Source organism: Saccharophagus sp. K07 (assembly GCF_014336955.1).
Taxonomy (GTDB): domain Bacteria; phylum Pseudomonadota; class Gammaproteobacteria; order Pseudomonadales; family Cellvibrionaceae; genus UBA5868.
In genome coordinates this window covers 288,358-346,028 of sequence record NZ_QRAI01000003.1, presented here as the reverse complement: position 1 = coordinate 346,028, position 57,671 = coordinate 288,358, and the positions used below count along the sequence as shown (strand labels likewise).

The window sequence follows — 57,671 nt, the reverse complement described above, 5'->3', positions numbered from 1 at the left end:
CGCAGCGCCAGCGATAAACGGTGAAAATGACGCTGCCGCGATTTCCGCCAAGCCTTCCAGGGTTGCTATGTCATCGTAAGGATGACCTTCCGAAGGTTTGTGCTGAATTTCGTAATCGCCGATCAGTACGCCGTAAGGTTCACCTCCCGGGGTGCCGTACTCTTCGCTGTAGATCTTGTGGAACAGCTGGCTCTGGTCGAACTCTATCGCCCGGCTGATATCCCGCACGATTTCAGCCCAACTGATATCCAATACCTTCAGTTTTGCGTTTTTGACGCTTTCCATCTGCACCGCCAAATACCAAAGCCCGCGCCAGCTCGCTTCCAGGGTTTGCAGACGGGGATGATGGATGATGGCGTTGAGTTGATCGTTGATCTTGTGGTCCAACTCGGAAATCGCGTGCTCAATTAAATTGCGCGCCTGTTCGGCGGTTGCAGGAAATGGCGCATCCGAACAATGATCAAACCAAAATGTCAGCGCCCGACGGGCGTCAGGTTCGGCGAGAAACTCGTCCAGGGTTGTGACGTGGGCTGGTCGGTAAAGTATGTCATCCAGCGATATAGAAGGCGGATGGTCCAGGCCTATGCCACTTTGTTGACCGGGCGGATCTAAGGAGGCAGGCACGAGGGAGTCCTTGTGAAGAAATGAACGGGGGCATTGCCCCCGCACTTTTTATTAGATGATTAGCCTGACTTAGGAATATTGGCCACCAAACGCAGAGACGCGGTGAGCTCTTCCATCTGCAGCCATGGACGCATCCAGGCAACGGCGCTGTATACGCCTGGTTGACCGGGCACTTCCTTAACCTCAATTTTGGCTTCCGCGAGCGGATAGCGCGCTTTCATTTCGGCGCTGGCGCCCGGAGTTGAGTTGACGTAGCGATTGATCCACTCGTTCAACCAGCGCTGCGCGTCTTCCGCTTCCATAAATGACCCGATCTTGTCGCGAGCCATGACTTTGAGGAAGTGCGCAATTCGTGAAGTCGCCATGATGTAAGGCAAGCGAGCGGAAATGGCCGCGTTGGCAGTGGCATCCGGAGTGGCGAATTTTTTCGGACGCTGAGTAGTTTGCGCGCCGAAAAATACTGCGTAGTCGGTGTTTTTGTAGTGGCTGAGTGGCAGGAAGCCCAATTTGCTCAATTCGGCTTCGCGGCGATCGGTAATGCCGATTTCAGTCGGGCATTTCTGATCCATATCGCCATCGTCACTGATGAAGGTGTGAGTGGGCAGACCTTCTACTTTACCGCCGCCTTCTGCGCCGCGGATCGACGTACACCAGCCGTATTCGGCGAAGGCGCGGGTCAGGGTGGAGCCCATTGCGTAAGCGGCATTCATCCAGCAGTAGTCATCGTGCTCGGCAGCGCGTGCGCGGCCGTCTTCACCGGGTTCGATCTCTTCGTAATCGAAAGCGTCGATGACTTTGGTGTTTTTACCGTAAGGCGCGCGCGCAAGGACTCGCGGCATGGTGAGAACAACAAAACGGGAATCTTCGGAATCGCGGAAAGAACGCCATGGAATGTATTCCGCGGAATCGAAGATTTTTTCCAGATCGCGCGGTCTGGAAAGTTCAGTAAAACTGTCGAAACCGAACATCTTCGGTGACGCAGCCGAAATAAACGGACAGAAACCTGCGGCGGCAACGTTTGACATTTTGCTCAGCAGAGAGACGTCTTCCGGGTGAGAAGAAAATTCGAAATCGCCGATCAGTGCACCGTAAGGCTCACCGCCCGCTGTGCCGAATTCGCTTTCGTAAATTTTCTTGAAAATCTGGCTCTGGTCGAATTCAACCGCCTTTTCCAGATCGCGTGCCAATTCTTTTTTGCTGATATTAAGAACGCGAATTTTCAGATCGCTGCCGGTCTCGGATTGAGAGACGAGATGGTGCAGGCCGCGCCATGAACCTTCCAGCTGCTTGAATTTATCCGCGTGCATGATTTCCGCCAGCTGACGCGACATGGCTTGATCAATAGCGGTGATCGCCGCATTGATGGTAACGGAAAGATTGCGGTCCCATTTCACAGTGCCTTTCAGGGCTTCTGCAGTCAGGGTTTTCAGCAGATCTTGCGCTTCATCGCGCGGAGTTTGTTTGGTGGCTGCAATTGCTTGTTCGAGAAAACTGACCTCGGTGGCTTCGGCAGCACTTTGGGTGGCCAGTTCAGTTTCTTGATTCGCCATCTTACTTATCCTCTCCATTGGCGGCGTCTACACCGAGTTCGCTGGAAAGCGAATTCAACGCCTCAGTATTCTTCAGAACATCTTCGAGAATTTTTTCGAGATCTTCAGAACGGTCTGCTTTGGTTAACAGGTCACGCAATTTATTGCGGGTTTCCAGCAGTTTTTTCAGGGGTTCAACTTGCTCGACGATTCGATGTGGTTCGAAATCCTCGATGCTGTTGAATTGCAGATTGACCGACAACTGCGAGCCGTCATTTTGCAAGGTGTTGTCGACCTTCAAATTGAGCTGCGGATTAATTTTACTCATCAGATCGTTGAAGCTTTCGCTGTCGATCTGGGCAAATTTGCGATCTTTGAGCGCTTTTTTACTATCCGTGTTATCACCGGAGTAATCGCCCATCACGCCCATCACAAAAGGAATTTCCTTTTTCTCTTGAGCGCCGTTGGCTTCGACTTCGTACGTGATGTGTACGCGGGGTTTTCTCACACGCTTCAGTTTGTCATGAATGCTTTCGGCCATTTTCCTAACCTCAATTTAAAGGTGAATTTATTCTTCCGTTTTTACTCCGGTGAGCTTGCTGTACTGTTCGAGCGCGCTCTTGTCTGAGATCAATTCACGCATTAACTCGAATAGTGGCATATTGCCCCATTTTACCGCTTTCTCTAACACATAAGAAATTGGCGAGTGAGGCTCCCGCTTGCGAAAAAATTCTGCGATTTCAAGCAGTTGCTTAAATGCTTGTTCGCGGGTTTCAAGCGGCCCGGCTGCTTTGTTGGCAGCGGCCGGTGCAGCGGATGGTGCTCCGTCATCCGTGGCGATCGATTCAGCGGTAGCTGCTGCATCTACCACTGGAAATTTGTCCTGTCCCAAGTGTTCAACAACACTCAAACATTCTTCTAATGTCGAAATAACAAGGCTGGTCGGCGGCGCGTCATAGGTGCCGCAATATTCGTCGAGACGGCGACTGATGGATCGGTAAAGCGCGATACATTCGATCAAATCATCGCGCAAATCGGTCATGTACTTGTCGGACGTTTCGCGTACGGCTTTTTCTATATCCTCATAGGTAAAGCCGAGTTTTTTGAATTCTTTTTCGCGGTTGTCGTCGCTCTGTATGCGCTGAGATGCCAATGCCTTTTGGCATTGCCAATAGGCAAATGGACCTACCGAGTTGCCCTGGGTAATGCGCGCTGTGCGGATAGCAGGGATCAGTACGCCTTCGTGTCCGGTGCCATTGAGGCCGGTGATCGGGGCAACTTTGGTTTCCAGACCGTCTTCATCGGGAACAGGATATAACTGTTCCCAGTGACGTTCCAGAAGGCCATCCAGAAGTTTGAAGCCATCGCGCAGACCGCCAAAACCGTGACGACGTAATAACGCCTCCGCATACCAACAAGCGACTTCGAGATCCTTGCTTTCCTGCAACAGGATCTTGGGAGCTAAATCCAAAACTTTGCGCCAGTCGTCGTCCGGGCTGCCAAGGTCGGCACCTGCGGCGTTCTTGCGCTCGATTTCCCGCGCGGAATTACGCGCAGTTTTGACTTGTTGATAAAGAGAGGTAGGGGAGGAGTTGAGGCGGCAATCCGTTCCTGTGGGCAGATCGTCTGATATTGGCGCGAGTAAGGCCTCCAAATCAATCAATGTCAACGATGCCATAACGTTTTCCTTTGATACTTACTTTATCGCGTGCGCTCGACGAATCCTTCTGCGGAGTCGCGGGCCGGTGTTCTTCCTAACAGACAACCCGGCAAATGCGCCAGTCTAGAGTACATCGGGCTGTCTGAAAAGTGCTCAACGCAAAATGCCGCAGACGCTCTGAGTGGTAAGTCCATCCGAGCTTTCATCCGGCAGTCGATGGATAATATACTACCCAGCTTATTTGAGGTACTCGCGCGGCAAATAGCATTAGCTTTCTGCCATCTCATCAGATAGGAACCACATCGATCGTTACACAATAATTAACCGTCGGGCGCTCGGTTCAGGAAGATTCGAATGACGTTGCAGCTCACCATCATCAAGTTCCCGCCAGGTATAACCCTCGCGGATGACCGCAAAACTTTTGGTCCTCAGGGCGGACTGATTGGCCGGGGCGTGGACAACGATTGGGTGTTGTCCGATCCAGAACGATTTCTCTCCTCCAAACACTGCCAGATCAGCAAGGAAGGCGGACAGTATTACCTGACGGATTTGAGTACCAATGGAACCTTCCTGAATGGTGCGGCGGAACCACTCGGTAGAGGTTCGCGTGTAGCTCTCAACGACGGCGACTGTTTTGACGTGGGAGACTATCGCTTCAAGGTAGCGCTTGAAACACAGGAAGACGCTTTTGCCGCGCATACATTTACGTCTACCTCGATTTCGCCGTTTGCCAATGTCAAAAGTAATCCCACCGCATTCGCGCAAAACGACCTTCCACAAAATGATTTTGCGCAAAACGGAATAAGCTCTCCGGAATCCATGTTCATGAGCAGCAGCTATGAAGGCCTGGTCAAGGACATAGTTCCGGATTCCATGAAAATCACCGACCCGCTGGTGGCATTGAGTCAGGCAGCGCAGGCCTTTGACAGTGGTAAACCCGCGGCGCAAAGCGATTCCTTTGGTGTAACGCCTTACGATGTGGATCCTTTTGCCGTTAATCCCTTTGTCCAATCGGGCAGCCAAGGGGACTCGGGAGATTTGCTGAGAGAAGCGGTAGCCTGGCCGGAGGTCAAACAAGAGCAGTCGATATTGCCGGAAGATTGGGCCGACGACATCAGTCTGATCGGTGTAGGCAAGAAAAAAAGCTCGTCCTTCGCCATGCGGGATGAAGACGCCTTGATCAAGGAAGCTACCGACGCTTTTAACGTGAAAGCCCGTCCAGAGCCGCCTTTCTCCAAGCCGGTCGCCAAAGAAAATCCGCAAACTCCCAAAGCGACACCGTCCCCCGGTGGAAGCGCGCGGCCGCGACCGCAACCTGAAGCGACAAATGTCAGCAGCTCTGGCAGCATGGATCGCACTTTATTGGAAGCCCTGGGACTGGGCGACGCCAACTTAAGCGATGAACAAATTCGTGAGATCCATCACACCATCGGTCTTATGATGCGCGAAACCCTCGATGGCCTTATGCAGGTGTTGCGCTCTCGCACCAGTATCAAGAATGAGTTCCGCATCAACATCACCACGATCCAGCCGGTAGAAAATAACCCGATCAAATTTTCGGTCAGTGTCGATGAAATACTCGACATCATGTTCCTGCGCCGGACGCGCGCTTATAAAGCGCCGCTCGATGCTATAGAGGAAAGTTTTCACTCCATTGCCGATCACCAATTGGCGGTAATCGCCGGAATCCGGTCGGCATTTCGCTCAGTGTTGGCGCGTTTTGACCCTGAACGTCTCGAAGAAGAATTTAAGCAAACCGGCAAAGGCGGTTTATTGCCGGGCGTGCTGAAAGGCAAATTGTGGAACGCCTACCAGGATCACTATCAGCGAATGGTCAACGATATGGAGCGATCGTTCCAGGATTTATTCGGTGACGAATTCGTGCAGGCTTATGAAGATCAAATGCGCAAGCTGGCAAATGCACGCAAACGCGATTTGTAAAACTGTCTGGAGGTAATGAATAGTGCGGTCGATTTATCGGGTATTGACGCTGGTTCTGGTGGCATTGTGTCTGGCGAGTTGTACCAAGGTTAACAGCGGCGTAGTGGGCATGTTCAATTTGGACACGGATCTGAAACTGGTGCTCATTGCCGGCAAAGATATCAATCCAGATGAAAAACATTCACCGTCGCCATTGTTTATCCGATTTTATGAATTGACGTCGGATCAGGCGTTTAACAAAGCGGATTTTCTTGAGCTTTATGAAAAGGATGAAAAGCTGCTCGGCAAGGATTTGATCGCCAGACGTGAACTGAATCGCCTGGTGCCGAGTGAGATTCAGGAGGAAACTTTTGTTTTGGATCCCAAAACCCGGTATGTAGCGCTCTTTGCAGAGTTTTACGAATACCAGAATTCGAAATACAAATTGGTGTTTCCGGTTACTTCTGCCAACGTGATCAAAAACACAGTGCGCGTTGAAGTGACAGGCAACCAGATGCTGTTAAAGAGCGCCCGCTAATGTGATCGCGGGCAAGGACGACCCCCAAAGCACGGAAAATTTATGTCTTTAGAATCCAAAGTTGTCTGGTCCGAGGGGATGTTTCTCAATCCCCAGCATTTTCAGCAACAGGACCGTTATTTCGAATATTACGTAAACGGGCGCTGCAGTGCTCTGGCACCCTATGGATGGGGTTTCAAGGAATTTGAACTGGATCAGCAATTGCTGAACCTCGGCAAGATTTCAGTGCAACGGGCGAGCGGCGTATTTCCGGACGGCACACCCTTCAATTTCCCTGATAACGACGATCCACCACCGGTTATCGAAATTCCTGAGACCACCAAAAACGCCATGGTCTATCTGGCGGTCCCTGTGCGCCGACCAGGTGCAGTGGATGTTCTGCCACAGGACAGTAAACAGGGCTTGGCCCGTTATTACGCCCAGGACAAGCTGGTTCGCGATGTCACGGTCGAGGGCGGTGACAGCCAGAAATTGCAGATCGGCAAACTGCGTCTGCGTCTGATGTTGGAAACCCAGGATTTGAGCGGGTTTGCCTACCTGCCGTTGTTGCGGATCAATGAAGTTCGCCAGGAAAAGGACATCAGCATAGACGAGCGCTGTATCCCCACCGTATTGGACTGCAAGGCAACGCTGAATTTGTCGACCTTTCTGGCCGAACTGCACGGTTTGTTGCGGCACCGGGCAGAGGCCATTGCTGGCCGCTTGGGCGATGCCCGCCGCGGTGGCAGCGCGGAAATTGCCGATTATGTGCTGTTGCAGGTGATCAACCGGGTAGAGCCGCTGGTGGCCCATATGGGGCGCATCGACGGATTGCACCCGCTGCCGCTGTTTGAGTTTCTGGTGCAGTTGATTGGCGAACTCTCCACCTTTGTAACACCCAACCGCCGCCCGCCGCAGGATCTGCCGGTGTATTTGCATGCGGATCTTGAGCAGACCTTCACGCCGCTGATGCAGACCCTGCGCAAGTATCTCTCCATGGTTTACGAACAAACCGCTATCGCCATGGAGCTGGCCGAGAAGCGCTACGGGGTGCGGGTGGCGGCGATTACTGACCGGTCGCTGTTGTCCAGTGCGGCCTTCGTACTCGCAGTGCGCGCCGATGTCAGCGATGAAGTGATTCGCACGCGCTTCCCGGCGCAGATCAAAATCGGTCCGGTGGAGCGCATTCGCCAGCTGGTCAATGCGGCGCTGCCGGGTATTGAACTAAAGCCGCTGCCGGTGGCACCGCGGCAGATTCCTTTCCGCACTGGCTACACCTATTTCGAATTGGATCAGCACAGCCAGTTCTGGAAAGAAATGAGCACTTCCGGTGGTTTCGCCATGCATGTGGGCGGCGATTTCCCCGGCTTGGAGATGGAATTCTGGGCTATACGCCGTTGACGCTTGAGGTATTCCCATGACGGATGACAATGACCGCACGGTTTTTAAACCAACTCCAGGTGGAGACCGCTCGTCCATGCGGCCTTCGCCCGGTCGACGTCCGACCACAGAGGTTGGCCGAACCCGCCCTGCCGCAGCAGCGGCTCAGCCCGAGCCAGCGCCGGCCTACAGCCCTCCGGTAGGTGGCCGCAGTGGCTATGAGCAGGTCAAATTCAACACCTCGCTCGGCCTGAATCCCCTGGTCAATGCTGCCTCTACCCTGATCGCAGTATTCGAAAAAACCCGTCATACCACGCGCCACTCCGATGTCGGCGGTCTGCACAAGCGCCTGGTGCATGAGATTCGCAATTTTGAGCAGAAGGCCAAGGATCTCGGCATAAAACCGGAGATCATTCTGGCGGCGCGCTACCTCATGTGTTCCGTTCTTGATGAAGCGGTTCTGCACACGCCTTGGGGTGACGAAAGCGCCTGGGGGCAACACACCTTGTTGAGCATCTTCCACAGCGAGCGCTCCGGTGGGGAAAAATGCTTTGCCATTCTCGACCTGATGCTGCGCAGCCCGGCGGAAAATCTCTACATGCTGGAGCTGTTCTATATCTGCCTGAGCCTGGGTTTTGAAGGCAAATATCGCCTGATCAGTCGCGGTCGCGACCAGCTAGATGCGCTGCGCGACAACCTCTATCGCACCATCCGCAACCAGCGCGGCGATTTTGAACGCTCACTGTCGCCGCACTGGCAGGGGCTCGGGCGAGTGCGCAAAACGCTCTATCACGACATTCCCATTTGGGTAGCGGCCAGCGTGTTTGCTGTATTGGTGGTGATCGGATACGCCGGGTTTGCCTATTGGATGCGCGCCGCGTCCGAACCTGTGGTGAACAAGCTTGATGCCATCATCACCGCGCCCGCAACGCGTCATTGATTAACGGTGGCCCATATCAGAGATGATGACGGAGTGCGCCCGGATGGCGCGTCCCCAAACGGATAAACAATCGACATGCAGAAACTCAAAAACTTCTTCACCCATCCGGTGACCATATCGCTGATTGGCTTGATCGCGCTTTCCCTGCTGATTTGGTTCGTCGGGCCGCAAATCAAATTCGGCGAGGAAAACAAAGCCCCCTTGGCCAGCGTCACTGCGCGCCTGATCTGCATCATGGTGCTGTTGGTGCTGTGGGGCCTGAACAATCTCTGGATTCAAACCCGCAACCGCAAAACCAACAACCAATTAGTCGCCGGTCTGCAGGAGAGCCAGGAAAATTTGCGACAGGGCGGGCACACGGATCAGACCGCCGAAGAACTGTTCCAGATCAATGAGCGTTTCAACCAGGCGCTCGATACTCTGCGGCGCTACAAATTCAAAGGCGCTACCGGCAATAAAGCGTTATACGAGTTGCCCTGGTACATCATCGTCGGCCCTCCGGGTTCTGGTAAAACCACGGCGCTGATCAATTCCGGGCTGGAATTCCCCCTAGCCGATACCTTCGGGCGCGGCTCCCTGCAAGGGGTCGGCGGTACGCGCAACTGCGACTGGTGGTTTACCAATGAGGCGGTCTTGATCGACACCGCCGGCCGCTACACCACTCAGGACAGCCATAAAGCCGTCGACGCCAGTGCTTGGGAAGGTTTCCTGGAACTGCTGAAACGCAATCGCCGCCGCCGGCCGATCAACGGCGCCATAGTCGCCATCAGCATGCAAGACCTGTTGATGATGACGGAAGACGAGCGCGCCCAGCAGGCCAAAACCATCCGCACGCGTCTGGATGAGTTGATGGACAAGTTGCAGATTCGCTTCCCGGTGTATCTGATGTTCACCAAGGCGGACCTGGTCAGCGGCTTCAGCGAGTTTTTCGAAGATTTCAGCCGCGAAGAGCGCGAGCAGGTATGGGGTATCTCCTTGCCGGACTCACCGCAGACCGACAGTCCTCCGGACTTTGATCTGCTGCGCAATGAATTGACCAATCTCACCAGCAACCTGTATTCGCGGGTGCTGTGGCGCATGCATCAGGAGCGCGACAGCAAGCGGCGCGCCGCCATCCAGGGCTTCCCGCAGCAGTTCGAAAACCTGCGCGGTATAGCCGAACAGTTTGTCCGCCAGACGTTCGCGTTCAACCGTTTTAAATTCCAGCCCTATCTACGCGGTGTTTATTTCACCTCCGGCACCCAGGACGGCACGCCCATCGATCGCTTGATGGCGTCGGTGGCGGCGAACTTCGGTTTCGCCCGGGAGGTCGCCCAGTTGCCCCATCAACAGGGCAAAAGCTTTTTCCTTGGCAAGCTGTTCCGCGAAGTCATTTTTCCGGAGGCGGAGCTGGTGGGGTCGAACGTGTCCTACGAGCGCACTGTGCGCTGGTTGAAGCGCGGCGCCTACGCCTTGATGGCATTGGTTGCCATAGGCCTGGGGGTGGTGTGGTCCGGTAGTGTCATGCGCCATCGCGGTTTTATGGAAGAGGTCAATGCACATGTTGAGGAATACGAATTGGCGGCGGACAAGATCGCGCCGCAAGGTCGCGATATTCGCCAGGTGTTGCCCGCTCTCAATGCCTTGGAGCGCGCCTCCAAGGTTTACGATCAACAGGACCATCCCTGGCTGACCAGTCTCGGCCTCTATGACGTGCGCGTGGATTCCCGGGCGGACGACGCCTACCGGCACGAGTTGGTGCACACCTTTTTGCCGCGCCTGCTGACCATTATGGAAGGCGAGCTGGAGAAGGGCTACGACGGCACCGATCTGTACGACACCTTCCGCATTTATATGATGTTTCAGAAAACCGATCGCATGGAGCGCGAGCGCGTGCGCGACTGGTTTGTGAAGCATTGGGAGACCTCCCTGCTCGGCGAAGGCACGCGGCGGAAAGAGCTGGAATTCCATCTCGACCATCTGCTTGCCGAGGTGCCGCCGCCGAGCACGCTCAACGCCCGCTTGGTGAAAGACACGCGCGAACTGATCCTGCGCGAACCGGTGGCGCAACGCGTCTACTCGCGAGTGCGCAGCAATCCCGTCTACAACCGCAAGGTCGACCTGCTCGCTGCATTCGGCGCGCCCGTGCGCACCTCCTACAAAATCGACAGTAATGTGCAACGCGCGCTCTTTATTCCGGTGATGTTCACCAAAGAGGGTTACGACAGCATCGACCTGTCGCCGCGCTCGCCTCTGGTCGCCGATATAGTCAACGAGCGCTGGGTGCTGACCGATGACGAAAACGCCAAGATCGACTTTATCCAGGAAGACCTCGATGACGTCAGCAAACAGGTGGAGGAGCTCTACCTCAGCGAATACATCCAGGTGTGGGATGAGGTTTACAAACGCCTGGCAGTGACCGAATTCCGCAACCTGCGCCACGCCGAAGAAGTGTTGGCCAATCTGGTCGACCCGGTTTATTCACCGCTGATTTCCATTCTGCAGATAGGCCAGCGCAATACGCAGTTGCGCCCGTCGCAGGAAGAGGTGGAGGACCTCGCGGGTAAAAATCCGAAGAAAGGTGGCAAGGTGGCGCAATTGGCCACATCTGCCCTGATCAGCCAGTACGAAGGCACCAAGGTCGACAAGCACTTCCGCGATCTCAATGCCCTGGTGGCCGAAGGTCGCGGCGATGTTGCGCCGATCATGACCATTCGCAACAAGCTGCAGGGGTTGAAGGATTTCATGACGGATATCGCCATGGCCCCCGAGCCCGGTCAGCAGGCGTTCAATCTGGCGCGCGCGCGCTTCGATACCAACGCTGGTAATGCGATCACCGATGTGAAGGCTTACTCTCAGTCAATGCCAGAGCCGGTGCGGCAATGGTTGTCCACCTTGACCGATCAAAGCTGGCGAGTGTTGCTCGACTCGGCGCGCGGTTATGTGGATAACGAGTGGCGCGCGACGGTTCACCGCCCTTACAGTCAGCGTCTGCAGGGCCGCTATCCGCTGAATCGCAGTGCCACCGACGAGATGGCGCTGTACGACTTTTCCGAGTTTTTCAAACCCGGCGGCACCATCGACAAATTCTTCACCGAATACATGGCACCGTTTGTGAGCACACGCGGCGGCCTGCGCAATCGCGTGGTGGATAACTACACCCTCGGCTTTTCCGAAGAGGTGTTGCGCCAGATCGACAACGCTCGCGGTATCAAAGACATCTTCTATCGCGAAAGCCCGGACAGCATCTCCGTCACAATGGAGTTGCGACCGCGCGCCATGGAGGAGAGGGACGCCCGCTTTACCTTGGATGTTGGCGACGAGCGCCTTACCTACAATCACGGGCCAAAGTTCTGGAAGACTGTGCGCTGGCAGGCTAACCAGGACAATATGCGGGTGCGCATGGTGTTTGAGGATCTGCAGGGCAGCCAGTACGAACGCTCCTTCCAGGGCGGTTGGGCCTGGTTCCGTTTGCTCGACGCGTCTTACGTGGAAAAAACCAGCCAGTCGAATATTTATCTGGTGACCTTTTCCGCAGGTGATGAGCGCGGCACGCAGCGCGACGCCCACAAGATCACTTACGAAGTCAAAACCAAAAGCGCCGACAGTCCGCTGCGCCGAGATGTACTCAACGCCTTCCGCGTACCGGAATCCATCGTGCGATGAGGCTCATCGCGCTTAAGCTACAGGAGAGAGCACCATGAAGGGAAACGAGGACCGCACTATGAAGGGTGCCGCGTCATGAGTTCTGCTGTTATGAATCCGCACAACCCGCCGACCGGCCTGTTTGGCAAGTTGCCTGCGCACGGAGACTTTATCCACCGCAACCTGCCGACCAAGGTCATCAACGAATGGGACAGCTGGCTGCAGACGTTTATTGGCAGCACCCAGGAGCGTCTGGGCAATGCCTGGCTGGAAATCTATCTCACCAGCCCGATCTGGCGTTTTTGTCTGTCACCCGGTGCGCTCGACAGCAACGCCTGGGCCGGTATCTGGCTGCCAAGTGTCGATCGCGTCGGACGTTACTTTCCCTTTTCCATACTGCGCCGCCTGCCGGAGCGCACTTCTCTAACCAGTTTCCTGTTGCATCAAAGCGCTTGGTTTGAAGCGGTTGAGCATTTGGCATTGCGCGCGCTCGACGGCCTGCTGCCAGTTGACCGACTGCTGGAAGACCTCAACCAATTGAAACTCGGCGGTGGCGACGGTTACCTCTACCAGGCGCCGCCGCGGCCGGATGCTGGAGTGGTGGTGGATCTGGATTTTGATAATCCGTCTGTCGAACCCGCCATGCCGCATCTGCTCGACGCCTTTGTGGCGAGCACCTTTTCTAGCTTCAGCATCTGGAGCACTTCCGGGTCTGAGCGGGTGGAGCCTTGTGTTTTTGTCAGCCCCGGAATGCCGCCGGCATCTGGGGGAGCCGCCATGCTCGATGGCCTGTGGGAAAACTGGGAATGGTCAGTCCCGGTGCGCCCGCTGCGTGCTGAAGCGTGAATCGGAGTTCTAGATGAGCAACGCAGAAGATACTGACCGAACCTTCCGCCGCCCGATCGAATGGCGCAGCGGCACTCGCACAGATGTTGGCGCGGTGCGCTCGGTCAATGAGGATGCGCTTATAGCTCTTCCGCAGGCGGGTTTGTGGGCCGTCGCCGACGGTATGGGCGGCCATGAAGTGGGCGATGTGGCGAGCCGCATGATTATCGAGTCGCTCAGTCAGCTGGAGCCATTCGAACGCCTCAGCGATTTTGTTGATCAGGTGGAAGAGACAGTGCTGGACGTCAACCGCCAGATCCTCGATTACGCCGACGTGATGTTGGATAACGCCACTATGGGGAGCACCCTGGTCGCCCTGCTGATCCGCGGGCGGGTGGGCGTTTGTCTGTGGGCGGGCGACTCGCGCTTATACCGCCTGCGCAACCACCAGCTGACACAGCTCTCGCGCGATCACAGCCATGTGCAGGAATTGGTGGAGATGGGAGTTATTACTCCAGAAGAGGCCATCAATCATCCCCATTCCAATGTGATCACCCGAGCCGTGGGGGTTGAGGAAGACGCATTCGTCGATATCACGGTGTTCAACACGCAGATCGGCGACACCTTTTTGTTATGCAGTGACGGACTCTACAACACCGTCAACGACAACGAGATTGCGAGTGTGTTGAATAAACGGGACACTCAACAAATGGCAGAGGAACTGGTGAGCATATCGCTCGCCCGCGGTGCGCCGGATAATGTCTCGGTGGTAGTCGTAAAAGGCGAGCCTGGAAAATTCAGTTAATTTCACTTTGATGGTCGCCGATGAGTAACTCTGACGATAATGACAAAACCCGTATACAGCTGACGCGGGTAAAGCGGCCGTCGACCCCGGCAACGCCAACTCCGGCATCACCGGCGACGCCACCAGCTTCGTCAACAGCACGGCCTCCTTCTGCAGCGCCTACTTCTGCGTCAACGGCAACGCCGGCTAGAGCGCAGCCTGGAGCTGCCGCTTCGGCAGCTCCTGATGCCACCAGAATCGCCACGCGAATTAAACAACCGGTGCGACCAGCTGCGCCTGCGAGCCAATCAACTGTGGTTGCGCCGCCGAAAAAACCCGCTGCACCCAATGCCGCCAGACCCATGGCGAAGCCGCAAGTCGCTGATAAAACCCAGGCGTCTAAAACACAGATGTCAAAAACGCAGACCTCCGCGCGCAATGTGGAGCCGGTTCGCCGCAGTGCCGATCCCACTATATCGCTGCCGCCACCGAGCAAAGGTCCGCGCACCGGTGCTGCCAAGCCCAAGGAAATTCTGAAAAACCGCTTTGTGTTGGAACAGGTGGTCGGTGCTGGTGGCATGGGGGTGGTGTACAAGGCCAAGGACCTGCTCAAAGTGGAGGCCAAGGACCGGGATCCCTACGTCGCCATCAAGGTTTTAGGCGAGGAATTCAAATCCCATCCCGAGGCGTTTATCGCCCTGCAGCGGGAATCGCGCAAAACTCAGCGCATCGCCCACCCCAATATCGTAAACGTTCACGATTTCGATAAAGACGGCGACACGGTCTTTATGACCATGGAATACCTGCACGGTACGCCGCTGGACAAACTGATCAAAAAATACAGCTCGACGGGGTTGGCGTTTGAGGATGCGTGGCAAATTCTCGAAGGCATTTGCGCGGCTTTGAGTTACGCACACGGGCAAAAAATTATTCACTCCGACCTCAAGCCCGGCAACATTTTTGTCACTAATGACAATGTCGCCAAGGTGTTCGATTTTGGTATCGCGCGGGCGGTAGCGCAGGCAGAAGTGGGCGGCGTCTCCACCGACGACCGCACGATTTTTGATGCCGGTAATCTGGGAGCACTGACGCCTGCCTACGCCAGTCTGGAAATGCTCAACGGCGAAACGCCGGATGTGCGCGACGATATTTACGCGCTGGGCTGCATTACCTACGAATTGCTGACGGGGGCGCATCCATTCGGGCGAAAAAATGCCGAAGAAGCGCAGAAGGAAGGGCTGAAACCCGCGCGCATCGAGAGCATCAGTAAACATCAGTGGCGCGTGATCGAGCGCTCCCTGGCATTCGAGCGGGAAAATCGCATTGGCTCGGTGCAGGAGTTTTGGAGTGAACTCAATAAAAAAGCCAGCACCTCTGTAGTGGCTATCACGGCGATGGTTTTGTTGTTTCTCGCAGTGTTGGCGGGCGGCTTTATTTATCTGAATCGTGAACAGGCGCCGCAACAGCCACAGCTCACTGCAGATGATTTCCGCAGTGAAATTGAATACGAAATTCGCTTGGAATTGTTGCAGAAAACCATCTCCGATCTTCTCGCGGCCAATACATTTGATGCGCGCTGGGAAAATCTGCTTTGGGAAGAAATGCAGAATTTGCGCCAGCTGCTGAAAGAAAATCATCCGCAGTATGTGGATTATCGGCAACAGGCCTATGGGCTTTATCTCGCGCGAATTAACGCATTGATCGAGCAACAGGAATATGAAAATGCGCTCGGCGTTATTGAACGGGCGCATCGTTATGCGGGAGCCAAAAATGAGCTGGACGCGCTGGCGCTTAGTGTCAAGGAACAACTGGCTGAACTGGAGCGCCTGCGGGAAGAACAGGCAGAGCAGGAGCGCCTGGCACGCCTGAAACAGCAGCAAGAGCGCCAACAACAGGCGGAAATTCGCACCCAGCAAATGCAGGAGGCACAGCGGCGCGAGGAATATGCGGTTGCCCTGGCCACCGTGAAAAATCAGCTGCGCTGCACACAAATTATCGACATGAGCGATTTTTCCGTTGCGGTAAAAAAACTGCGTTCACTGGATATGACGCAGTACAAAAAAGCGGAAGGCCAAATCGTTACCGACTTGGCTGCGTGCTTGCAAAAAATCGCTAACACTTTCCCGGATCGTGGCGCGACCCTGAAAAAGGCCGCGTTGGAGCTGTTTCCCAAAAACGCCAAGCTCACCGCGGTGCGGGTGGAAATGCGTGACCCCTGTAACGAATCCCTGGCGGGCCTGGGCGCGCGCGGTCGCCGCAGCATCTGTCAGGATTCTGTGCGCAGTGGTGGTAAAACGCCAGAAACAGTGGTGATCCCAGCAAAAGACGGCATGCCGGTATTCGCTATAGGACGCTACGAGGTAACCGTCGAGGAATTTAACCTGTTCTGCAAAGAGACCAAGCGCTGTCGCGAGGTTGTCGGGGCCAACGGTTCTCTGCCGGTTACGGGTGTGCCGCTGCAAATGGTGCAGGAATATGTGCGTTGGTTGAGTCAGGAAACGGGCAAAACCTATCGTTTGCCAACCTTGGCGGAGTGGCGCGTCGCCGCCTACGCCGACGGGCGCAGCCTGGACGCCAACCGCAACTGCCGCTTAAATGCGCGCGGCATTCAGAAGGGCGGATCGTTGCTGAATGCGGAAATCGGCCAGCAAAACAGTTGGGGATTGGTCAACCACGTGGGCAATGCCCAGGAATGGGTTCTGGGGCCCGGTGGGCAATGGCTTGCGGTGGGCGGCTCATACGCCACTGATATGGAGTCCTGTACCTTGAGTTCGCAGCGCGTTAGCGACGGCAGCGCCGACGCTGAAACAGGATTCCGCGTAGTGCGAGAGCTCGCACGCAAGTAAAAAGAGATTTTGGGTTATGTCAGAAATCAATTATTCGGACCTCATGCGGCAGATCGTCGCCGACTATTTGGACCACCGCATGAGCCGTGTAGAATACGTCGCGCAACGCCGCAGCCTGCTTGATCACATTGATCGTGAATTCAATGGAGCTGACCCCTCATTCAGCGGTCCCGAATCCGATACAGTTGTTCCCATTCCAAATGGCGACTCCTCCCCGGATGACACAGGCTCATCACTCGATATCACATTAGTGCCCAACAAGCCCTAATTGGGTAAATGCTTGACCAAACCTATAAGTGCTTTGAATCAAAGGTAGAGTTATGGATTTAATTGAATTTTTTCAATCTGGTGGGTTTTTTATGTATCCCATCCTGGTGGTGTTTGTGCTGGGATTGGTAATCGCGATCGAGCGCTTCGCGGTGATTACGGCCACGCAAAATAAAACCAACCGTATTTGGAAACAGTTAACGCCCATGTTGAAGGCCAACGACCTGCCGCGGGCGGAGAACCTGTTAAAAAGCCAGAGCACACCGCTGGCGCGAGTTCTGCAATACGGCTTGGCCAAACTGCGCAGTAATGCCAGCCGCGAAGCCGTGGAAGCGGCGATGGAAGAGGGCATTATGGAAGTGATGCCGGAGCTGGAACAACGCACTCACTATTTAGCGACATTGGCCAACATCGCCACCCTGATAGGTCTGTTGGGTACCATTATCGGTTTGATCCAGGCATTTACTGCCGTTGCCTCAGCCAATCCGGCGGAAAAAGCCGATTTATTGTCCGCCAGTATTTCGGTTGCGATGAACACCACGGCATTTGGTTTGACTGCCGCAATTCCGATGATTTTGATCCACTCTTTTCTCGCCACCAAAACCACCCGCCTGGTGGATAACATCGAAATGGCCACAGTGAAGTGTCTCAATCTGATCGTCGAAGACTGACTGCGCTCCTATGAAATTCAAACGCAGCAAAGTTCTGCACGAAACGGTTGAGCTCAATATCACCGCCTTTTTGAATTTGATGGTGATCCTGGTGCCGTTTCTTTTGATTACGGCGGTATTTTCCCGTCTCACCGTATTAGAGCTGACTTTGCCCGGCCTCGATGCCGCTGGCGGCGAAGAGCAGAAAATCGACCTGGAATTACAGCTATTGATTTATCCCGATGCGCTGGAAATTCGCGACGCTAATGTCGGCCGTGTTCGTTATTTTGACACCAGCGAAAAAACCGATTGGTCCGCCATAGTCGACGTGCTCGTGGAAATTAAACGCCGCTATCCGGAAGAAACCGCCATTTCCTTGCTACTCGATTCTGCGGTTCCTTATAAAAGATTGATCGAAGTAATGGACCGCGTGCGCAGCGCTGAAATCGTCAACGTAGGAACACTGGAAGAAGTGGAACTATTTCCGGCGATTTCCATTGGCGAAGCGCCTGCGCGAGCAGCAGCAGATGAGAACACTATTTCTCTCGACGCTTTGCCGGTCAAAGAAAATGAAGGAGGTGTGCAGTGAAATCACCTTCCCGTCGCGCACGCCGTATGGCGCGCCATCACCGTTTTGCCAAGGGTGCGCCGCTGAATCTTGTCTCCCTGATGGACATTTTCACCATTCTGGTTTTTTTCCTGCTGGTGAACTCCTCCAGTGCGCCGCAGTTGCCCAGTCAAAAAGATTTGGCGTTGCCGCGTTCAACCGCGACTAAAGTGCCGCGCGAAACCTTAGTGTTAAGTATCACACCCAATAGCGTTTTGCTGCAGGGTAGGGAAATTGCCAAAGTTCAGGATTTATTGGTCGCCGAAGGTGAAGTATTTGAACCTCTGAAACAAGCGTTGGAACAGCAAAAATCCAACCGACAATTGCAGAAAATCAGCGATGCTTCGGAAGGCGAGGCGATCACCATTATGGGGGACGAAAATATTTCCTACGCGTTGTTGCATAAAATTTTAGCGACCTGCCAACAAGCCAATTACACCGAAATTGCTTTTGCAGCGCATCAGCTGGCAAAACCCAAGGGCTGAGGTCATTTTGATGTTTACATTATTTCGATGCGTTGAGAGATAAATCCGCACATGGCATTGGCTAACTACGAATTACTCGCGGTGCAGTGGCAGCCCAATCAAAAGCAGGATCGTGCTTTTGTTGTGTCCGCTATTGTTGCGGTGGTGGTCGCGGTCATTATCGGAATTTATATATCGAGCATCGATGTACCGGAAAAACCTCTGCGTGAACGCATCGACGTGCCTGAGCGGGTTGCAAAATTTATTAGCAAACAGGAACCGAAACCTGTGGTGGTGGAACCGCCCAAGGTAAAACCTCTGGAACCGCCAAAACCGGTGGAGAAACCCAAACCAGAGGAAAAGCCGGTTGAACCGCCTCCTGTTCGCGTGGAGCGCGAGCGCCCAGTAACGCGTGAACCGCTTACAGAAGCGCAGGAAAAAGCGCGCGAAGTTGCCTCCCAAAGCGGTCTGTTGGCGCATGTAAGTCAATTGAATGATTTGATCGATACGTCCGATGTCGGTGCACAGCTGCGTACCAATATTCGCGAAACCACGGGCAGTGGGGCGCAAACAGCAGCGGGCCACGATGTCAGCGTCTTTACGAGCAATGCTGCGCAGGGTAGCGGCGGGGTGGATGGCGCTCGCTATGCTGCACAAGCCGGCACCTCGCAGCTCAGTGTTGCGGAGCTGACTGCTGCACAACAAACCGTTGCGGCAAGCGAGGAGGCTCTAACCCGGGATCCCAACAAAACGCCTGAGACCACGCAAGCGGCTAAGTCGCGCGTGCGTTCGGAGGAAGAAGTCATCCTGGTATTTGATCGTCACAAAGGTCAGCTGCAAAGTCTCTACAACCGCGCGCGGCGCAACAATCCTGCGCTGAAAGGCAAATTGGTCCTGGCCGTCACCATCAAACCGGATGGCTCAGTCAGCAAAATCGATGTTGTCAGCAGCGAGCTGAATGATCAGAGTCTGGTTGACAGCCTGCTGGCGCGAATCCGCAATTTTCAGTTCGGCGCGCGTGACGTCGAGACCATTACGGTCAGCTATCCAATCGAATTTTTGCCGCACTGATCGTTTTTTCTGATTTATCTCATCTTCCGCTTCGCTTTTCTGTAGGTGTATTTTGCGTAGAATCGCATGTGCCCTACAGAAAGGATCATCGCGCGCATGAAAATAAAATTATTGAATGTGTTATGTCTCGCCTCTCTTATAAGTTTGCCGGCAGTGGCGGCTATTGTGGAAATGCCGGATACGGAGGATGAGCCAGAAGCGGAACGCAAACCCATGTTGGAAAGTCCGGATGCGCCAGAAGAAAAGCCGGACTTTATGGCAGGACCTCACCTTAATATCAGGGAAATTCGCATTCAAGGCGTCGAAGAATATCCGGATTTTGGTGTTACCCTCGAAACGCTGAATAAACGAATAGAGACGATTCGTTTTGTTTCGGACGATCAGGTTGAATGGATAGCAGAAAAAGAGCTAACACCTGAATTGATTGTGCGGCCAAGCGAGGAGCGCAAAAACCAGGGCATTACGGTCGGCATGATTCTTATTGTTGCTGACACAGTAACGCGCTATTACCGCGAACGCGGCTTTATTCTGGCCAAAGCCTATGTCCCACAGCAGCGGGTACAAGACGGAGTTGTAGTCTTGACGTTATTGCCTGGAAATCTGGGCGAGATTGAACTGTTGAATAGCAAAAAATACCGCGCAAAAACCGTGGAAGCGATTTTTGCGCCTATTGTCGATAAACCGGTAACGGCAAAAAATATCGAGCAACATCTCTATCTGGTTAATGAACTGCCCGGACTTTCTGTGCAGGGATATTTTGAGCCCGGCAGCGAAGTAGGCGATACACGTCTTAATATCAATGTATTGCAGGAAGAATCCTTCGCGGGCCATGCACGAATTGATAATCACGGTTCCGAAAGCACGGGTGAATATCGTTTATACACCGATGGTTATTGGTACAACCCCGGTGGTTTTGGTGATCAGTTACATATCGGCATTCTAGGCACCTTCGAACCATCCAACTCTTTATACGGATCACTTCATTACGGTTTACCACTTTTTTCACCGCGCACACGCCTGACCATTGGTGGCTCGACCAATGACTTTGTGTCGGATTCGCTTTCCGGAATAACTTTGACCGGACGCTCAGTAATTTATGACGCATCGCTGCGCCATATTTTTAATCGCAGCCGTTTAAAAAGTCTGGCAGGGGAGTTGCGTCTGTCGGAGGTGGCATCGGACATCAAAGATAAAGAAGGGCTGTTGCCGCTCGAAGAAGACGAGCTGGACGATACTGTACGCAATCTGGATGTGGTTTTGAGTTTTGACGGATTGCTGGAGCGCTGGCGTGCGTTGCACCAGGGCGATATACAGTTAACCTACGGTGGTTTTGTCAAAGGCCGGGGCATCTATCAGGACAAAAATCCGCTTTCAGTTTCCTTTAATTATTGGCTGATCAAATATGTCAAAACACCATTTGTGAATGCGAACAGTCGTATTCAGTTGCGTTTTGCCGGGCAATATACGGAAACATCTCTGCCGAGCACCAGCCAGTTTACTTTGACTGGACCGAATAAATTGCGCGCCTTTCATGTCAACCAAAGCATCGCCGATCGTGGTGCATATTTAGCGGCAGATTGGATTTTTGAAATTCCTGGCCAAGGCCGTTTGGCCAAAACCCTTCAACCCTATATTTTTTGGGAAATGGGCTATGGCGATACCAAAGATGCCGGCCATCTCGCTGCGCGCCAAACAGTCTTTGATACGCCGGAGCAACCGGGATCATGGGCTCTTATGTCGGATGTAGGATTGGGTTTGCGTTTCAACGTCGGCAAAAGTATCCGTGCCAATGTGCATTACGCTTACGCAACCTCGTATGAGGCGGATTTTGGTCCTTATCCACGGGAAAACCTGCGCGCTCTGGAAGATCGCGACAAGGTGTATTTTGATTTGTTGTATAGCTTTTAAATAAAGCTATTTTGTAGCCTCAAAAATACCGAGCTCCGCCCAAATTGCATCAACTTTTTGTTTAACGTCGGAACTCATGGTAATAGGGCGTCCCCATTCGCGCTGGGTTTCCCCCGGCCATTTATGCGTAGCATCCAAACCCATTTTGGAGCCGAGTCCGGCAACCGGTGAGGCAAAATCCAAATAATCAATGGGCGTATTTTCAACAAGCACCGTATCCCGTGCCGGATCCATCCGCGTGGTAATCGCCCAGATCACATCGCGCCAGTCACGCGCGTTGATATCGTCGTCGGTCACTACCACAAATTTGGTATACATAAATTGCCGCAGGAACGACCAGACGCCAAACATGACGCGTTTGGCATGACCGGGATATTGTTTTTTCATGGTGACCACGGCCATGCGATAGGAACAACCTTCCGGTGGTAAATAAAAATCGACGATTTCCGGAAATTGTTTTTTTAGAATCGGCACAAACACTTCGTTGAGCGCGACACCCAATACCGCCGGTTCATCCGGTGGACGACCGGTATAAGTGCTGTGATAAATCGGATTGCGACGGTGGGTCAAAGTGGTGACGGTAAATACCGGGAATTTTTCCACTTCGTTGTAGTAACCCGTGTGATCACCATAAGGACCTTCGTCGGCCATTTCGCCCGGTTCAATATAACCTTCCAAAATAAACTCGGCTGACGCAGGCACTTGCAGATTATTGCTGATACTGCAGCTGACTTCAGTTTTGGCGCCGCGCAATAAACCGGCGAATGCGTATTCGCTGAGTGTATCCGGCACCGGGGTTACAGCGCCGAGAATAGTTGCGGGATCAGCGCCTAGCGCCACCGAAACCGGAAAGCGCTCGCCGGGATGTTCTTGCTGCCATTCGCGGAAATCCAGAGCACCGCCTCGGTGACTCAGCCAACGCATGATCAGTTTGTTTTTGCCCAACAGCTGCATGCGATAAATACCGAGGTTTTGCCGTTCCTTGTGCGGCCCGCGGGTAATCACCAGCGGCCAAGTGATCAATGGCGCAGCGTCGCCCGGCCAGCAGGTCTGAATCGGCAATTTTGTGAGATCGACTTCCTCATCGCGATACACAATTTCCTGGCAAACAGGCCGCGACACCACCTTGGGCGACATATTGAGAACCTGTTTAAAAATCGGCAATTTTTCCCAGGCGTCGCGCATGCCTTTAGGTGGTTCGGGCTCTTTGAGAAATGCCAGCAGCTCGCCCACTTCTTTTAATGCAGCAACAGATTCCTGCCCCATGCCGAGAGCGACGCGCTCAGGTGTGCCAAATAAATTGCCGAGCACCGGGATGGAATAGCCTGTTGGATTTTCAAATAAAAGCGCTGGGCCAGATGCGCGCAAGGTACGGTCGCAAATTTCCGTCATTTCCAGATGGGGAGATACTGGCTGAGAAATGCGTTTGAGTTGGCCGCGCTGTTCGAGGAGTTGAATAAAATCGCGCAGATCTTTCATGGGATGAGATGGGATCTGGCAGAGAGAATCTCTGCATGGGGAAATGCCGCAGCCGATTTGGCTGCGGCGCGAGCATTTATTTGCCTTTCATCGACAGGAAGAATTCATCGTTGGTTTTGAAATTCTTCAATTTATCGACGAGGAATTCGGTCGCTGCAACATCTTCCATATCGTTGAGCAATTTGCGCAGAATCCATACGCGCGCCAATTCGGATTCGCCCATCAACAAATCTTCGCGCCGAGTACCGGAACGGCGGATATTGATAGCAGGATAAATACGTTTTTCGGAAATCTTGCGGTCCAGGTGCAACTCCATGTTGCCGGTTCCCTTAAACTCTTCGTAAATCACTTCATCCATTTTGGAACCTGTATCGATCAGCGCAGTTGCCACGATGGACAAGCTACCGCCTTCTTCGATATTACGCGCGGCACCGAAGAAGCGTTTAGGTCTTTCGAGTGCGTGTGCATCGACACCACCGGTCAATACTTTTCCGGATGATGGAATAACGGTGTTGTAAGCGCGGGCGAGACGAGTGATGGAGTCGAGCAAAATCACTACGTCTTTTTTATGTTCCACCAAACGCTTAGCACGTTCGATTACCATATCGGCAACCTGTACGTGACGAGAAGGCGGTTCGTCGAAGGTGGACGCAACCACTTCACCGCGCACGGAACGTTGCATTTCCGTTACTTCTTCCGGGCGTTCGTCGATCAATAAAACGATGAGATAGGTTTCCGGATTGTTGCGCGCAATCGCTTGCGCGATGTGCTGCATCATGATGGTTTTACCGGCTTTTGGCGGCGCAACGATCAAACCGCGCTGGCCTTTACCGATGGGCGAAATCAGGTCGATGATTCGGCCTGTCAGGTCTTCGGTAGAACCGTTACCGGTTTCGAGAACCATGCGCTCTTGTGGGAACAGCGGCGTTAAGTTTTCGAAGAGAATTTTGTTGCGTGAATTTTCCGGCTTATCGAAATTGATTTCGTTGACTTTCAACAGTGCGAAATAACGCTCGCCTTCTTTTGGCGGGCGGATTTTGCCGCTGATATAGTCGCCAGTGCGCAAGTTGAAGCGACGAATCTGGCTGGGTGATACATAGATATCATCCGGTCCTGCCAAGTAAGAGGAACCGGCGGAACGCAGGAATCCAAAACCGTCTTGCAGTATTTCGAGAACCCCATCACCGTAGATGTCTTCACCACTTTTGGCGTGGCGCTTAAGCAGGTTGAAAATAACGTCCTGTTTGCGTGAGCGCGCCAGGCTCTCCAGTCCCATGGCAGTTGCCATGTCGATCAGTTCTTCGATGGGTTTGGTTTTAAGATCGGTAAGATTCATGTGCGTATTGTGTAAGTGGTTGATTGCAGATTAGCCAGCCAGAGAGAAAGCCGAGCTTGTAGATTTGTTATAAAAATTTTTTGGAAAAGTGATTCAGGAGAATCGCGCTTCAATTTTTTGCTAGACGTTATGAATAGTCATAGGAAATAAATCGAGGAAATTCAAATGGAGCACTGAACAAGGTTTGACTATGGCATTCGCCCATCGAACTAGCAGAAATCCAAGGAGGTGATTGCCGATGGGAGGGATGTGCGAATGATTTGGTCGGCTAGCTGGCTGAGTATAGTCACAATCTCTGCCGAGTGCAAAGCCAGTCGGAACTCTATTGCGGGCTTTTTACGGCCCGCAAGAGCTAACATTTAAAACCTATTAAAGAGAGGAGTCAATAAAGGCGGTGAGTTGTGTACGTGACAATGCACCGACTTTAGTGCTTTCCGCTTTACCCTGCTTAAACAAAATCAAGGTCGGGATGCCGCGCACGTTGTAAGTGGACGGAGCGTTGCGGTTGACGTCCACGTCGACTTTGACGATTTTGAGTTTGCCTTCGTAGACACCGCTCATCTCTTCCAAAACCGGCGCGATCATTTTGCAGGGACCGCACCAGGGTGCCCAGAAATCCACCAGCACGGGCAGGTCTGATTTCAGTACCTCCTGCTCAAAGGTCTCGTCGGTAACGTTTACGATTTTACTCATGATGTGATCTCCAGGACGGTACAGCGCAAACGCGCGATTTTAAGGTGAGAACCCCTACTGAACAAGTCTTATTCCGCTGGGCAAGTTTATCCGCTGGCCCAGTGCCGTCTAGGGTTCGGCACTGGCTCAGCGACATAGTTCTGCGCGGGTTAATTCGACCCCGACGGAATTGATACCAATGCAGGCCATGTGGGGTTGGACGGGCTCGGCGCGGTGAAGTGCCGCAAGAGTTCCAACTGGGCTGATTGATGCTCGGGTGAAAAGGACTGTACATAAACACCCTCAGGTAGAAGCTCCCAGCGTTGCCGTCCATCATTCAAATAGAGTTCCAACTCGTTGAGAACGCGAGCGGCCAAGTCGGGCTGTTCAATCGGGAAGCACACTTCCACCCGGCGGTTGAGGTTGCGTTCCATCAGGTCGGCACTGGCGCAATACACCTTGGGTTCACTGTTGGCGAAGTAGTAAACGCGTGAGTGCTCCAAAAAGCGGCCGACAATGGAAAAGACCCGGATGTTTTCCGATATGCCAGGGATGCCGGGTTTGAGGGCGCACATGCCGCGGATAATCAAATCGATCTTAACGCCGGCCTGCGAGGCTTTGTAAAGCGCTTGAATAATCTTGGATTCGGCCAGTCCATTACATTTCAAAATGATGCGCGCGTCTTTGCCTTCCTGTTTGGCTTTGGCCTCGTTATCGATCATGCGCAGCAGTTGGCGCTTCAAGGTAAAGGGCGCGTGATAGAGCTTGTTCATCTTCTCGGTTTTGCCCATACCCGTGAGCTGCTGGAAGATGCGGTGCACGTCTTCGCAGATCGCAGGTTCCGCCGACAGCAGCGAATAATCCGTATAAAGGTGCGCGTTGCTGCTGTGATAGTTGCCGGTTCCCAGGTGGCAATAGCGTTTGAACTGGCCGTTTTCCCGGCGCACGATCAGAATCATTTTCGCGTGGGTTTTGTAACCCACCACGCCATAGACCACCACGGCTCCCGCCTCTTGCAGACGGCTGGCGAGTTCGAGGTTTTTCTCTTCATCAAAACGCGCGCGCAGTTCGACCACTACAGTGACTTCCTTACCGTTGCGCGCCGCATCCAACAAGGCGTCGACCACCGGCGATTCATGGCCGGTGCGATAGAGCGTCTGTTTGATTGCGACTACATCCGGGTCCTTCGCGGCTTGACGCAACAGCTGGATCACCGGAGTAAAGGATTCGAACGGGTGGAGCAGCAGATAGTCCCGTTTGGAAATGGCTTCAAAAATATTGTCTTTACGGCTGAAGCCTTTGGGCAGGCTCGGTGTAAACGGCGGGTAGAGCAAATCGGGCCGCCCCACCATGGAGGGCAGGCGCATCAGCCGCTTCAGGTTTACCGGTCCGTTAACGCGGTAAAGATCGTCCTCTTTCAAACCGATCTCGTTCAGCAAAAAGTCGGTCAGTTCTTTCGGACAGTTGTCCGCCACTTCCAGGCGCACGGCGTTGCCGAACCGACGGGAGTGCAATTCGCCGCGCAGGGTGCGCGCCAAGTCGGCGATACCTTCGATATCCACGTCCAGGTCGGCGTTGCGGGTGATGCGGAATTGGTAGCAGCCCTTGATGGTCATGCCCGGGAAAAGTTTGTCGGCATGGGCGTGGATCATCGATGACAAAAACACGAAGTCGTTGGCCTTGCCGCTGATATGTTCGGGCACAGCGATGATGCGCGGCAGTGAACGCGGCGCCGGCACTATGGCGAGGCCCAGGTCGCGGCCGAAGGCGTCTTTGCCTTCCAGCGCCACTATAAAGTTCAAGCTTTTATTCACTAGGCGCGGGAAGGGGTGCGCCGAGTCGAGTCCGATTGGACTGATTACGGGCAGCACTTCCTGCATCATGTAATCCTCGATCCAGGCAGCGTGCGCGGCGGTCCACTGGCTGCGGCGTAAAAACTGGATGCCTTCATGCGCGAGAGCTGGGATCAGGGTATCGTTCAGGATTTCGTATTGCAGGCGGACGGTTTCGTGGCAGATTTCGCTGATCAGCTTTAAACAATCGCGGGTTTGCAAGCCGTCTGGCCCGGTCACTTCCCGTTCAAAACGAATACTTTGAATCAGGCCGGCGACGCGGATTTCGAAAAATTCGTCGAGGTTGGAGCTGAAGATCACCAGAAATTTTAAACGCTCCAGCAACGGATGGGTCTCATCCATCGCCTGCGCCAAAACCCGCTGATTGAAATAAAGGTGGCTGAGTTCGCGGTTGATGAAATAGTTGGGGTTGTCCAGGTTCAGGTCACTGGAGTCGTTTTTGATTTCCTGTAGATCGGACATAGCGAGCGTGTGCTAAACCTCGAAAAAATGCACCAACAAAGCGAAAACAATCGTATGACAATTGCGCGCGGCCTGTTATCACAACTATAACCCACCCCCCGCAGGTTTGCGCCTGTTGGCGGAGGAATACGAGGTTTTGCTATTCCTCCGCCTCGGCAAAGGCGGCAAGTATATCGTTAAGAAAGCGCAGACCGAGGGCTGTGGGCTGTAAACGCGCTGGATCACCGGTTAATAAACCTTTGGCGATCAGCGCAGGCAGATGGGGAGCGAGGGCGCTGTCCGAAAGTTGGGTGCGCTCGGCAAAAAAACTGCGCGGAACGCCGTCTACCAAGCGCAGCGCATTCATCATAAATTCCAGCGGTTGCTGCTCAAGGGGCACAGGTTCCGAGCCGGCGGTAAAGGGTTTTTCCGCATGCAGATAATCCGCCGGTTTGCGGGTTTTGCGATAGCGGATGATTTGCTCCTCGGGATAAGAAATTTTGCCGTGCGCGCCAGCGCCGATTCCCAAATAGTCGCCAAACTGCCAGTAATTCAGGTTGTGCAGCGATTGTCGCCCCGGGTGCGCATAGGCGGAGACTTCGTATTGGCGAAATCCCGCCTGCGCCAATAATTCCTGTCCGGCATCCTGAATATCGGCCAGAATTTCATCCTCTGGCAGCGCTGGCGGGCGGCTGTAGAAAACCGTATTGGGTTCGATGGTGAGTTGATACCAGGAAATATGTTCCGGTTGTTGCTCTATGGCGCGCGTCAGATCGGACACTGCATCCTGTACCGATTGCCCCGGCAGGCCGTGCATCAAATCCAGGTTGATATTGGTAAAACCCGCCTTGCGGGCTTTTTCTATAGCGAGAACGGCTTCGCCGCTGTTGTGAATGCGCCCAAGCGCTTGCAGATGCTCGTTCTTGAAGCTTTGAATACCGAAGGAAATGCGATTGACGCCCGCAGCTTTATAGCCGGCGAGGTTGTGATATTCGGCTGTGCCCGGATTGGTCTCCAGGGTAATTTCCGCCTGCTCGGCAAATCCTATGTTTTTGTCCGCCGCATCCAGAATGCGCGCAATGCTTGACCCGCTAAACAAGCTGGGTGTGCCGCCGCCGAAAAAAACCGATTGCAAGCGGCGTCCTTGCACCATCGGCAGATCTTGTTGCAGATCAGCAACAAGCGCATCCACATACATGTCTTCCGGAATTTGCGCCGCTTCGTGCGAATTGAAATCGCAGTAGGGGCATTTACGCACGCACCAGGGAATGTGTACGTACAGGCTGAGGGGCGGGAGAATCATGAATCAGCGACGTGAAAATGGGCGAGCGCTTGCAGCAGTGCGCGCATCGCCACCGCGCGATGGCTGATCTGGTTTTTCACCGCGCTGTCGAGTTCGGCCGCCGAACACTGGTGCGTTGGAACGTAAAACAGCGGGTCGTAACCGAAACCGCCGGTTCCTTTGGGTTCGCGCAAAATAAAACCTTCCCAGCTGCCCTGACAAATCAACGGTGTTGGATCTTCCGTGTGGCGCATCAGCACCAATACACATTGGTAACGCGCACTGCGTTTTTTATCCGGCACATTCGCCAGTTCTGCCAATAATTTTTGATTGTTGGCTTCATCACTCGCATTGGCTCCGGCAAACCGCGCGCTGTAAATGCCGGGCGCGCCCTGCAGTGCGTCGACTTCGATTCCGGAATCGTCCGCCAGTGCGGGAAGACCGGTCTGGCGGCACACATGGCGCGCTTTCAGCAGCGCGTTTTCGACAAAGGTCAGGCCGGTTTCTTCAGCGGAATCCAGAGAAAAATCCGATTGCGCCAATACATCAAAATCGCGATTGGCAAGCAGATCGCGAAATTCCTTGAGTTTGCCGCGATTGCCGCTGGCGAGAACAAGTTTTTTCATCAGCGCTCCGTATACAACTTGCGCGAAAGGCGGAATTTCAGCGGTTCGGTTTTACCTTCGGGCACTATGTTTATGTCGAGATGGAAAACCTCTTCGTTGGTGTGGCGCAGCGCGCCTATGTAATAAACCGCACCCGGCTCTTCGATGGTTTTGAAATCGATGGTTTTTAATTGCTGCATTAAATTTTTTGCCGTACCAGTGACTTTGGCCGGAACCGATTGACTGTCAGAATTGCGTTGCACGGCGATATTGATCAGCGTCTGGTCTTTGGCGCGCACCAGATTGTGAACAGCGGCTATATCGGCGGGAATAAACAGGCTGTTAAAGGTACTGTAATGAACCGTGAATTCGCCAAAATCCTTGCTGCTTTCCACATCATCTGCCTGGGCGATGCTCAATCCCAAACTGCAGCAGATGATCAGCACAAATTGTTTAATCAGTCGCATTATTTTCTCACTCGAAAAATTCCAGTTTCCGCAAATAAATTGGGATGCCATTGACTCAACCCTTTGCCGAGGGACTTTTCCGTCACCATGGCTTTATCCACGACCTTCAGATTCATCTCGCGACACAAAATTTCAAAATCGCGAAAGGTACAAAAGTGGATATTGGGGGTGTCGTACCACTGGTAAGGCAACAAATCCGAAACTGGCATGCGGCCTTTAAATAACAACTGCAGGCGCGCGCGCCAATGACCGAAGTTAGGAATGGTGACAATGCACTCCCGGCCGATACGGGTCATTTCCGCCAACATATTTTTGGGGCGGCGCATGGTCTGCAGCGTTTGCGACATGACCACTGTGTCAAAACTGTCATCGTCGAAATTGGACAAACCTTCATCCAGGTTTTGCTCTATGACGTTTACACCTTTTTCCACGCAAGCCTGAATGCCTTCCGCACTTATTTCCAAGCCGTAACCGTGCACGTTTTTGTTGTCCGCCAAATAGCGCAGCAGAGTGCCGTCCCCGCAGCCGAGATCGAGCACGCGGCTGTTGGGTTGAATCCATTGATCGATAATTCGTTGGTCGATACGCATCAGATTTTGATCCCCTGCATATATGCAGCGAACAGTTGCTCGTAGCGCGGCTGATTGGGTACAAGAAACGCGTCGTGGCCGAAAGGTGATTCCACTTCCGCATACACCACGTCTTTTTCCGCACGGGTCAGCGCGTTGACGATTTCGCGGGAACGCTCGGGCGCAAACCGCCAATCCGAGGTAAACGAAATCACCAGAAATTTACATTTGGCGTTGCGGAAAGCGGCCACTGGGTCGTGGTTGTATTCACGCGCGAGATCGAAATAATCCAGCGCGCGCGTCATCAAAATATAGGTGTTTGCATCGAAGGTTTTGGAAAAGGTATTTCCCTGGTGACGCAAGTAGGTTTCGATCTGAAATTCCACCGGCTCTTCGCTGCCCTGCTCAAACGAACCCGAGCGCAATTCGCGACCGAATTTTTTGCCCATGCCATCGTCGGACAAATAGGTAATGTGGCCGATCATGCGCGCGACTGACAAACCGCGCGTCGGCTGTGTGCCTTTTTTCAGGTAATGTCCGCCGGCAAAATCCGGGTCGGAAAAAATCGCCTGCCGCGCCGTTTCATTAAACGCGATATTTTGCGCGGACAATTTCATGGCCGAGGCGATCACCACGCAGTGGCGCAGGCAATCCGGATATTCCAGCGACCAGCGCATCGCCTGCATGCCGCCGAGACTGCCTCCGACCACCGCCGCCCATTGATCAATACCCAGGCGTTGCATCAAACGATGTTGCGCCGCCACCCAATCGCGCACGCGCAAAGTGGGAAAATCCGCGCCCCAGGGTTCGCCGGTTTCCGGATTGATGCTCACCGGGCCGGTAGAGCCGTGACAGCCGCCGAGATTGTTGAGGGCGACCACAAAAAAACGATTGGTGTCGATAGGTTTGCCTGGGCCTATGTAGTGATCCCACCAGCCGGGTTTGCGATCTTCTGGCGTGTGGTAACCAGCGGCGTGGTGATGGCCCGACAAGGCATGACACACGAGCACAGCGTTGCTGCGCGTTTCATTTAAGGTGCCGTAGGTTTCGACCATCAGGTCGTATTGCGGCAGAACACGGCCGTTCGCCAGCTGCAGCGGGGTGTCGAAATGAAAAGCCTGCGGCTTGACCAAGCCGACGGAATTTGGAGGAAAGGCGTTTGCCATAAAACCTATTGTTCTTGTGTGATTTGCGGCCTCAGCCGGTGTAGCCGATCAGATATCCAAAGGGCACGCGCAAATTGTTGCCAATTCCGATCACCACCATGCGCAGGACCACCAGGAAAATGCCGACAAAAAATAGAGAAAAATCCAGACCGCCAACTGGAGGCACAAACCGTCGCACCGGCGCCAGCAGTGGTTCCAGCAGTTGATGAACCAGCACTATGGCCGGGTGCCGGCTATAGGGAGCCAGGAAACTCGTGATAAACAAAATAAAACCGGCAAACAAATAAATAGTGATGATGTTTAGACTGAGCGAAATCAGCGCCCAGACGAGCATCAAATGCGGGCCGACGATCGGGCCGCCTTGCGCCACCAAAATCAAAATCTGCATCACCAGCCAGTGCACCAATATGGCGAGTACCAGAGACGCAAAATCAATCCCCCAGAAACCGGGAATAATTCGCCGCAGTGGTATCAGCACCGGATTGGTGAGTTTGACCAGCACTTGGGATATGGGGTTGTAAAAATCCGCCCGCGCGGTCTGGAGCAAAAATCGCAGCAGAATGATGCACAGGTAAAGTGAGCCGAACAGGTTAATCAAAAAGGTCAGTATCTGTTGCAGTGTTTGCATAAATAAATCCGTGATGAGCGATCTCAACCCGCTCTGACGCTAATGTGTTACCGGAAATAAATTTGTTTTTGGCTCATCGACCGAGCTGCTCTGCCAATTCGCGCGAGCGGTTGGCGCAAGCCTGCATGGCGATGTCGACCGCTTGGCGGAATTTATGTTGCTCGAACGCGGCAATTGCCCGCTCGGTAGTGCCGCCGGGCGATGTCACACGGCGGCGCAACTCCGCCAGATCGACGTCGCTGGTTTGCGCCAGACGCGCTGCGCCAGCGGCGGTCTGTATAGCCAGTTGACGTGCGGTGGCCGGGTCGAGCCCCTGTTGTACCGCCGACGCCACCATGGCTTCGAGGAACAGGAAAAAATACGCCGGTCCGCTGCCGGAAACCGCCGTTACAGTATCGATCAAGCCTTCATCGTCCACCCACGCCACTGTACCCACAGCGCCGAGAATGGCTTCGGCGATTTGGCGTTCTTCAGCAGTGATACCCGCAGCCGCATATAAACCGCTTGCGCCCATCTGCACCAGCGCCGGTGTATTGGGCATGCAGCGCACTATATGACGACTTGCGCCGAGCCAGTTCGCCAAGCTGGCGCAGGTGATACCGGCGGCGACGGAAATAATCAAGGCGTTGGGCGGCAGCTCATCACGCAAGGACAGACAGACTTCCTTCATAACCTGCGGTTTTACCGACAGCACAACCACGTCGGCACCCTTCACGGCAGCGCCGTTGTTTTGCTCTACCCGAATGCCGAAATCTTTATGTAGGGCATCGAGGGTCTCGGGTCGACGAGCGCTGGCGCACAGGTTGCCGGGAGCGTATCCCTGCAGGACCAGTCCGCCGATGATGCTGCGCGCCATATTGCCGCCGCCTACGAAGGTGATGTTCAGTCTGTTCAAAGGTGTTCCTCAGTTAGCGGAATGACTTGTTTCAAAAGCGCCATTATACCTGCAGGACCTGGCAACTTCCGGTCATGCGCGCTCAGGTGCGCTCGCCGAAGATGGCGGTGCCGACACGCACGAGGGTCGAACCTGCTGCTATAGCATCGGTGAGATCGCCCGACATACCCATGGATAAAGTATCCAACGGCAGGCCGTCGCGCCGCAGGGCGTGAGCCAACTGCGCCAGATCTTTGAATGGTTGGGCGCCCGAGCCTTCTTTCGGTATGGTCATCAAGCCGCGCAGCCGCAGCCGCGGCAGCCGGCGAATGGCCTCTCCCAGCACGGCGGTTTCGGTGGGTAGGCAACCGGACTTTGCCTCGTCGCCGTCGATATTCACCTGGATACACACCTGTAAAGGTGGCAGATGTTCCGGCCGTTGCTGGTTGAGGCGTTCGGCAATTTTCAGCCGGTCGACGGTGTGCACCCAGGCGAAGTTTTCCGCGATCATGCGGCTTTTATTACTTTGGATGGGACCAATGAAGTGCCAGGTGATGTCCAGGTCGGCCAATTGCGCGATTTTTTCCGCGGCTTCCTGGGCGTAGTTTTCGCCGAAATCCCGCTGGCCTGCCTCAAAGGCTTCGCGGATGGCGCTCGCCGGTTTGGTTTTGCTGACGGCCAGAAGTGTGATGTCGCTCGGATTTCGCCCAGCCTCACTGGCGCTCTGTTGAATCAGGCGTCTGACTTGGGTTAGGTTGTCGGCAATCTTCGGCATATACTTAAACCACTTGTTGTGGCGATACTCGAATCGTTCTAAAAAATGGGATATTCCCGCGCTTGGCTGACACCCCGCGCTCCTAAACTCTAATAAGCAGGTTTGTTGACTATGGATATTACTGAGCTTCTCGCGTTTTCGGCGAAACAAGGTGCATCCGACCTTCACCTTTCGGCGGGGCTGCCACCGATGATTCGCGTGGATGGCGATGTGCGGCGCATCAACTTGCCGCCGATGGAGCACAAACAGGTGCACAGTCTGATCTACGAGATCATGAATGACAAGCAACGCAAGGACTATGAAGAGTTTCTGGAAACCGACTTTTCGTTTGAAGTTCCAGGGGTTGCGCGTTTCCGGGTAAACGCCTTCAACCACAACCGTGGTGCCGGCGCTGTATTCCGGACCATTCCGTCCAAAGTGCTCACCATGGAAGAACTCGGCATGGGCCAGGTGTTCCGCGATATCTGCTCTGTGCCTCGCGGTCTGGTACTGGTGACCGGTCCTACAGGTTCCGGTAAATCAACCACCCTCGCCGCCATGGTGGACTACCTCAACGAAAACAAATACCACCACATTCTCACCATCGAAGACCCGATCGAATTCGTGCACGAAAGTAAGAAGTGTTTGGTGAACCAGCGGGAAGTGCACCGCGATACTCACGGGTTTGCGGAAGCCTTGCGTTCAGCGCTGCGGGAAGACCCGGACATCATCCTGGTGGGTGAGACTGGAAACCATTCGCCTTGCCCTGACGGCGGCGGAAACCGGTCACTTGGTATTCGGTACCCTGCACACCACCTCAGCGGCCAAAACCATTGACCGGGTGGTCGACGTATTTCCTGCAGCGGAAAAAGCCATGGTGCGGTCGATGTTGTCGGAGTCGCTGCAAGCGGTTGTGTCTCAGACCCTGCTCAAACGCGTTGGCGGTGGTCGAGTGGCGGCCCACGAAATCATGCGCGGTACGCCGGCGATTCGTAACCTGATCCGCGAAGACAAAGTTGCCCAGATGTACTCGGCGATTCAGACCGGTGCCGCCCTGGGTATGCAGACCATGGACCAGTGTCTGGCCGATCTGGTCGAGCGCCGCATCATTACCCGCGACGTTGCGCGGGAAAAAGCCAAGATGCCGGAAAACTTCTAGACCGGCATCACTGGCGAGCTACGATTAATAAATACCCAACTACGATAATAAATACACAACGACGGTTTGCTGTGACCGTGTGAGGAATCCGCTATGGATATTGATCGTCTTCTCTCCCTGATGGTGGAGAAATCCGCCTCTGACCTTTTTATTACGGCGGGCATTCCGCCTTCGATCAAACTTCACGGCCGCATAGTGCCCGTTACCACCACGCCGCTTTCGCCGGAAAAAGCGCGCGAGACGGTGTTGAGCACCATGAATGAAAAACAGCGTAATGAGTTCGTCGAAAAGAAAGAACTCAACTACGCCATCAGTGTGCGCGGGGTGGGGCGTTTCCGTGCCAGCGCATTTTTCCAGCGCAACCTCGCCGGCATGGTGCTGCGCCGCATTGAAACCAATATTCCGAAAATCGACGACCTCGGCCTGCCGGAAATCATCAAAGAGCTGGCGATGGTCAAACGCGGTCTGATCATCTTCGTCGGTGCAACCGGTACCGGTAAGTCCACCTCATTGGCGGCGATGATCGGCCACCGCAACCGCCACTCCAAAGGCCACATTATTTCCATCGAAGACCCGATCGAATTTATCCACCAGCACCAGGGGTGCGTGATCACTCAGCGGGAAGTGGGCATAGATACCGAATCCTTCGAAGTGGCTTTGAAAAACACCCTGCGACAAGCCCCAGACGTGATTTTGATCGGTGAGGTGCGCTCGCGCGAAACCATGGACTACGCCATCGCCTTCGCGGAAACCGGTCACTTGTGTTTGTGTACCCTGCACGCCAACAACGCCAACCAGGCGCTCGACCGGATCATCCACTTCTTCCCGGCGGATCGCCATTCGCAGTTGTGGATGGACCTGTCCCTCAACCTAAAAGCGATTGTCGCGCAGCAGTTGATTCCCACTCCCGATGGCAACGGCCGTCGCGCGTGTCTTGAAGTGTTGTTGAACACACCGTTGGCGGCGGACTTGATCCGTAAAGGTCAGGTGCACGAGCTCAAAGAGCTGATGAAAAAATCCACCGAGCTCGGCATGCAGACCTTCGACCAGGCGCTCTACGATCTGTACGACGCCGGTGAAATCACCTACGAAGATGCGCTGGCCCACGCGGACTCACCGAACGACCTGCGCCTGATGATCAAACTGAAATCGGAGACCGACGCGGACTACCTCAACAATGCCGCGAAGGAACTCAGTATTCAGGAAGACGACAACCGCTCACGCCGGTTCTAGTTTGTCGTTCTTGGGTTATTGTGGGCGCCTTGTCGGCGCCCCTATAATCCGCCAACCCTTCTCGGGGGAGTAATCTGCCCGGCAGCTTTCGCCAGTTGCCCGGTGCTTTTGTCAACAAACTTGTCCCTCATGGACATGGCAAAAGCGTCCCGCCTTATTAGCGGATTGATGAGACCTGAGATACCACTGCTGCCCTAGGCGGGACGGCGGTTGTATCTCTGTGTGTTCATCCCGCCTCGGATCGACTTCTATGGAATCCTTTATCAGTTCGACACTTGCTGTCGCCGTTGCTGAAATTGGCGATAAGACTCAACTCTTGGCTTTATTCCTCGCTGCGCGTTACGGCCGCCCATTCGTGATCAGCTTGGGCGTTTTGGTGGCGACAGTCGTCAATCACGCGCTTTCGGCGTGGGTGGGACTGGCGCTGGCGAAGGTAATTCCGCCGCACTGGATTCCCTGGCTGATTGCCGGAAGTTTTCTGGCGATTGCGATCTGGTTATTGGTGCCGGATAAAGATGACGATGATATGGGGCGCTGGGCGGGTTACGGCCCTTTTGTTGCCACCCTGGTGTTATTTTTCCTGGCCGAAATCGGTGATAAAACCCAGATCGCGACCGTGGTGCTGGCCGCCAAATACAGCGTGGATTTTGCGTCGTCGTTTGCCGTGATTGCCGGGACTACTTTGGGAATGCTGCTGGCGAATGTGCCGGTGATTTTTGCCGGTAAGTGGTTGATGGACCGCATGCCCCTCGGGCTTGCGCGCAAGGCGGCATTTGTCATTTTCGTGCTGCTGGCAGTGGTGACCGTGATTGGTATGCGCAACGGCACTGCAATCGCTATTGGCAGCTAAACCAGCTCTCCAGCAACAGCCGCGCGGCTATGGAATCCACGGGCGCGCGGCCGTAATTACCTTTGTGGCCGCGCTCGCGCGCCTCTTCCTTGGCCAGGCGCGATGTTAGGCGCTCATCGAACATTTCCACCGCAAGTCCAAAGCGCCCCTTCAAGCGATTGCCGAATTTGCGCGCTCGCTGGCTGAGTTCACTTTCCGTGTCATCCATATTCAAAGGCAGGCCGACCAACAACAGCTGGGGCTGCCACTCTTTGATCAGCCGAGCGATCTGTTCCCAGTCTGGAACGCCGTCGCGTGCGGGCAGGGGAGGCAGTTCTTTGGCTGTCCCAGTCAGGCTCTGGCCGTAGGCGACACCGATATTTTTCAGGCCGTAATCAAAGGCCAGGACTGTCTGAATGTTCAAGTGAGGGGCTCAAGATAATCCGTAAGCGCCGATTCAGGGAATCGGCGGGGTGCAGAAGGCTGGTTATGCATGGCCTGCTTGGGCGGACATCAGGTTCATGTCGATACCCAAGCGCAAAGCGGCCGCATGCCAGCGCTGTTCAAGGGGGGTGCGGAACAGAATGTCGGTATCCGCGGGTACCGTCAGCCAGCTGTTTTCTTTGATTTCCTGCTCCAGTTGTCCCGCTCCCCAGCCAGAGTAACCGAGGACAAACAGGGCGTTTTCCGGACCCTGGCCAGTGGCGAGGGCGGCGATAATGTCCTTGGATGCGGTCAGGGAGATTTCCGGCGTGATTTGAATGGTCGACTGCCAGATGCCGCCGGTTGGGTGAAGAATAAATCCGCGCTGGGTGTGGACCGGGCCGCCGGCCAGAATAGGCGCGCGGCCGTATTTTTCGTCGTAACTCAGCGACATCTGCTCGAAGATATCGCTCATATGCAGATCCATCGCCCGATTGACCACCAGGCCCATGGCCCCCTCGGGGCTGTGTTCACAGATGTAAGTGATGGAATTGGCGAACAGGGGATCGTGCAACCCGGGCATGGCAATCAGAAAGTGATTGCTGAGGTTGTCGCCGGAAGAATTGTGCAAGAAAGGTTTTGTAGCCATAACTCAAGTATGCGGTGAATTACCTGGAAAACAAGCAGTTCAATCGCTAAACGGAAACTAGACAGCAAAATTTAGTCACTGGCGCCAGTTTTCAAGCCCGTGATTTCAAAACGCCAGGTACGGATGATATCAAGTTGATCGGCCGTTTGGCGGATTTCTGGAGGGAAAGGTTCAAACGGTCCGGCCAAACGGATGATTTGCAGTGCTGCCTGGTCGAGAATCGGGTGACCGGAGGGTTTTAGTATCTCCACTTTGTCGACTGTGCCGTCGGCATTGATGATGACGGACATGCGCAAGCTGCCGAAGATCTGATTCTCCAGAGCCGCTCGGGGGAAGTTCTCATTACCCATCAACTCCACTTTCTGCGTCCAGCGATTGAGGTACTCGGCGTCGACGGACGAACGTGTCGCTACCGATGTCATATGGCGAATACGCGGACGGCGGGCGAATTCCTGCTGCAGGCGGTCGAGTTTGGCGCGCAGGCTGGCGATTTCGGGGTTGAGCAGCGGCGTGTCTTCCAGCTGCGCCTCGCGAAATTCCTGGGTCTCCGCCGCTTCGGCATCCAAAGGTTGGGTGATTTTGAAATCACTCGATTCGGTGGTCAGAAATTCCTGCTGGCGCACCGTCGCCACCATGCTGCGCTGCTGCGGCACTGGCACGATCGGGTTGATATTAGGGGAGACGACTTCCGAGGTTTCGCGCGTGGTCAGCTCTTTGGTATCGGCGATGGTACCGCTCGCTTCCTGGTTGAACTGCGCCAGATAGTCCGCCTTTTCCGGTTCCTTGACGGACTGGTGAGTTGCCAGCGTGATATTGAGCGTAGGTGCGGGCTTAGGATTGCGGTCAATGGTGAAGGTCACGCCCAAAATGAGAATGGCATGCACCGCAACAGCCAGAAAGACTGTGAAACTCAAGCGTTCGCTGCTGCTGGTTTTGTCGAGGCTCATGCTAATTTCTGCTGGTTTTTATAATGATTTTGCACGTGAACCGGGCTTTCAGGCGCCCGGTCACCAACTCCTGTTAACGATCACAAGCCAAGTTTCTTTTCGATGGCGAGGATCAGGCGTTCGCCGATATTGGTATCGAAGGCTTTGTCGATCTCCCGCGCACAGGTTGGACTGGTGACGTTGATTTCCGTCAGATAGTCGCCGATAACGTCGAGGCCGACAAACAGCAAGCCTTTTTCTTTCAAGGTTGGCGCGACTTGTTCCACGATCCAGCGATCGCGTTCGGACAATGGTTGTGCCACGCCTCGTCCGCCGGCGGCTAGGTTACCACGGGTTTCGCCGTTGGCGGGAATTCGTGCCAAACAATAGGGAACCGCTTCACCGTCGACTACCAGAATTCGCTTGTCACCCTCGGTAATGGCCGGGATAAACCGCTGCGCCATAATGAACTCGGTACCGAAGCCAGTCAGGGTTTCCAGAATCACCGTCACATTTGGGTCATCAGGGCGGCAACGGAAGATGCGGCTGCCGCCCATGCCATCCAAAGGTTTAAAGATGACATCTTGATGCTCGCGGTGAAATTCCTTCAACAGTTTGGGATCGCGTGCAACTAACACCGGTGGACAGCATTGCGGAAACCGGGTGGCGAACACCTTTTCATTGCAGTCGCGCAAACTTTGCGGCTTGTTAACCACCAAACAGCCTTCGCGTTCCGCTTGTTCCAAAATATAGGTGGTATACACGAACTGGTTGTCGAATGGAGGATCTTTGCGCATCAAAATGGTGCGCATCTTGGCCAATTCGAGCGTCTGGGGCTCTGCCAAAGTGAACCACTTGCTCGAATCGCGAAAAACCTCCAGGCGCCGCAGGCTTCCCATGGCTTTTCCCTGCAGCAGGTAAAGGTCCTTTTGCTCGGCGTAAAACAATTGCCAGCCGCGGTCTTGTGCCGCCCATAGGAGCGCGAGGGTGGTGTCTTTGTAAAAATGAATTCGGTCTATTGGATCCATGACCACTAACAGATTTTTTACCGGGGTCGGCTGAGGACTAACTGCGTCATTCATGGCGTCGGGATTCCGTGGGAGCTGGGGGAAAGGCAAGGGGTTTGCTTAACAGAGCAAAACTGCGTCGCAAGTCTAATCTAGAAAAAATTGCGTCGCGCTTGGAGTGGCGATTTAGGCAACTATGGACGATTATAAAAGGACTTGTGAGCAGCGAAAAAGCGGAATTATGCTCCGCAGTTTTAGTCCTCGGAATACTTATTCCGTTCCGGGGGCGTTTATGGATTAAACTCACGAACTATGTTAAAAGTGGCCGCAGTCGAGACCAGGGAGGTTGGTGGCAAAAACTTTTTTATAAAACAATCGAGTAGGGTCTAGCTATGGACGTGAATCTTGAACACCTCAAAGTGATGGTGATTGACGACAGTAAAACCATACGTCGCACCGCCGAAACCTTACTGCAGAAGGTGGGATGTACTGTGGTGACCGCCACCGACGGGTTCGATGCTCTGGCGAAAATAGCCGATACCCGCCCTGACATCATCTTCGTCGATATCATGATGCCCCGTCTCGATGGCTATCAAACCTGCGCATTAATCAAAAATAACAGCGAATTCAAATCCACCCCGGTCATCATGCTGTCCAGTAAAGATGGCCTGTTTGATAAAGCCAAAGGGCGCATCGTTGGCTCAGATCAGTACCTCACCAAACCTTTCAGCAAAGGTGAGTTGCTCGGCGCCATCGAAGCGCACGTAAAAGTGGCGCGAGCGTCCTAAGCTGGCGCGAATTTTCTCAACATAATGAATTTTGAGAGCGTTTCTTAGAGGTTCTGGGGAGCTATGGCAAGAGTATTGATTGTGGACGATTCTCCGACCGAAACCCACAAGCTGACGAGCATGTTGGAGAAGCATGGACATACAGTGTCCAGTGCCGCCAATGGTGAGGAAGGCGTGGAGAAAGCGCGACGGGAATTGCCGGATATCGTATTAATGGATGTAGTTATGCCGGGCTTGAATGGGTTTCAGGCCACTCGGCAATTGAGCCGTGCTCAGGAAACGTCGTCCATTCCGGTCATCATAGTCACCACGAAAGACCAGGAAACGGATCGCGTCTGGGGGATGCGCCAAGGGGCGAAACATTATTTGACCAAACCCGTTAACGAAGCGGAGCTGATCAAAGCCATCAATCAATTGTGTCGATAAGCGCAGGGATATATGTCACAAGAAGCTGCCTTTCAGGCGCTCGTTGAACTTGCCGAACTCAGTAAAAAACACGCCAAGGCCCTGCCAGCCCAAGTTAATGCTTCTCCGCGGTGGAGCGGTATTGGCTTCTCGTTGTTGAACCAACGGTTCGTCGTACCGCTGGGGCAGATTGCCGAGATGCTGGAGGTGCCGCCGTCGACGCGTTTGCCTGGTGTGCAGCCTTGGGTCGTAGGGTTGGCAAATGTGCGCGGTCGCCTTTTGCCTTTATTTGATATGGCACAGTTTTTTGGCGGTGTGACCAGCACGCAGCGCAAACAACACCGGGTTTTGGTGGTAGACAGCAATAACTATTACAGCGGACTGATCGTCGACCAAGCCTACGGGATGCAGCACTTCACTTCCGAGCGATACAGCGAACAAGCAACCGATATTCCAGATGCCGTCCAGTCTATTGTCCAAGGTGCCTACACCGATGCGGTCGGCAATTCTTGGGCAGTCATGAATATTCCGTCGCTGCTGCAGGATCCTCGTTTCGCAAACGCAGCGCTCAGTTAGATGCAGTTTAAGGTTTATGAGCCCTACGGCTCGACAGACAGTTTTTTTTCGGTGCGCACGAGTTGCATATGTGCACGCCGGATGATTGATTCACTCGGGAGCGTCCTATGAAAACTCGATCAGGTGGCCTTTTTTCGCGGGTCAAAGAAAACCCGGTACTGGCGGTATTGATCTTACTTTTGCTCGGCTGCGTCGTGGTGATGGGCTTTATCGTCGCCCAGCTGCTGGCTTATTCAGACAAAGACCAGCATTTACGCGAATTAGTGGCGGAGTTGCGGGCGTCGTCCTATCAGCTGACCTCTCTTTCCCGGGACGCCACTGCGGGTAACAAACAGGCTTTCGAAAGGCTGTCACGCCTGGTTTCGCGAATGGATAACACGTGGAACCAATTCAAAGGCGGCGACGCGCCGACCAAAACTGCTCTCAACAAAGAAATGACCTCCTACGAAGGTGTGTGGAGCCGGGTGCGGGAAAACTCCCAGGTGATTACGGAAAACGAAGCTGCGATCATCCTGATGCACGATGTGGCAACTACCTTGAACGAAGCGCTTCCCCAGCTGCAGGCGGAGCACGACAACATCGTGGAAATCCTGCTGGAAAACCGCGCTCCCGCAGAGCAGGTTTCCATGGCGCAGCGCCAATCCTGGTTTGCTGAGCGTATCGGTCGTAACGTCGACAAAATGCTGCGCGGCGGTCTGGATGCGGATAAAGCCGCAGACGAGTTCAATATCGACGCCAACCGCTTCGGCAAGGTATTGGAAGCCATGAAGAAAGGTGATCCCACCATGGGGATTACCAAAGTAGCGGATCCAGATGCAGTGGAAAGCCTGCAGCGCATTACCGAATTGTTTGCCTTCGTTAGCGGTTCGGTGCGCGACATCTTTGAAAAATCGCCCGCCCTGTTCAGTGCTCGCCAAGCGACCAACTCCATTCTTGACGGCACGCCCCTTTTGCTCGAGCGGCTCGGCGAGTTGAATGAACGCATCGACGCGCTGCCCAATACCCGTCGTGCCAATAACACTACGCTGCTGATCGCCGGTGGTCTCGCCTTGATCATCCTGATCATGATTGGCTGGCAGTTGAACGTCGCCACCAACCGCCGCTTGAAAGCGACGGCAGAAACCAACGAACGCAACCAGAACGCGATTTTGCGTCTGCTCGACGAGCTGGCCGACCTGGCGGATGGTGACCTGACCACCACCGCGACTGTAACCGAGGATTTCACCGGGGCGATCGCCGACTCCATCAACTACACCATTGACCAGTTGCGGGTTCTGGTATCGCGCATTAACGAAACATCAGCGAAAGTGGCCGCAGCCGCTTTGGAAACGCAGCAAACCGCACTGCATCTGGCCGAAGCCTCTGAGCACCAAGCCCAAGAAATTGCCGGGGCTTCTGCGGCGGTGAACGAAATGGCGGTCACCATCGACCAGGTTTCTGCCAACGCGGCTGAGTCTGCCGGGGTAGCGGAGCGCTCGGTATCCATCGCCAACAACGGCGCCAAGGTGGTACAGAACACTATCCACGGCATGGATACCATTCGTGAACAGATTCAAGAGACCTCCAAGCGGATCAAGCGTCTGGGTGAATCGTCACAAGAGATCGGCGATATCGTGAGCTTGATTAACGACATCGCAGATCAGACCAACATCCTCGCTTTGAACGCGGCGATCCAGGCATCTATGGCCGGTGATGCGGGCCGCGGTTTTGCGGTGGTAGCGGACGAGGTTCAGCGTCTTGCAGAACGTTCAGCAACAGCGACCAAGCAGATCGAGGCGCTGGTAAAAACCATTCAGAACGACACCAACGAAGCGGTTATCTCCATGGAGCAGACCACCGCAGAAGTGGTGCGCGGTGCACGCCTGGCGCAGGACGCCGGTGTGGCTTTGGAAGAAATCGAAACCGTATCCGCCAACCTGGCGGAATTGATTCAGAACATCTCCAACGCAGCGCGCCAGCAGGCGGCATCTGCGGGCCATATCTCCAATACCATGAATGTGATTCAAGAGATCACTTCACAGACATCCGCCGGTACCAGCGCCACTGCAGCAGCGATCGGAAACCTGGCCAATATGGCGATCAAGCTGCGTGAGTCGGTTGCGGGCTTCAAACTGCCGGAAGAAATGGCCGCGGTTGAACCGGAATTGAGTGCTGATGACTTTGCGGTGGTGCCTTCGGCCGGCCGCTCGCGTTTTGCTCGTGATACTGAAGAAGCATTGGCTCTGGACGGAGATGATGCGGAGGCTGCACCCAAAACCAGCCGTGCCAGAGGGTGATGCCCCGGGTATAACCTATGGTTTGGTCCCTACAATCCGTTCCTGCGTTATCTGACGCGCAATTTGCTTTGTGGAGCAAGCTGCTGGAGGAACGTGCGGGCATTTATCTAGGCGAGCAGAAGAAGGTTTTCCTGCAGACGCAAGTTGCGATGCGTATGCGCGAGCTGGGCTACAGTGATTATGGCGAGTACTACCAGCGCGTGGTGGACGGCGTCGCAGGGATGGTGGAGTGGAGCTTGTTGGTGGATCGTCTGGTGGTTAATGAAACCAGTTTTTTCCGCCATCGCCCCTCGATCGATTTTGTCGGACGGCATGTCGCCGCCCACTTGCAGCGGGTCAAAGCCGGTGACGGCAGCAGCGCTGCTTTTGATTTGTGGAGTATCGGTTGTTCATCCGGCGAGGAACCTTACTCTCTCGCCATGGTGATGAGCGATGCCTACCAGAACGCAGGTTTAGAGCCGCGTTATGCGATTACAGGGACTGATATCAGCCGGGCGGCTTTGGGCGTAGCCCGCGCCGGTATCTACGGAGCGCGCAAGGTGCAGATGGTGGACGACAATTATCGCCAGAGATATTTCCTGCAGGTGGCGGATAACCAGTATCAGATCTCGTCCCTGCTCCGGGACCGCATCTGTTTCACCCATGGCAACGTGCTGAATATCAACGAAATGCCAGTCATCCAGGTAGACGCCATTTTTTGTCAAAACCTGCTGGTGTATTTCCGCCGCTGGCTGCGCGAGCAAATACTCAATGCGTTTGTGGCGCGCCTGAAACCCGGCGGTATTTTGGTTATTGGTCTTGGGGAAGTGGTGGATTGGACCCACCCCGACATGAAGCGAGTCGCGGCGGATGGCGTGCAGGCGTACATCCACACTTAACCGAGGCGGCGTTTGGGGTATGCCCGGCGCGTTTGGTCGTATCAGTCGTATAAATAGATAGCCGTAGCTGATGTGCCGGCTACGTACATAAATAGAACAGGACTCCGCAATGGGAGATAAACGTAACTACGCCGCCCTCGATTGGGTGATTGGCGAAATCGGCGAAACCCTCAAGGACGCGCGACAGTCTTTGGAGGCCTACGTTGAGGACCCTCGCGATACGGCGCGGATACGTTTCTGCCTGACTCACATTCACCAAGTGCACGGCTCGCTGCAAATGGTGCAATTCCACGGGGCTTCACTCTTCGCAGAAGAGATGGAAGCCTTAGCCGAAGCGTTGATGCACGGCCAGGTCACCAATGAAAAAGAAGCTCAGGAAGCGCTGATGCGCTCCCTGTTGCAGTTACCTCTGTATCTTGATCAAGTCAAAGTCCACCACGACGACCACCCCAGCGTGGTACTACCTCTGCTCAACGATTTGCGCGCGGTGCGCAAGCAGAGCTATTTGAGTGAGACCAATCTGTTCAGTCCGGATCTGTCCAGCCTCGCCGAGATTCGCGGTGAGCGCCATCCGATCCTGCAGGACAAAGCCAAACTGCGCGAAGTCTTCAAAAAGCTGCGCGAAATGTATCAATACGCCGCCGCCAGCGTACTGCGCGGGGTGAAGATCGACGAAAACCTCACCTATCTCGACAAGGTGCTGGTGCGTGCCGAAGGCGTCAGCCGCGGCACGGCTGCCCATCCTTTGTGGCAGGCAGCAGCTGCACTTTTGGAAGCGCTGGTGCGCGACGATGTGGAATTGAGTATTGCGGTGCGCGGACTGCTGCGTCAGCTCGCGCGTGAATTGCGCGTGCTGGAGGAACACGGCGTCGCTGCGCTGGATGCGCCGCCGAAGGAAGGCCTGCTGCGCAACCTGTTGTACTACGTCGCCCAGGCGGAAGACGGCGGCTCGCGGGTCGCTGAGGTCAAACAGCGCTACGGTCTGGACGGCGCCTTGCTCGGCGGAACCTCCACCCGCGCGCAAATGCGCAAAGGTCTTATTTCTCCCCCCGAACCCGACGCCATCCGTGCTGTGGTGGTGGCCCTGCAGGATGAACTCAACACCTGCAAACACCTGTTGGACTTGGCTCTGTCCGGCCAGGGCGGTTTGAGCGACCTGGAAGAAATGCTGCCGATCATCAAACGCATTGGCGATACCCTGGCGGTGCTCGGTATTGGCGAAATGCGCAAGCAGTGCATGCAGCAGTACGACGCATTGGCGCGTATCCGCAGTGCGGGCAAATTCGGCGACAGCGAGCTGATTGATATCGCCAACGGCCTTGCCACCCTGGAAAACCGTTTGGAAGCCATCGCCAAAGGCGCGGGCAAAACGACCGATTACGCCAACCTCGACGAGCGCGAGGTGGAAATCGACGCGGCCAAACACGCGGTGTTGGTGGAATGCCGCGCGGGCATGGAGACGGTCAAGGAAACCATCGTCGAAGCCATGTCCAATCAATGGAACACCAGCAACTTGCCGCGCGCGGTGGAGACGCTTCACCACGTCCAGGGCGGTCTGCTGATGGTACCGCTGCCGCGCCCGGCGGCGATTGCCGAAGCCTGCAGTGTTTATATCCGCGATCAGCTGTCCCACCGCCCAGCACTGCCGGGCCGGGAGCTTCAAGCGCTGGCAGAAGCCATCGCCAGTATCGACTATTTCCTCGAGCGCCTGATCGGCGGTCACGGCGACGATCTGGATATGTATCTGGATTTGGCCGAAGAGGCGCTCGCCCAGTTGGGTCATTCCGTCAACGGTAAACCACTGCTGGAACCGACTGCGACAGTGGCGCGCGAACCGGCTCCTGCACCAGAGGTCGCGCCCACCCCTGTGGCGGCTCCAGCAGAAGAAAGCATTGTCGAAGACCAAGCGGAAGAGGAGCCAGCCGCTGCGGTGGCGCCGCCGCTGGTTGCCGAAGGTTTGGTAACGGCGGAAGAGCTTGAAGAAGACAACGAAAGTGATATCGATGATGAGATCATCGATATCTTTATCGAAGAGGCGGCTGACGTTCTGGCCACGTTGGAAGAGTACGTACCGCGCTGGGCCGACAATCTCGGCGACGAAGACGCCATGGTCACAGTGCGGCGCGCCTTTCACACGCTCAAAGGCAGCGGTCGTATGGTGGATGCCCAGGACATAGGTGAACTCGCCTGGGCAGTGGAAAACATGCTCAACCGAGTACTGGATCGTACCGTCCCGGCTCAACCCGCTCATATTCATTTGATTGAGCGCGTTTTGAAGGTTGTGCCGGCATTGATCGACGCCTTCAAAAACCGCCGTCCGCACCCGGACCCGGTTCGCTGTCAGCAGTACATCGATTGGGCGCAAGAGATGGCTCAGGGCCGCTTCCCTGCAGCTTTGGATTCCTCCAGCCAGTACCAGGATTTCACTCCGGAAGCTCCAACCGTCGAGCCCGAGCCGGAACAGGAAGCGGTGCTTCAAGAAGAAAACGAAGACCAGGTTTTGTGGGAGATCTTTGCGTCCGAAGCGACCACTCACTTGGCGGTGGTGGACGAATATATTGCGGATATGATCACTGCTGCGCCTTTGTACACGCCGCCGACCGATCAACTGCAACGCGCTTTGCACACCCTGAAAGGCAGCGCTCATATGGCGGGTGTGGCTCCGGTTGCGGCCATAATGGCGCCGCTGGAAAACTTCATCAAAGAATTGCGCAGCTACCAGATCCGTATCGACGACGACATTTTGCAGTTGTTGCAGGATGCGGCGGCTTATACCCGCGAAGGTCTGGAATGCATCTACGGCCACCGCCCGGTGGTGTTGCCGAAGCAAGAACAATTTGTCGCCCGGGTGCAGGAGCTTTATGAGCTGCACTTGGCGCCGTTGATCCACCTGAAAGAGAGCAGCGGAGGGGAAAACAAAACCGTCGACCCGCGCATGCTCGCCATTTTTATGGCCGAGGAAATGCGCCTGTTGTTGGACGCCGATCTGCTGCTGGCGCGCTGGCGCAATGAGCCAGAGGCTATCAACAATGAATTGCCGCCGCTGCTGAATGAATTGCGCACCCTGAGCGAAGGTGCGCGGCAGGCGAATCTGCCAGCTGTCAGTCTGCTTGCTGAACAGCTCCAGGCTGCACATCAGGCGGTGCTCGATGGACGTTTGCCGCGTGACGACAACTTCTTCGATGTCACCATTGCCGCGCATGAAAAACTGCTCGATATGGTGGACCAGATCGCCGCTGGCCAGACGATCCAGCCATTGTCCGCCGAACTGCAGAGCCGTTTGGATGCGTTAGCCGCACCTGCTGAACTTGCCGAAGCAGAAGAGACCGTCGCTGAAGAGTTGACTCCCGCGGCGGAAATAACGGCTGGCGAAACCACGCCGGAAGAACCCTGGCTGGCACAGGAAACCCTGTTGACCGACACCCTCGCCGAACAGCCTGAAGTGCTGGCAGAAGCAGACGTGCCAGCGGATGAAGCTCAGGTCGAAGAGGAATCTCAGGCGGAAGAGCAAGAATCAGCGGAAGCCGGCTGGATCGGCGAAGAGCTGCCGAGCTCCGAGCTGCTGTTCGATAACCAATTTGCTGCTACCGACGAAATTGCAACAGACGCCGATGTTGCGGCAGTGGAAGAAACCCTGCTGGAAGAAAACACGCCGCTGGATGAAGAAGAGCTGATCTACTTCTCTGAAGAAAGCAGTGAAGGTGAGCTCACTGCTGGCGACTTCCTGATTGCGGATGAAGAATCCGCGGATGCTGGCGAGTTTGATGGCCTGTCCTTTGATGCTGAAGCAACCGAGGAGGAATTGGTCAGTGCGGATGCACCTCTATTAGAGGAGGAGCAAGCATTCGCCGCTAATGATCATTGGTCAGCCAGTGAAGGGTTGGTTGCAGAAGCCAATTTGGCTGACGATTCTGCACAAATTGCAATTTTAACCAACGAAATCCCCGACGATTCCAATCTGTCGGCGGAAGATTTCGTGATGGACGAAGAAGAGTTCTTGTTGGCGGAGCAGGAGATCTCTGCCGAGCAGCCGCTTTTTGCTGGAGAAGAGCAGACGCCGTCTGATCTCTATGTGCCGGTGGAAGACGATGCATTTGCAGACGAACCGGCGGAGGAGCAGGATCTTCAGTCAGTCGAAGAAGACGCTGTCGTTTTGCAAGAGGAAGAGCCAGTCGTTCTGGAGGATGTGGTAGAGCCAGAGCTGATCGCAGAAGCGCAGGCAGATGCGGAGCAACAGGTGGACGAACCTGCTGCCGAAGAAGTTTTTGAACCGGTTGAATCTCTACAGGTGCTGCAAACCGCAGCAGATGTGGAACCACCGCCGGTGACTGTGGTGCAGCCAGCGGCATTTGCCCCAAGTACACTGGATACCGCTTATATCGACGAAGCGGACTTCGATCCGGATATTCTGGAAATCTTCCTCGACGAAGCTTTTGAGCTGATCGAGGAGATGGACGAAGCGATCCACGATTGGGAATCCAATTGGGATAACCGCGACGCTCCGGACACTATGAAGCGTGCGCTGCACACCCTGAAGGGTGGTGCGCGCTTGGCAGGCCTGAAAAACTTGGGCGAGCTCGCGCACGACTATGAATCCTTCTTGATTGTCTCAAGCGACCCATCGAGCGATCCCACCTATTTCCAAAAATTGTTGGCCTATCAAGATCAAGTGCTCAACGGCGTGCGCGCTGTAAAAGCGCGGCTTGATGGTGAGCCGCCACCGGAGCCGATCAAGACCTCTGCCGCCGTGCCGCCGCCAGTCAAAGCACCTGTAGCAGCAGAACCAGTTGCGCCGTCCGCTGCCGTGGAAGCAGCACCAGTCACGGAGGAAGTGCCCAGCGCGCCTGTTGCTAAGGCGGTCAGCCCGGTGGATGAGGGCGACGACCTGGATGACCACTTTATGGCCCCGGCGCCGCGCGGACCAGCCATGCCGCAAACGACCAAACGCCAGGGTTCGCAGGAGATGATCAAGGTCTCCGCGGACCTGCTGGAAGAATTGGTCAACCTCGCAGGCGAAACCTCTATCAGCCGCGGCCGCCTGGAACAGCAGATCAGCGATTTGAGCGGTGCGGTGGACGAAGTGGATGGCACCTTGCGCCGTTTGCACGAACAATTGCGCCGTCTCGATATCGAAACCGAAGCCCAGGTTCTATTCCGCCAGGAAAAAATGGCGAGCCACGAAGGTTTCGACCCGCTGGAGATGGACCGCTACTCCCAGTTGCAGCAGTTGACCCGCTCGCTGATGGAGTCGGCGTCCGACTTGGTGGACTTGAAAGCGACTCTGAGCGAAAAGATCCGCGATGCCGAAACCCTGCTGTTGCAGCAGTCGCGCATCAACTCTGCGTTGCAGGAAGGTCTGATGCGCTCGCGCATGGTGCCTTTCTCCCGCCTTGTACCGCGCCTGCGCCGTATAGTTCGGCAGGTGTCCGGTGAGCTCGGCAAACACGTCAATTTCGAGCTGGATAACGTCGAAGGTGAAATGGATCGCTCGGTACTCGAGCGTATGGTCGCGCCTTTGGAGCATATGCTGCGCAACGCGGTCGACCACGGTATCGAAACGCCGACCGACCGCATAGCGGCAGGCAAACCCGAAACAGGTCGTATTCTGCTCAGCCTCGCCCGCGAGGGTGGCGATATTCTGTTGCGTCTGGCGGACGACGGTCGCGGTATCAACTTGGCGCGAGTGCGCGCCAAGGCGATTGAACGCGGCCTGATGACTGCGGATGCCAATCTCAGCGATCACGAAGTCATGCAGTTTATTCTGCAGGCGGGCTTCAGTACGGCGGAAAACGTCACCCATATTTCCGGCCGTGGCGTCGGTATGGACGTGGTAGCGGCGGAGATCAAGCAGCTCGGCGGCACCATCGTCATAGACTCCAAGATGGGCGTCGGCACCCAGTTCACTGTGCGCCTGCCGTTCACCGTATCGGTCAACCGCGCGTTGATGGTACAGCTGGGCAATGAGACCTACGCCATTCCTCTCAACACCATCGAAGGTATCGTACGGGTCAGCCCGTTCGAGCTCGAACACTATTACAGCCATCCCGAAGCGCGCTTCGAGTACGCCGGGGAGAATTATCAGGTGCGTTATCTGGCTACCATGCTGGATCGCGACCATTTGCCGAATCTGGAAGGCCAGGTCTTACCTCTGCCTGTCATATTGGTGCGCACGGCGCAGCACACTATGGCGCTGCAAGTGGATGGTCTGCAGGGCAGCCGCGAAATTGTGGTGAAAAGCCTGGGCCCGCAGTTCGCCGCTGTGCAAGGTTTGTCCGGGGCTACCGTGATGGGCGACGGTTCTGTGGTGGTGATTCTCGATCCGCACGCCCTGGTGCGGCGCGAAGTCGCGCTCAGCAGTTTGCCTGCTCCGGCAAAACCCCAGGCTTATTTGCCGCAGACCGAACCGTCGCAGCGAACCATTATGGTAGTGGACGACTCGGTGACTGTGCGCAAGGTGATGACCCGCTTCCTCGAACGCGAAGGCTTCAACGTCATTACGGCGAAAGATGGTGTGGATGCACTGCAGGTGCTGCAGGAAGAAATCCCGGACTTGATGCTGCTCGATATCGAGATGCCGCGTATGGACGGTTTCGAGGTGGCGAAGAACGTGCGCTCAACCAGCCGTTTGCGCCATTTGCCGATCATCATGATTACTTCACGCACTGGCGACAAACACCGGCAGCACGCGCTCAATATCGGGGTTAACGAATATCTCGGCAAACCTTATCAGGAAGAAGTGCTGCTCAAGACCATGGAATCGCTTCTCAACAAGCAGCCTAAGAAGGCGTGACCTACAAGCGTCCGGGTCGCCGGTTGATATGAGAAGCGCGTGATGATGAACAACGGTCTGGCGATAGGAGTGATCGCAGCCTCGATCAAGCAAGTGAGCGAGCTGGGCCGTTTGGTAAAAGGTGCGGGCTATAACGTGGCCGCTTCGGTGGAGATCAAACCCGGTTTAACCACGCCTCTGCCGCAGGTGGATGTCTGGGTTGCCAACCTGGATCTGCACGATCCGAGTGTGCGCAGCGTGATGGACTATCTCGATCTCGATGGTCCGCCGGTCATATATGAAGACGATCTGCAGATCGTTCCCCCGCCGACTAAAGCGGTGGATGAAAAGCCGTTGTTGCCCGCGGAAATCCGCCAGCAGAAAGAGCGGCGCCTAGCGTTGAAGCTGCGCCAGTTGGTGCGCGATTCGGCCGCAGAGACTCGCCGTCGCGCCAAAAAGGTCTGGGTGTTGGCCGCCTCAACGGGCGGACCGGAAGCCGTAGCGGAATTTCTCGCCGGTTTGCCGGATGAACTGGAAGGCGTGGCGTTGCTGTATGTTCAGCACATCGAACACCAGGCGATGAGCAACCTGCAAAAGGTCGTGACCCGCCACTGCGGTTGGGCTGTGGAAACCACGGAAGAAGCGCGGGTGATTCGCGAAAACACCGTGTATCTCATATCCCCGCAGCATCAAGTCGAATTATTGGAGGGCGGCGTTTTATCGCCTCTGCAGGAGCCTTGGGGTGGTCGCTATAGACCATCGATCGATCAGGTGATCGCCAAAGTCGCCAGGGTGTATCGCGAGCGCGGCGGGGTCATTGTGTTTACCGGAATGGGGGACGACGGCGCCAACAGCTGCACCATGATGCACCACCGCGGCGGGCAAGTGTGGATCCAAGAAGCCGCTTCCTGCACCATCGATTCCATGCCGGTAAGCGTGGCAAAAAAAGGTTGTGCCCAATTCAGTGCTACGCCGGCTGAGCTGGCGCGGCGGTTCGTCAAATTGCACCAAGAGGGATTGCGACCCCAGCAGTCGTAACGAGAGAGATGTTTTATGAGTGATCTGGAAAATCTGCCGTCCGACCCGGTGGAATGCATGATGATTCCCATTAAGGCGCAGACTTTATTGGTGCCGGTGGTCTCGGTAGCGGAAATGGCACTGGTGGCGCCGATTTTCCCGGATAACAGTGGACCTGACTGGTTTCTCGGTTATTACAGCTGGCGCAATGGCCGTGTGCCCTTGTTGAGTTTTGAAAAACTCAACGGAGAGTCCGTGGCGGGCATCAACCCGAACGGGCGAATTGCGGTGTTCAACTCTACCGGCGTTGATGATGAAGTGCCGTTTATCGCCATTCCGACTCAGGGGATTCCGCGCAATATCACGGTTTCCAAAGAAGATATTCTCGGCTACAACACTGCCACCCACGTTTACGAATTGATGCATGTACGTGTGGGAGTGGAAGAACTGGTGATACCCGATATTACAGGTCTGCAAAAAGCATATTGCACCTATAAAAATACGCGCAGGTTGTAAGGCATAAGCCGCTTGTAGGGAAAATAAAAGGATCTTCGGGCATTTGCCCCTTCTGGATTTGAATTTTTATGAGGTTTTTCTCCCGCTACTGGTCGCTTTTTCCTCTGGTCAGTATCCCTTTTCTGTACCTGCCAGCGTTGCACAATCTGTGGCAGCGCTGGATGACGGAAACCGAATTTAGTCACGGATTTTTAATTCCGCTGATCAGCCTTTACATCATCTACGAACGCCGCCAGGACATCCGCACCAGTGCGGCCAACGGCAGCGTCTGGGGCGTGTGGATGATCGCATTTGCGGTGGTGTTGCTGCTGTTGGGAGAAATCAGCGCGCTATTTGCTGCGAAACAAATTTCTTTTGTGGTTCTGCTTTTGGGATTGGCTTATGCCTATCTTGGAAAAGGAGCGGGGCGCTTATTGCTGGCGCCAATTTTGATTTTATTGTTTGCCATTCCGGTTCCCTATTTTATCGAGGCCATTTTGACAGCGCGTCTGCAATTGCTGTCGTCGGAACTGGGGGTGATGTTTATCCGCTGGATGGGCATACCCGTTTTTCTCAGCGGTAATATCATCGACCTCGGCAATGTGCAATTACAGGTAGTGGAAGCGTGCAGCGGTTTGCGTTTTTTATACCCGCTGATGAGCATAGGTTTTATCCTCGCATATTTTTATCAGGCGCATTTTGTTAAGCGTCTGCTGATTTTCGCCTCCACCATTCCCATCACTATTTTGATGAACAGCTTGCGCATTGCGCTCACTGCAGTGCTGGTCGAGAAATACGGCCAAGTCGTGGTAGAAGGGTTGGTTCACGATGCGGAAGGTTGGCTCACCTTTGGCGGCTGTTTATTGCTATTACTTGCGGAAGTGTTTCTCCTGGAACGGTTGACGTCACGCCGACCTTTGCTCGAATGCGTCGGCATTGACAGTCCAAAAGTCGGCGCCGCAGTGGGGGTGGTAAATCTGCACACCCGGCCAGCGTATTGCGCGCTGATATTGCTGATTTTTTCTGGTTCTGCGTTGTACGTGTTGAGCAATATTCAGCGCACAAACGTGCCGGAAACCAATCTTGCGTTATTCCCCCATCAATTGGGAATGTGGCGCGGCCAAATGTCGATTATAGATGCTGATATCGAAAGGAAATTATCTTTCAGTGATTATTTAATGATGAATTTTCATCACCCGGACCGGATGGAGCCGATTAATTTGTATATTGCGTTTTACGCCAACCAACGCAATGGTGAATCGCCCCATTCGCCGCGAGTATGCATTCCCGGAGGTGGCTGGGAAATGGAAAACTTTGAGCGCACTTATCTAAATGGAATGCCGGTAAACCGGACTCTTATTACTCGCGAAGGACAGAAGCAATTGGTGTACTACTGGTTCGCTGAGCGCGGGATGATAGTCGCCAACGAATATTATAAAAAATGGTTGCTGCTGAAAGATTTTTTGAGCACGGGGCGTAGTGACGGATCTTTGATCCGTGTGACGATTCCCGTGGTAGACGCCAACAACTTGGCGCAGTCAGAACAAATCATTACAGAATTTATTGCCTCGGCACATCCCGTGATTCTCCAATATCTCCCGGATTCTTCTTTTAAATAGGTATTTATGGTGTCTTATTTCCGCCTAGCCCCCGTCGTTTTGCTTGCCGCTGTCATGGCGGGAACAGCATGTAAAAATAAAAACACCGCACAGGATTATCTCGAAAATGCGGATCGATTCTACCAGCAGCAAGAATTGGATAAAGCGCGCGTCGAATATCGCAATGCATTGGCTCTGGATCCCAATAGTGCGCAAGCCCATTATGGTCTTGCCAAGATTGCGCGGGAGAAGCAGGATCAGGCGGCGCTGCTTTTTCATATTGCCAAAGCGGCACAGCTCGACCCGCAAAACGCGGATTACCTATTTGAACACGGTGAGCTGGCGATTCTCACCGGCGACTTACAGGTAGCGCGCAGTGCCGAGAAAAAACTGCGCGAACTGAGTCCGGGCAGTGCACACAGCGCGCAGCTTTCTATTGCCTTGGCCATTGCGGAAGAGCGCTGGGTGGATGCGGATCAGATAGTGGATGAAAGTTTGAAGTCCTATCCTGAAAGCGCCGAATTGTGGGGGCTTGCCGCAGTAAGCGCTAAAAAACAACACCGTTGGGAACGCGCGCTGTCTGCGTTGGATCGCGCTATTCAGTTGGCGAAGGACCCATTGCAATATCGATTGCTGCGCACTGAAGTCAACCAAGAGCGCGGCGATGTTGAATCGACCATTACCGATTTGACCGCACTGATTGAACAGGTGCGCTATCCGGAACCGCAAATTTTGCAATTAACAAAATTGATTTTTGAGCGGGACGGACAAGCGCCAGCAGTGGAAACTCTGGTTTCCTATATAAAACGCTTCCCCGAAGCCTATGCTTTGCAGACGCTGCATGTCGATCTGGTGAAAAACCAGGATTTGCAAAAAGCGGGGGAGTTGCTTGATCGCTATATCCAATCGGCAACCAATCCAACTGGGCTGCTTTTTTACCGCGTATATGCGGCTTTGGCTAATAATAATCTCCAGTTGGCGCGGCAGGATTTGCTCACCATTGAAAAACGCGCGGAAAATGATGAAAAAGCCCTTTATGAAGCGCGTGCATTGCTCGCTGAGCTTGCATGGTTGACGCAGGATTGGAACAGCGCCGAGTCTTATGTGGATCAGGTCCTCAGTGTTAACAGCAGCCACCAATCCGCCTTGTTGCTTAAGGCCAAATTATTGATGCAACAAAATCAGACGGAAAAAGCGGTGGCACACCTTAATAAGTTATTGAGCTTAAACCGCAATTCCGTCGAAGCCCTGGCAATGTTGGCCGCGCACAATCAACGGCAGGGAAAGAGTGGCGTAGCCCATGATTATTATCAGAAGGTTTTGCAGCTGGACCCCAAACATTATGACGCTATGAAATATTTAATTGCCGAGAGCTTCAGCAAGGGCCATTACGCCAATACGGATGCGCAATTGAGCAAGGCCCTGCAAGCATACCCCAATGATATTTCCTTGATGAGCATGCAATTGCAGCTGGCGGCATTGCGCAAAAATTACGGTGACGCCAATAAAATTCTCGAACAATTGCAGAAGTTGAATGCGGACTCGGCCGATATTGCCTATTTCCGTGGTTTTATTAAACAGCAACAGGGCAACCACAAAGCCGCTATGCAGGATTTTGCCGCAGCAGTCAGTGCGCGCGGAGGTTTTGACAAGGCGTTGCAGGCAATGGTGACAAGCGCTCAGCAAATACGTGATAGTGCATCATTAAAGCAATTTTTGCACAAGCATATTGTGCAATATCCTGCCGATTTAAGTGCACTTCTGTTGCATACACGTCTTGCGGATGCGAAAGAGTTGCCGCAGGCAAAAGAGAAAGTGGAGGCCGCTCTGCAGCAATATCCGGATTGGGGGGAGGGCGCGGTTTTATTAGCGGAGTTGCAACGCAATGCCGGTGATGAAAAAGCGGCGCTCGAATTGCTTCAGACGCAGTATCAACGAAGTCCCAGTGCTGGAGTGGGGATTGCCTATGCCCGTTTTCTGCAACAATCCGGGACTCCGGCAGAAATTGCGGCACTTTATGAAAATCTTTTAGCGAACTATTCCGATAATGATGTAGTGCGTAATAACTACGCGTCATTTCTGCTAGCTTCTGAAGCAGCAACAGATTGGCGCAAAGCGTTGCAATTGACCGAAGGATTCGCCAACTCAGAAAATCCGGCGCTGTTGGATACCTATGCCCAGGCAGCTTTGAAAAATCAGAATATCGAGCGCGCCATATTTACCTTTCAGAAAGCGCTATCTATTGCTGATATTCCGGACATTCAATTGCATTACGTCGAGGCACTTAAAATGGACGGAAAAAGAAAAGCGGCTCTGGATATTCTGGATAAGTTGCAAAAGCAGGCGGAAGCCTCAGGCAACAGCAGTTTATTGGAGAAAGTGATAGGGTTGAAAAATTCATTGTAGAGTTCTGACCTGATGGCTCTGTCTATTCAGAAATCAGCTAATGCTGATCCCAGCAAACGCCCCGATGTGTCTTATCGGACATTTTGTTTCTGTGAGGCCCTGAGCCAAATCCGAGATTTATGTATGAGATGAACTGGTGATGGACAAATCACGCGCAATAAAAAAGGCCCCGAAGGGCCTTTTTTATTTCTTTAATTTCAAGCCAATGCAGGGACTGCATTAATTTCTTCTGTGGTTGCTTGCTTACGCTTGCGCCACTGTTGCAAGCCGAACAAGCATGCCATGCCGATCAACATAAATTGCAACGGAGCCGGCAGAGGAACTTCTGATGGTGGCACAAATGTATAGTTGTGGATCTGACGATTTTGGATCAGCGATTTTACGGCGATAGAACCGTCAGCTGTGCCCAGATTCACCAAATCTGCGCCTATAGCCAGCAAAGAACCGCGGAAAGTATCCAGGCCTTGCAGGTTCAGATAGGTCGCATCGTAGAAG

The 57,671-nt window shown here is 54.3% G+C and carries 48 protein-coding genes and 1 pseudogene (2 of these 49 only partly in view); 27 read left to right on the top strand and 22 right to left on the bottom strand.

Going from position 1 to position 57,671, the window contains the following annotated elements:
* The 4 genes in view from tssC (DWB84_RS11200) to tssA are tightly spaced (at most 59 nt apart) and all read right to left on the bottom strand, a layout consistent with a single transcriptional unit that may run on beyond the window.
* Positions 1-624: the 5' portion of a type VI secretion system contractile sheath large subunit gene (tssC, locus tag DWB84_RS11200; protein ID WP_370589706.1), read on the bottom strand. The gene continues 915 nt to the left of window position 1, outside the view; 624 of the gene's 1,539 nt are visible here — the first part of the coding sequence; it begins with the start codon at positions 622-624; its stop codon lies off the left edge, out of view.
* 59 nt (positions 625-683) lie between these two features.
* A complete protein-coding gene (gene tssC / locus DWB84_RS11195; RefSeq protein WP_187409879.1) occupies positions 684-2,174 on the bottom strand; it encodes a type VI secretion system contractile sheath large subunit in 1,491 nt (496 codons plus the stop codon).
* Between the two features lies 1 nt (position 2,175).
* A complete protein-coding gene (gene tssB / locus DWB84_RS11190) occupies positions 2,176-2,694 on the bottom strand; it encodes a type VI secretion system contractile sheath small subunit (RefSeq protein ID WP_187409878.1) in 519 nt (172 codons plus the stop codon).
* Between the two features lie 27 nt (positions 2,695-2,721).
* On the bottom strand, positions 2,722-3,831 hold the full coding sequence (gene tssA / locus DWB84_RS11185; RefSeq protein ID WP_187409877.1) for a type VI secretion system protein TssA: 1,110 nt from the start codon (positions 3,829-3,831) through the stop codon (positions 2,722-2,724).
* Positions 3,832-4,167: 336 nt separating this feature from the next.
* Here tssA and tagH point away from each other — a divergent pair, with 336 nt between their 5' ends.
* The 7 genes from tagH to DWB84_RS11150 all read left to right on the top strand — a co-directional run bounded on the left by tagH (position 4,168) and on the right by DWB84_RS11150 (position 13,824).
* Positions 4,168-5,754: a type VI secretion system-associated FHA domain protein TagH gene (gene tagH / locus DWB84_RS11180; protein WP_187409876.1), complete on the top strand. Its 1,587-nt coding sequence runs from the start codon at positions 4,168-4,170 to the stop codon at positions 5,752-5,754.
* 22 nt (positions 5,755-5,776) lie between these two features.
* A complete protein-coding gene (tssJ, locus tag DWB84_RS11175; protein ID WP_187409875.1) occupies positions 5,777-6,271 on the top strand; it encodes a type VI secretion system lipoprotein TssJ in 495 nt (164 codons plus the stop codon).
* A 42-nt stretch (positions 6,272-6,313) separates the two neighbouring features.
* Entirely contained in the window at positions 6,314-7,651 is a 1,338-nt protein-coding gene (tssK, locus tag DWB84_RS11170) for a type VI secretion system baseplate subunit TssK (protein WP_187409874.1), read from the top strand.
* Positions 7,652-7,667: 16 nt separating this feature from the next.
* Positions 7,668-8,570, top strand: coding sequence for a type IVB secretion system protein IcmH/DotU (icmH, locus tag DWB84_RS11165; protein ID WP_187409873.1), 903 nt, complete (start codon positions 7,668-7,670; stop codon positions 8,568-8,570).
* A 75-nt stretch (positions 8,571-8,645) separates the two neighbouring features.
* A complete protein-coding gene (gene tssM / locus DWB84_RS11160) occupies positions 8,646-12,215 on the top strand; it encodes a type VI secretion system membrane subunit TssM (RefSeq protein ID WP_187409872.1) in 3,570 nt (1,189 codons plus the stop codon).
* 75 nt (positions 12,216-12,290) lie between these two features.
* Entirely contained in the window at positions 12,291-13,040 is a 750-nt protein-coding gene (gene tagF / locus DWB84_RS11155) for a type VI secretion system-associated protein TagF (RefSeq protein WP_255428955.1), read from the top strand.
* A gap of 13 nt (positions 13,041-13,053) precedes the next feature.
* Entirely contained in the window at positions 13,054-13,824 is a 771-nt protein-coding gene (locus DWB84_RS11150) for a Stp1/IreP family PP2C-type Ser/Thr phosphatase (RefSeq protein ID WP_187409871.1), read from the top strand.
* Here DWB84_RS11150 and DWB84_RS19070 read toward each other — a convergent pair.
* Positions 13,817-14,167 carry a hypothetical protein gene (locus DWB84_RS19070; protein ID WP_255428954.1) on the bottom strand — a complete coding sequence of 117 codons (351 nt, stop codon included), beginning with the start codon at positions 14,165-14,167 and terminating at the stop codon, positions 13,817-13,819. The genes DWB84_RS11150 and DWB84_RS19070 overlap by 8 nt on opposite strands.
* Positions 14,168-14,213: 46 nt before the next feature.
* Here DWB84_RS19070 and DWB84_RS11145 point away from each other — a divergent pair, with 46 nt between their 5' ends.
* The 7 genes from DWB84_RS11145 (at position 14,214) to DWB84_RS11115 (ending at position 21,616) form a co-directional block, all read left to right on the top strand.
* Entirely contained in the window at positions 14,214-16,649 is a 2,436-nt protein-coding gene (locus DWB84_RS11145) for a protein kinase (protein WP_255428953.1), read from the top strand.
* 16 nt (positions 16,650-16,665) lie between these two features.
* Positions 16,666-16,917 carry a hypothetical protein gene (locus DWB84_RS11140; protein WP_187409869.1) on the top strand — a complete coding sequence of 84 codons (252 nt, stop codon included), beginning with the start codon at positions 16,666-16,668 and terminating at the stop codon, positions 16,915-16,917.
* 52 nt (positions 16,918-16,969) lie between these two features.
* Positions 16,970-17,587: a MotA/TolQ/ExbB proton channel family protein gene (locus DWB84_RS11135; RefSeq protein WP_187409868.1), complete on the top strand. Its 618-nt coding sequence runs from the start codon at positions 16,970-16,972 to the stop codon at positions 17,585-17,587.
* A 10-nt stretch (positions 17,588-17,597) separates the two neighbouring features.
* The gene (locus DWB84_RS11130; RefSeq protein ID WP_187409867.1) at positions 17,598-18,155 is read left to right on the top strand and encodes a biopolymer transporter ExbD; all 558 of its coding nucleotides are present in this window, start codon (positions 17,598-17,600) and stop codon (positions 18,153-18,155) included.
* Positions 18,152-18,658 (top strand): ExbD/TolR family protein, encoded by a 507-nt coding sequence (locus DWB84_RS11125; RefSeq protein WP_370589705.1) that lies wholly within the window; start codon positions 18,152-18,154, stop codon positions 18,656-18,658. The genes DWB84_RS11130 and DWB84_RS11125 overlap by 4 nt, the downstream gene beginning before the upstream one ends.
* A gap of 51 nt (positions 18,659-18,709) precedes the next feature.
* Positions 18,710-19,708 (top strand): AgmX/PglI C-terminal domain-containing protein, encoded by a 999-nt coding sequence (locus tag DWB84_RS11120; RefSeq protein ID WP_187409866.1) that lies wholly within the window; start codon positions 18,710-18,712, stop codon positions 19,706-19,708.
* Between the two features lie 96 nt (positions 19,709-19,804).
* Entirely contained in the window at positions 19,805-21,616 is a 1,812-nt protein-coding gene (locus tag DWB84_RS11115; RefSeq protein WP_187409865.1) for a ShlB/FhaC/HecB family hemolysin secretion/activation protein, read from the top strand.
* 6 nt (positions 21,617-21,622) lie between these two features.
* On the opposite strand, the gene ubiD is transcribed toward DWB84_RS11115, so the two are convergent.
* The 12 genes from ubiD to DWB84_RS11055 all read right to left on the bottom strand — a co-directional run bounded on the left by ubiD (position 21,623) and on the right by DWB84_RS11055 (position 33,763).
* Positions 21,623-23,095, bottom strand: a complete 1,473-nt coding sequence (ubiD, locus tag DWB84_RS11110) for a 4-hydroxy-3-polyprenylbenzoate decarboxylase (RefSeq protein ID WP_187409864.1) — start codon at positions 23,093-23,095, stop codon at positions 21,623-21,625.
* A gap of 76 nt (positions 23,096-23,171) precedes the next feature.
* Positions 23,172-24,431: a transcription termination factor Rho gene (gene rho / locus DWB84_RS11105; RefSeq protein ID WP_187409863.1), complete on the bottom strand. Its 1,260-nt coding sequence runs from the start codon at positions 24,429-24,431 to the stop codon at positions 23,172-23,174.
* Positions 24,432-24,800: 369 nt separating this feature from the next.
* The gene (gene trxA, locus DWB84_RS11100) at positions 24,801-25,127 is read right to left on the bottom strand and encodes a thioredoxin (RefSeq protein WP_187410105.1); all 327 of its coding nucleotides are present in this window, start codon (positions 25,125-25,127) and stop codon (positions 24,801-24,803) included.
* 146 nt (positions 25,128-25,273) lie between these two features.
* Positions 25,274-27,418 (bottom strand): polyphosphate kinase 1, encoded by a 2,145-nt coding sequence (gene ppk1 / locus DWB84_RS11095; RefSeq protein ID WP_187409862.1) that lies wholly within the window; start codon positions 27,416-27,418, stop codon positions 25,274-25,276.
* Between the two features lie 139 nt (positions 27,419-27,557).
* The gene (gene hemW / locus DWB84_RS11090) at positions 27,558-28,700 is read right to left on the bottom strand and encodes a radical SAM family heme chaperone HemW (protein WP_187409861.1); all 1,143 of its coding nucleotides are present in this window, start codon (positions 28,698-28,700) and stop codon (positions 27,558-27,560) included.
* Complete coding sequence (locus DWB84_RS11085; RefSeq protein ID WP_187409860.1) at positions 28,697-29,305, bottom strand: XTP/dITP diphosphatase; 609 nt, start codon at positions 29,303-29,305, stop codon at positions 28,697-28,699. Before DWB84_RS11085 ends, hemW begins: the two co-directional genes overlap by 4 nt.
* Positions 29,305-29,751: a DUF4426 domain-containing protein gene (locus DWB84_RS11080; protein WP_187409859.1), complete on the bottom strand. Its 447-nt coding sequence runs from the start codon at positions 29,749-29,751 to the stop codon at positions 29,305-29,307. The genes DWB84_RS11085 and DWB84_RS11080 overlap by 1 nt, the downstream gene beginning before the upstream one ends.
* Positions 29,751-30,341: a methionine biosynthesis protein MetW gene (metW, locus tag DWB84_RS11075; protein WP_187409858.1), complete on the bottom strand. Its 591-nt coding sequence runs from the start codon at positions 30,339-30,341 to the stop codon at positions 29,751-29,753. Before metW ends, DWB84_RS11080 begins: the two co-directional genes overlap by 1 nt.
* Entirely contained in the window at positions 30,341-31,486 is a 1,146-nt protein-coding gene (locus tag DWB84_RS11070; RefSeq protein ID WP_187409857.1) for a homoserine O-acetyltransferase, read from the bottom strand. The genes metW and DWB84_RS11070 overlap by 1 nt, the downstream gene beginning before the upstream one ends.
* 31 nt (positions 31,487-31,517) lie before the next feature.
* Positions 31,518-32,114, bottom strand: a complete 597-nt coding sequence (locus DWB84_RS11065) for a YggT family protein (protein ID WP_187409856.1) — start codon at positions 32,112-32,114, stop codon at positions 31,518-31,520.
* A gap of 73 nt (positions 32,115-32,187) precedes the next feature.
* The gene (gene proC, locus DWB84_RS11060; protein WP_187409855.1) at positions 32,188-33,009 is read right to left on the bottom strand and encodes a pyrroline-5-carboxylate reductase; all 822 of its coding nucleotides are present in this window, start codon (positions 33,007-33,009) and stop codon (positions 32,188-32,190) included.
* Positions 33,010-33,091: 82 nt separating this feature from the next.
* Entirely contained in the window at positions 33,092-33,763 is a 672-nt protein-coding gene (locus tag DWB84_RS11055) for a YggS family pyridoxal phosphate-dependent enzyme (protein WP_187409854.1), read from the bottom strand.
* Positions 33,764-33,874: 111 nt separating this feature from the next.
* Between DWB84_RS11055 and DWB84_RS11050 the strand changes: the two are divergent.
* The 3 genes and pseudogenes from DWB84_RS11050 to DWB84_RS11040 all read left to right on the top strand — a co-directional run bounded on the left by DWB84_RS11050 (position 33,875) and on the right by DWB84_RS11040 (position 36,984).
* Positions 33,875-34,901, top strand: a pseudogene (locus DWB84_RS11050) (type IV pilus twitching motility protein PilT).
* Between the two features lie 93 nt (positions 34,902-34,994).
* Positions 34,995-36,134 (top strand): PilT/PilU family type 4a pilus ATPase, encoded by a 1,140-nt coding sequence (locus DWB84_RS11045; protein WP_187409853.1) that lies wholly within the window; start codon positions 34,995-34,997, stop codon positions 36,132-36,134.
* 250 nt (positions 36,135-36,384) lie between these two features.
* Positions 36,385-36,984, top strand: a complete 600-nt coding sequence (locus tag DWB84_RS11040; protein WP_187409852.1) for a TMEM165/GDT1 family protein — start codon at positions 36,385-36,387, stop codon at positions 36,982-36,984.
* On the opposite strand, the gene ruvX is transcribed toward DWB84_RS11040, so the two are convergent.
* The 4 genes from ruvX to gshB all read right to left on the bottom strand — a co-directional run bounded on the left by ruvX (position 36,971) and on the right by gshB (position 40,043).
* A complete protein-coding gene (gene ruvX, locus DWB84_RS11035) occupies positions 36,971-37,387 on the bottom strand; it encodes a Holliday junction resolvase RuvX (protein WP_187409851.1) in 417 nt (138 codons plus the stop codon). The two genes, DWB84_RS11040 and ruvX, sit on opposite strands and share 14 nt — an antisense overlap.
* A gap of 63 nt (positions 37,388-37,450) precedes the next feature.
* Entirely contained in the window at positions 37,451-38,035 is a 585-nt protein-coding gene (locus DWB84_RS11030) for a YqgE/AlgH family protein (RefSeq protein WP_187409850.1), read from the bottom strand.
* Positions 38,036-38,106: 71 nt separating this feature from the next.
* Complete coding sequence (locus DWB84_RS11025) at positions 38,107-38,982, bottom strand: energy transducer TonB (protein ID WP_187409849.1); 876 nt, start codon at positions 38,980-38,982, stop codon at positions 38,107-38,109.
* A gap of 80 nt (positions 38,983-39,062) precedes the next feature.
* Positions 39,063-40,043, bottom strand: a complete 981-nt coding sequence (gshB, locus tag DWB84_RS11020; RefSeq protein WP_255428952.1) for a glutathione synthase — start codon at positions 40,041-40,043, stop codon at positions 39,063-39,065.
* Between the two features lie 317 nt (positions 40,044-40,360).
* On the opposite strand from gshB, the gene pilG reads away from it, so the two are divergent.
* From pilG to DWB84_RS10970, 10 genes are all read left to right on the top strand, one after another.
* The gene (gene pilG / locus DWB84_RS11015; protein ID WP_187409848.1) at positions 40,361-40,756 is read left to right on the top strand and encodes a twitching motility response regulator PilG; all 396 of its coding nucleotides are present in this window, start codon (positions 40,361-40,363) and stop codon (positions 40,754-40,756) included.
* A gap of 63 nt (positions 40,757-40,819) precedes the next feature.
* Positions 40,820-41,182, top strand: coding sequence for a twitching motility response regulator PilH (pilH, locus tag DWB84_RS11010; protein WP_187409847.1), 363 nt, complete (start codon positions 40,820-40,822; stop codon positions 41,180-41,182).
* A gap of 12 nt (positions 41,183-41,194) precedes the next feature.
* The gene (locus DWB84_RS11005; protein WP_187409846.1) at positions 41,195-41,737 is read left to right on the top strand and encodes a chemotaxis protein CheW; all 543 of its coding nucleotides are present in this window, start codon (positions 41,195-41,197) and stop codon (positions 41,735-41,737) included.
* A gap of 107 nt (positions 41,738-41,844) precedes the next feature.
* Positions 41,845-44,013 carry a methyl-accepting chemotaxis protein gene (locus DWB84_RS11000; protein WP_187409845.1) on the top strand — a complete coding sequence of 723 codons (2,169 nt, stop codon included), beginning with the start codon at positions 41,845-41,847 and terminating at the stop codon, positions 44,011-44,013.
* 17 nt (positions 44,014-44,030) lie between these two features.
* Entirely contained in the window at positions 44,031-44,891 is an 861-nt protein-coding gene (locus tag DWB84_RS10995) for a protein-glutamate O-methyltransferase CheR (protein ID WP_187409844.1), read from the top strand.
* 109 nt (positions 44,892-45,000) lie between these two features.
* Entirely contained in the window at positions 45,001-51,681 is a 6,681-nt protein-coding gene (locus DWB84_RS10990; RefSeq protein ID WP_187409843.1) for an Hpt domain-containing protein, read from the top strand.
* 42 nt (positions 51,682-51,723) lie between these two features.
* Entirely contained in the window at positions 51,724-52,698 is a 975-nt protein-coding gene (locus tag DWB84_RS10985) for a chemotaxis protein CheB (RefSeq protein ID WP_255428971.1), read from the top strand.
* A 15-nt stretch (positions 52,699-52,713) separates the two neighbouring features.
* A complete protein-coding gene (locus tag DWB84_RS10980; protein WP_187409841.1) occupies positions 52,714-53,193 on the top strand; it encodes a chemotaxis protein CheW in 480 nt (159 codons plus the stop codon).
* Positions 53,194-53,261: 68 nt separating this feature from the next.
* On the top strand, positions 53,262-54,791 hold the full coding sequence (xrtD, locus tag DWB84_RS10975; protein ID WP_187409840.1) for a VPLPA-CTERM-specific exosortase XrtD: 1,530 nt from the start codon (positions 53,262-53,264) through the stop codon (positions 54,789-54,791).
* 6 nt (positions 54,792-54,797) lie between these two features.
* Positions 54,798-57,176 carry a tetratricopeptide repeat protein gene (locus DWB84_RS10970; RefSeq protein WP_187409839.1) on the top strand — a complete coding sequence of 793 codons (2,379 nt, stop codon included), beginning with the start codon at positions 54,798-54,800 and terminating at the stop codon, positions 57,174-57,176.
* A 197-nt stretch (positions 57,177-57,373) separates the two neighbouring features.
* Here DWB84_RS10970 and DWB84_RS10965 read toward each other — a convergent pair whose 3' ends face one another.
* A protein-coding gene (locus DWB84_RS10965; protein ID WP_187409838.1) for a choice-of-anchor A family protein crosses the window boundary here: on the bottom strand, positions 57,374-57,671 show its 3' portion. 725 nt of this gene lie beyond the right edge of the window; 298 of the gene's 1,023 nt are visible here — the last part of the coding sequence; its start codon lies beyond the right edge, outside the window — the gene reads right to left on this strand; it ends in the stop codon at positions 57,374-57,376.

Excerpts from the sequence above, each read along its gene's own strand:
- tssC (WP_187409879.1), bottom strand. The coding sequence starts at position 2,174 with ATGGCGAATCAAGAAACTGAACTGGCCACCCAAAGTGCTGCCGAAGCC.
- tssB (WP_187409878.1), bottom strand. The coding sequence starts at position 2,694 with ATGGCCGAAAGCATTCATGACAAACTGAAGCGTGTGAGAAAACCCCGC.
- tssA (WP_187409877.1), bottom strand. The coding sequence starts at position 3,831 with ATGGCATCGTTGACATTGATTGATTTGGAGGCCTTACTCGCGCCAATA.
- tagH (WP_187409876.1), top strand. The coding sequence starts at position 4,168 with ATGACGTTGCAGCTCACCATCATCAAGTTCCCGCCAGGTATAACCCTC.
- tssK (WP_187409874.1), top strand. The coding sequence starts at position 6,314 with ATGTCTTTAGAATCCAAAGTTGTCTGGTCCGAGGGGATGTTTCTCAAT.
- icmH (WP_187409873.1), top strand. The coding sequence starts at position 7,668 with ATGACGGATGACAATGACCGCACGGTTTTTAAACCAACTCCAGGTGGA.
- tssM (WP_187409872.1), top strand. The coding sequence starts at position 8,646 with ATGCAGAAACTCAAAAACTTCTTCACCCATCCGGTGACCATATCGCTG.
- tagF (WP_255428955.1), top strand. The coding sequence starts at position 12,291 with ATGAGTTCTGCTGTTATGAATCCGCACAACCCGCCGACCGGCCTGTTT.
- DWB84_RS11150 (WP_187409871.1), top strand. The coding sequence starts at position 13,054 with ATGAGCAACGCAGAAGATACTGACCGAACCTTCCGCCGCCCGATCGAA.
- DWB84_RS19070 (WP_255428954.1), bottom strand. The coding sequence starts at position 14,167 with ATGGGTCTGGCGGCATTGGGTGCAGCGGGTTTTTTCGGCGGCGCAACC.
- DWB84_RS11145 (WP_255428953.1), top strand. The coding sequence starts at position 14,214 with ATGTCAAAAACGCAGACCTCCGCGCGCAATGTGGAGCCGGTTCGCCGC.
- DWB84_RS11140 (WP_187409869.1), top strand. The coding sequence starts at position 16,666 with ATGTCAGAAATCAATTATTCGGACCTCATGCGGCAGATCGTCGCCGAC.
- DWB84_RS11135 (WP_187409868.1), top strand. The coding sequence starts at position 16,970 with ATGGATTTAATTGAATTTTTTCAATCTGGTGGGTTTTTTATGTATCCC.
- DWB84_RS11130 (WP_187409867.1), top strand. The coding sequence starts at position 17,598 with ATGAAATTCAAACGCAGCAAAGTTCTGCACGAAACGGTTGAGCTCAAT.
- DWB84_RS11120 (WP_187409866.1), top strand. The coding sequence starts at position 18,710 with ATGGCATTGGCTAACTACGAATTACTCGCGGTGCAGTGGCAGCCCAAT.
- DWB84_RS11115 (WP_187409865.1), top strand. The coding sequence starts at position 19,805 with ATGAAAATAAAATTATTGAATGTGTTATGTCTCGCCTCTCTTATAAGT.
- ubiD (WP_187409864.1), bottom strand. The coding sequence starts at position 23,095 with ATGAAAGATCTGCGCGATTTTATTCAACTCCTCGAACAGCGCGGCCAA.
- rho (WP_187409863.1), bottom strand. The coding sequence starts at position 24,431 with ATGAATCTTACCGATCTTAAAACCAAACCCATCGAAGAACTGATCGAC.
- ppk1 (WP_187409862.1), bottom strand. The coding sequence starts at position 27,418 with ATGTCCGATCTACAGGAAATCAAAAACGACTCCAGTGACCTGAACCTG.
- hemW (WP_187409861.1), bottom strand. The coding sequence starts at position 28,700 with ATGATTCTCCCGCCCCTCAGCCTGTACGTACACATTCCCTGGTGCGTG.
- DWB84_RS11085 (WP_187409860.1), bottom strand. The coding sequence starts at position 29,305 with ATGAAAAAACTTGTTCTCGCCAGCGGCAATCGCGGCAAACTCAAGGAA.
- DWB84_RS11080 (WP_187409859.1), bottom strand. The coding sequence starts at position 29,751 with ATGCGACTGATTAAACAATTTGTGCTGATCATCTGCTGCAGTTTGGGA.
- metW (WP_187409858.1), bottom strand. The coding sequence starts at position 30,341 with ATGCGTATCGACCAACGAATTATCGATCAATGGATTCAACCCAACAGC.
- DWB84_RS11070 (WP_187409857.1), bottom strand. The coding sequence starts at position 31,486 with ATGGCAAACGCCTTTCCTCCAAATTCCGTCGGCTTGGTCAAGCCGCAG.
- DWB84_RS11065 (WP_187409856.1), bottom strand. The coding sequence starts at position 32,114 with ATGCAAACACTGCAACAGATACTGACCTTTTTGATTAACCTGTTCGGC.
- DWB84_RS11055 (WP_187409854.1), bottom strand. The coding sequence starts at position 33,763 with ATGCCGAAGATTGCCGACAACCTAACCCAAGTCAGACGCCTGATTCAA.
- DWB84_RS11045 (WP_187409853.1), top strand. The coding sequence starts at position 34,995 with ATGGATATTGATCGTCTTCTCTCCCTGATGGTGGAGAAATCCGCCTCT.
- DWB84_RS11040 (WP_187409852.1), top strand. The coding sequence starts at position 36,385 with ATGGAATCCTTTATCAGTTCGACACTTGCTGTCGCCGTTGCTGAAATT.
- DWB84_RS11030 (WP_187409850.1), bottom strand. The coding sequence starts at position 38,035 with ATGGCTACAAAACCTTTCTTGCACAATTCTTCCGGCGACAACCTCAGC.
- DWB84_RS11025 (WP_187409849.1), bottom strand. The coding sequence starts at position 38,982 with ATGAGCCTCGACAAAACCAGCAGCAGCGAACGCTTGAGTTTCACAGTC.
- gshB (WP_255428952.1), bottom strand. The coding sequence starts at position 40,043 with ATGAATGACGCAGTTAGTCCTCAGCCGACCCCGGTAAAAAATCTGTTA.
- pilG (WP_187409848.1), top strand. The coding sequence starts at position 40,361 with ATGGACGTGAATCTTGAACACCTCAAAGTGATGGTGATTGACGACAGT.
- pilH (WP_187409847.1), top strand. The coding sequence starts at position 40,820 with ATGGCAAGAGTATTGATTGTGGACGATTCTCCGACCGAAACCCACAAG.
- DWB84_RS11005 (WP_187409846.1), top strand. The coding sequence starts at position 41,195 with ATGTCACAAGAAGCTGCCTTTCAGGCGCTCGTTGAACTTGCCGAACTC.
- DWB84_RS11000 (WP_187409845.1), top strand. The coding sequence starts at position 41,845 with ATGAAAACTCGATCAGGTGGCCTTTTTTCGCGGGTCAAAGAAAACCCG.
- DWB84_RS10995 (WP_187409844.1), top strand. The coding sequence starts at position 44,031 with ATGGTTTGGTCCCTACAATCCGTTCCTGCGTTATCTGACGCGCAATTT.
- DWB84_RS10990 (WP_187409843.1), top strand. The coding sequence starts at position 45,001 with ATGGGAGATAAACGTAACTACGCCGCCCTCGATTGGGTGATTGGCGAA.
- DWB84_RS10985 (WP_255428971.1), top strand. The coding sequence starts at position 51,724 with ATGATGAACAACGGTCTGGCGATAGGAGTGATCGCAGCCTCGATCAAG.
- DWB84_RS10980 (WP_187409841.1), top strand. The coding sequence starts at position 52,714 with ATGAGTGATCTGGAAAATCTGCCGTCCGACCCGGTGGAATGCATGATG.
- xrtD (WP_187409840.1), top strand. The coding sequence starts at position 53,262 with ATGAGGTTTTTCTCCCGCTACTGGTCGCTTTTTCCTCTGGTCAGTATC.
- DWB84_RS10970 (WP_187409839.1), top strand. The coding sequence starts at position 54,798 with ATGGTGTCTTATTTCCGCCTAGCCCCCGTCGTTTTGCTTGCCGCTGTC.